57 protein-coding genes and 1 riboswitch (2 of these 58 only partly in view) are annotated in these 57671 nt (G+C 39.2%); of the genes, 30 read left to right on the top strand and 27 right to left on the bottom strand.

What is annotated here, in order from left to right:
- Both B0169_RS01550 and B0169_RS01545 read left to right on the top strand, forming a co-directional pair.
- Window positions 1-28 carry the final stretch of a beta-ketoacyl synthase gene (locus tag B0169_RS01550; RefSeq protein WP_077284027.1) on the top strand. 1868 nt of this gene lie to the left of the window's left edge, so 28 of the gene's 1896 nt are visible here — the last part of the coding sequence; its start codon lies beyond the left edge, outside the window; the stop codon is at window positions 26-28.
- 269 nt (window positions 29-297) lie between these two features.
- A complete protein-coding gene (locus B0169_RS01545; RefSeq protein WP_077284025.1) occupies window positions 298-2487 on the top strand; it encodes a sensor domain-containing diguanylate cyclase in 2190 nt (729 codons plus the stop codon).
- Window positions 2488-2573: 86 nt separating this feature from the next.
- Here the strand turns inward: B0169_RS01545 and B0169_RS01540 are convergent, their stop codons facing one another.
- From B0169_RS01540 to folE2, 3 genes are all read right to left on the bottom strand, one after another.
- Window positions 2574-4022, bottom strand: a complete 1449-nt coding sequence (locus B0169_RS01540; RefSeq protein WP_077284023.1) for an FAD-dependent oxidoreductase — start codon at window positions 4020-4022, stop codon at window positions 2574-2576.
- Between the two features lie 27 nt (window positions 4023-4049).
- Complete coding sequence (gltB, locus tag B0169_RS01535; protein ID WP_077284021.1) at window positions 4050-8510, bottom strand: glutamate synthase large subunit; 4461 nt, start codon at window positions 8508-8510, stop codon at window positions 4050-4052.
- A gap of 569 nt (window positions 8511-9079) precedes the next feature.
- Window positions 9080-10006, bottom strand: coding sequence for a GTP cyclohydrolase FolE2 (folE2, locus tag B0169_RS01530; protein WP_077284019.1), 927 nt, complete (start codon window positions 10004-10006; stop codon window positions 9080-9082).
- A gap of 474 nt (window positions 10007-10480) precedes the next feature.
- Between folE2 and B0169_RS01525 the strand changes: the two genes are divergently transcribed.
- Window positions 10481-10828 carry an Hpt domain-containing protein gene (locus B0169_RS01525; protein ID WP_077284017.1) on the top strand — a complete coding sequence of 116 codons (348 nt, stop codon included), beginning with the start codon at window positions 10481-10483 and terminating at the stop codon, window positions 10826-10828.
- Between the two features lie 14 nt (window positions 10829-10842).
- Here the strand turns inward: B0169_RS01525 and arcA are convergent, their stop codons facing one another.
- From arcA to B0169_RS01510, 3 genes are all read right to left on the bottom strand, one after another.
- Complete coding sequence (arcA, locus tag B0169_RS01520) at window positions 10843-11565, bottom strand: two-component system response regulator ArcA (RefSeq protein ID WP_077284015.1); 723 nt, start codon at window positions 11563-11565, stop codon at window positions 10843-10845.
- Window positions 11566-11776: 211 nt separating this feature from the next.
- The gene (locus B0169_RS01515) at window positions 11777-13390 is read right to left on the bottom strand and encodes a sensor histidine kinase (protein WP_077284013.1); all 1614 of its coding nucleotides are present in this window, start codon (window positions 13388-13390) and stop codon (window positions 11777-11779) included.
- A gap of 76 nt (window positions 13391-13466) precedes the next feature.
- A complete protein-coding gene (locus tag B0169_RS01510) occupies window positions 13467-14528 on the bottom strand; it encodes a methyltransferase (RefSeq protein WP_077284011.1) in 1062 nt (353 codons plus the stop codon).
- Window positions 14529-14843: 315 nt separating this feature from the next.
- Between B0169_RS01510 and B0169_RS01505 the strand changes: the two genes are divergently transcribed.
- From B0169_RS01505 to B0169_RS01485, 5 genes are all read left to right on the top strand, one after another.
- On the top strand, window positions 14844-16007 hold the full coding sequence (locus B0169_RS01505; RefSeq protein WP_077284009.1) for a DsbA family protein: 1164 nt from the start codon (window positions 14844-14846) through the stop codon (window positions 16005-16007).
- Between the two features lie 116 nt (window positions 16008-16123).
- Window positions 16124-16331: riboswitch (Lysine riboswitch) on the top strand.
- 78 nt (window positions 16332-16409) lie between these two features.
- The gene (gene dapA, locus B0169_RS01500; RefSeq protein WP_077284008.1) at window positions 16410-17414 is read left to right on the top strand and encodes a 4-hydroxy-tetrahydrodipicolinate synthase; all 1005 of its coding nucleotides are present in this window, start codon (window positions 16410-16412) and stop codon (window positions 17412-17414) included.
- On the top strand, window positions 17411-18160 hold the full coding sequence (locus B0169_RS01495) for a 2,3,4,5-tetrahydropyridine-2,6-dicarboxylate N-succinyltransferase (RefSeq protein WP_077284006.1): 750 nt from the start codon (window positions 17411-17413) through the stop codon (window positions 18158-18160). Before dapA ends, B0169_RS01495 begins: the two co-directional genes overlap by 4 nt.
- A 92-nt stretch (window positions 18161-18252) precedes the next feature.
- Complete coding sequence (locus tag B0169_RS01490) at window positions 18253-19431, top strand: PLP-dependent decarboxylase (protein ID WP_077284523.1); 1179 nt, start codon at window positions 18253-18255, stop codon at window positions 19429-19431.
- A 31-nt stretch (window positions 19432-19462) separates the two neighbouring features.
- On the top strand, window positions 19463-20611 hold the full coding sequence (locus B0169_RS01485) for a succinylglutamate desuccinylase/aspartoacylase family protein (protein ID WP_077284004.1): 1149 nt from the start codon (window positions 19463-19465) through the stop codon (window positions 20609-20611).
- A gap of 97 nt (window positions 20612-20708) precedes the next feature.
- Here the strand turns inward: B0169_RS01485 and yjgA are convergent, their stop codons facing one another.
- Window positions 20709-21230: a ribosome biogenesis factor YjgA gene (gene yjgA, locus B0169_RS01480; protein WP_077284002.1), complete on the bottom strand. Its 522-nt coding sequence runs from the start codon at window positions 21228-21230 to the stop codon at window positions 20709-20711.
- Window positions 21231-21335: 105 nt separating this feature from the next.
- Here yjgA and pmbA point away from each other — a divergent pair, with 105 nt between their 5' ends.
- Complete coding sequence (gene pmbA, locus B0169_RS01475; protein ID WP_077284522.1) at window positions 21336-22691, top strand: metalloprotease PmbA; 1356 nt, start codon at window positions 21336-21338, stop codon at window positions 22689-22691.
- 112 nt (window positions 22692-22803) lie between these two features.
- Here the strand turns inward: pmbA and mgtE are convergent, their stop codons facing one another.
- From mgtE to B0169_RS01415, 12 genes are all read right to left on the bottom strand, one after another.
- The gene (mgtE, locus tag B0169_RS01470) at window positions 22804-24162 is read right to left on the bottom strand and encodes a magnesium transporter (RefSeq protein ID WP_077284000.1); all 1359 of its coding nucleotides are present in this window, start codon (window positions 24160-24162) and stop codon (window positions 22804-22806) included.
- Window positions 24163-24389: 227 nt separating this feature from the next.
- Entirely contained in the window at window positions 24390-24668 is a 279-nt protein-coding gene (locus tag B0169_RS01465) for an HPr family phosphocarrier protein (RefSeq protein ID WP_077283998.1), read from the bottom strand.
- A gap of 6 nt (window positions 24669-24674) precedes the next feature.
- Window positions 24675-25529, bottom strand: a complete 855-nt coding sequence (gene rapZ / locus B0169_RS01460) for an RNase adapter RapZ (protein WP_077283996.1) — start codon at window positions 25527-25529, stop codon at window positions 24675-24677.
- Between the two features lie 7 nt (window positions 25530-25536).
- Window positions 25537-25989 (bottom strand): PTS IIA-like nitrogen regulatory protein PtsN, encoded by a 453-nt coding sequence (ptsN, locus tag B0169_RS01455; RefSeq protein WP_077283994.1) that lies wholly within the window; start codon window positions 25987-25989, stop codon window positions 25537-25539.
- Between the two features lie 29 nt (window positions 25990-26018).
- Window positions 26019-26306: a ribosome hibernation promoting factor gene (hpf, locus tag B0169_RS01450; protein WP_077283992.1), complete on the bottom strand. Its 288-nt coding sequence runs from the start codon at window positions 26304-26306 to the stop codon at window positions 26019-26021.
- Between the two features lie 36 nt (window positions 26307-26342).
- A complete protein-coding gene (locus B0169_RS01445; protein WP_077283990.1) occupies window positions 26343-27851 on the bottom strand; it encodes an RNA polymerase factor sigma-54 in 1509 nt (502 codons plus the stop codon).
- 60 nt (window positions 27852-27911) lie between these two features.
- Window positions 27912-28643, bottom strand: a complete 732-nt coding sequence (lptB, locus tag B0169_RS01440; protein WP_077283988.1) for an LPS export ABC transporter ATP-binding protein — start codon at window positions 28641-28643, stop codon at window positions 27912-27914.
- The gene (lptA, locus tag B0169_RS01435) at window positions 28644-29144 is read right to left on the bottom strand and encodes a lipopolysaccharide transport periplasmic protein LptA (RefSeq protein ID WP_235838431.1); all 501 of its coding nucleotides are present in this window, start codon (window positions 29142-29144) and stop codon (window positions 28644-28646) included.
- Window positions 29145-29175: 31 nt separating this feature from the next.
- Window positions 29176-29742 (bottom strand): LPS export ABC transporter periplasmic protein LptC, encoded by a 567-nt coding sequence (gene lptC, locus B0169_RS01430; protein WP_077283984.1) that lies wholly within the window; start codon window positions 29740-29742, stop codon window positions 29176-29178.
- A complete protein-coding gene (gene kdsC, locus B0169_RS01425; RefSeq protein WP_077283982.1) occupies window positions 29739-30284 on the bottom strand; it encodes a 3-deoxy-manno-octulosonate-8-phosphatase KdsC in 546 nt (181 codons plus the stop codon). The genes lptC and kdsC overlap by 4 nt, the downstream gene beginning before the upstream one ends.
- Window position 30285: 1 nt before the next feature.
- Window positions 30286-31251, bottom strand: a complete 966-nt coding sequence (locus B0169_RS01420; RefSeq protein ID WP_077284521.1) for a KpsF/GutQ family sugar-phosphate isomerase — start codon at window positions 31249-31251, stop codon at window positions 30286-30288.
- A 16-nt stretch (window positions 31252-31267) separates the two neighbouring features.
- Complete coding sequence (locus tag B0169_RS01415) at window positions 31268-32248, bottom strand: calcium/sodium antiporter (protein WP_077283980.1); 981 nt, start codon at window positions 32246-32248, stop codon at window positions 31268-31270.
- 736 nt (window positions 32249-32984) lie between these two features.
- Here B0169_RS01415 and mlaF point away from each other — a divergent pair.
- The 7 genes from mlaF (at window position 32985) to murA (ending at window position 37667) form a co-directional block, all read left to right on the top strand.
- A complete protein-coding gene (gene mlaF, locus B0169_RS01410) occupies window positions 32985-33794 on the top strand; it encodes a phospholipid ABC transporter ATP-binding protein MlaF (protein WP_077283978.1) in 810 nt (269 codons plus the stop codon).
- Window positions 33791-34567 carry a lipid asymmetry maintenance ABC transporter permease subunit MlaE gene (gene mlaE, locus B0169_RS01405; RefSeq protein ID WP_077283976.1) on the top strand — a complete coding sequence of 259 codons (777 nt, stop codon included), beginning with the start codon at window positions 33791-33793 and terminating at the stop codon, window positions 34565-34567. Before mlaF ends, mlaE begins: the two co-directional genes overlap by 4 nt.
- 47 nt (window positions 34568-34614) lie before the next feature.
- Window positions 34615-35085, top strand: coding sequence for an outer membrane lipid asymmetry maintenance protein MlaD (gene mlaD, locus B0169_RS01400; protein ID WP_077283974.1), 471 nt, complete (start codon window positions 34615-34617; stop codon window positions 35083-35085).
- A gap of 2 nt (window positions 35086-35087) precedes the next feature.
- Window positions 35088-35729 (top strand): MlaC/ttg2D family ABC transporter substrate-binding protein, encoded by a 642-nt coding sequence (locus B0169_RS01395; protein WP_077283971.1) that lies wholly within the window; start codon window positions 35088-35090, stop codon window positions 35727-35729.
- 69 nt (window positions 35730-35798) lie between these two features.
- Entirely contained in the window at window positions 35799-36095 is a 297-nt protein-coding gene (locus B0169_RS01390) for an STAS domain-containing protein (protein ID WP_077283969.1), read from the top strand.
- A 24-nt stretch (window positions 36096-36119) separates the two neighbouring features.
- A complete protein-coding gene (locus B0169_RS01385; RefSeq protein WP_077284520.1) occupies window positions 36120-36377 on the top strand; it encodes a BolA family protein in 258 nt (85 codons plus the stop codon).
- Window positions 36378-36404: 27 nt separating this feature from the next.
- A complete protein-coding gene (gene murA / locus B0169_RS01380; protein WP_077283967.1) occupies window positions 36405-37667 on the top strand; it encodes a UDP-N-acetylglucosamine 1-carboxyvinyltransferase in 1263 nt (420 codons plus the stop codon).
- An 86-nt stretch (window positions 37668-37753) separates the two neighbouring features.
- Here the strand turns inward: murA and B0169_RS01375 are convergent, their stop codons facing one another.
- From B0169_RS01375 to B0169_RS01365, 3 genes are all read right to left on the bottom strand, one after another.
- Window positions 37754-38755: a trypsin-like peptidase domain-containing protein gene (locus B0169_RS01375; RefSeq protein ID WP_077283965.1), complete on the bottom strand. Its 1002-nt coding sequence runs from the start codon at window positions 38753-38755 to the stop codon at window positions 37754-37756.
- A gap of 245 nt (window positions 38756-39000) precedes the next feature.
- Complete coding sequence (locus tag B0169_RS01370; RefSeq protein WP_077283963.1) at window positions 39001-40356, bottom strand: Do family serine endopeptidase; 1356 nt, start codon at window positions 40354-40356, stop codon at window positions 39001-39003.
- A gap of 66 nt (window positions 40357-40422) precedes the next feature.
- Entirely contained in the window at window positions 40423-40887 is a 465-nt protein-coding gene (locus B0169_RS01365; RefSeq protein WP_077283961.1) for a Z-ring associated ZapG family protein, read from the bottom strand.
- A 180-nt stretch (window positions 40888-41067) separates the two neighbouring features.
- Between B0169_RS01365 and zapE the strand changes: the two genes are divergently transcribed.
- The 9 genes from zapE to B0169_RS01325 all read left to right on the top strand — a co-directional run bounded on the left by zapE (window position 41068) and on the right by B0169_RS01325 (window position 48541).
- Window positions 41068-42183: a cell division protein ZapE gene (gene zapE, locus B0169_RS01360; protein ID WP_077283959.1), complete on the top strand. Its 1116-nt coding sequence runs from the start codon at window positions 41068-41070 to the stop codon at window positions 42181-42183.
- 90 nt (window positions 42184-42273) lie between these two features.
- Window positions 42274-43245, top strand: a complete 972-nt coding sequence (locus tag B0169_RS01355) for a hypothetical protein (protein ID WP_077283957.1) — start codon at window positions 42274-42276, stop codon at window positions 43243-43245.
- A gap of 229 nt (window positions 43246-43474) precedes the next feature.
- Complete coding sequence (gene rplM / locus B0169_RS19420; RefSeq protein ID WP_179143613.1) at window positions 43475-43903, top strand: 50S ribosomal protein L13; 429 nt, start codon at window positions 43475-43477, stop codon at window positions 43901-43903.
- Between the two features lie 3 nt (window positions 43904-43906).
- Complete coding sequence (rpsI, locus tag B0169_RS19415) at window positions 43907-44299, top strand: 30S ribosomal protein S9 (protein WP_179143612.1); 393 nt, start codon at window positions 43907-43909, stop codon at window positions 44297-44299.
- A 458-nt stretch (window positions 44300-44757) separates the two neighbouring features.
- On the top strand, window positions 44758-45348 hold the full coding sequence (gene petA, locus B0169_RS01345) for a ubiquinol-cytochrome c reductase iron-sulfur subunit (RefSeq protein WP_077283955.1): 591 nt from the start codon (window positions 44758-44760) through the stop codon (window positions 45346-45348).
- Window positions 45348-46613 (top strand): cytochrome b, encoded by a 1266-nt coding sequence (locus B0169_RS01340; protein ID WP_077283953.1) that lies wholly within the window; start codon window positions 45348-45350, stop codon window positions 46611-46613. Before petA ends, B0169_RS01340 begins: the two co-directional genes overlap by 1 nt.
- Window positions 46613-47311 (top strand): cytochrome c1, encoded by a 699-nt coding sequence (locus tag B0169_RS01335; RefSeq protein WP_077283951.1) that lies wholly within the window; start codon window positions 46613-46615, stop codon window positions 47309-47311. Before B0169_RS01340 ends, B0169_RS01335 begins: the two co-directional genes overlap by 1 nt.
- 97 nt (window positions 47312-47408) lie before the next feature.
- A complete protein-coding gene (sspA, locus tag B0169_RS01330; RefSeq protein ID WP_077283949.1) occupies window positions 47409-48050 on the top strand; it encodes a stringent starvation protein SspA in 642 nt (213 codons plus the stop codon).
- Window positions 48051-48061: 11 nt separating this feature from the next.
- Entirely contained in the window at window positions 48062-48541 is a 480-nt protein-coding gene (locus B0169_RS01325; protein ID WP_077283947.1) for a ClpXP protease specificity-enhancing factor, read from the top strand.
- A gap of 86 nt (window positions 48542-48627) precedes the next feature.
- On the opposite strand, the gene hemL is transcribed toward B0169_RS01325, so the two are convergent.
- On the bottom strand, window positions 48628-49908 hold the full coding sequence (gene hemL, locus B0169_RS01320) for a glutamate-1-semialdehyde 2,1-aminomutase (protein WP_143323456.1): 1281 nt from the start codon (window positions 49906-49908) through the stop codon (window positions 48628-48630).
- A gap of 48 nt (window positions 49909-49956) precedes the next feature.
- Window positions 49957-50967 (bottom strand): aspartate carbamoyltransferase, encoded by a 1011-nt coding sequence (locus tag B0169_RS01315; protein WP_202971800.1) that lies wholly within the window; start codon window positions 50965-50967, stop codon window positions 49957-49959.
- Window positions 50968-51268: 301 nt separating this feature from the next.
- On the opposite strand from B0169_RS01315, the gene B0169_RS01310 reads away from it, so the two are divergent.
- Window positions 51269-52087 carry a hypothetical protein gene (locus tag B0169_RS01310; RefSeq protein WP_077283944.1) on the top strand — a complete coding sequence of 273 codons (819 nt, stop codon included), beginning with the start codon at window positions 51269-51271 and terminating at the stop codon, window positions 52085-52087.
- Between the two features lie 62 nt (window positions 52088-52149).
- Here the strand turns inward: B0169_RS01310 and hemJ are convergent, their stop codons facing one another.
- Window positions 52150-52581: a protoporphyrinogen oxidase HemJ gene (gene hemJ / locus B0169_RS01305; protein WP_077283942.1), complete on the bottom strand. Its 432-nt coding sequence runs from the start codon at window positions 52579-52581 to the stop codon at window positions 52150-52152.
- Entirely contained in the window at window positions 52578-54269 is a 1692-nt protein-coding gene (locus B0169_RS01300; RefSeq protein WP_077283940.1) for a chloride channel protein, read from the bottom strand. Before B0169_RS01300 ends, hemJ begins: the two co-directional genes overlap by 4 nt.
- Before the next feature lie 104 nt (window positions 54270-54373).
- Between B0169_RS01300 and B0169_RS01295 the strand changes: the two genes are divergently transcribed.
- Together B0169_RS01295 and erpA are read left to right on the top strand one after the other, a co-directional pair.
- On the top strand, window positions 54374-55072 hold the full coding sequence (locus tag B0169_RS01295) for a DUF6776 family protein (protein WP_235838430.1): 699 nt from the start codon (window positions 54374-54376) through the stop codon (window positions 55070-55072).
- 64 nt (window positions 55073-55136) lie between these two features.
- The gene (gene erpA, locus B0169_RS01290; protein ID WP_077283936.1) at window positions 55137-55478 is read left to right on the top strand and encodes an iron-sulfur cluster insertion protein ErpA; all 342 of its coding nucleotides are present in this window, start codon (window positions 55137-55139) and stop codon (window positions 55476-55478) included.
- 263 nt (window positions 55479-55741) lie between these two features.
- Here erpA and B0169_RS01285 read toward each other — a convergent pair whose 3' ends face one another.
- A complete protein-coding gene (locus B0169_RS01285; protein WP_077283934.1) occupies window positions 55742-56080 on the bottom strand; it encodes a hypothetical protein in 339 nt (112 codons plus the stop codon).
- Window positions 56081-56358: 278 nt separating this feature from the next.
- Here B0169_RS01285 and B0169_RS01280 point away from each other — a divergent pair, with 278 nt between their 5' ends.
- Together B0169_RS01280 and B0169_RS01275 are read left to right on the top strand one after the other, a co-directional pair.
- Window positions 56359-57150 carry a haloacid dehalogenase type II gene (locus B0169_RS01280; RefSeq protein ID WP_179143611.1) on the top strand — a complete coding sequence of 264 codons (792 nt, stop codon included), beginning with the start codon at window positions 56359-56361 and terminating at the stop codon, window positions 57148-57150.
- Between the two features lie 135 nt (window positions 57151-57285).
- On the top strand, window positions 57286-57671 hold the beginning of the coding sequence (locus B0169_RS01275; protein WP_077283932.1) for a M20/M25/M40 family metallo-hydrolase. 1024 nt of this gene lie beyond the right edge of the window; 386 of the gene's 1410 nt are visible here — the first part of the coding sequence; it begins with the start codon at window positions 57286-57288; its stop codon lies off the right edge, out of view.

Below are 57671 nucleotides of genomic sequence, written 5' to 3'. Positions count from 1 at the left end.
AGTAAACCCGTTTAATGATATGGTTTAATTAATATAAATTAACCACATACAATTAATTTTTTCTAAGCCCTGCAATAACATTGACAGGGCTTTTGTATTTAATGCACTATAGTTTGGTCAAAGGTTATTTCATGATTATTCTTGGCGAATTTTAGCTATGCAGTCAATATATGGATATTGCTAAATTAAACACAGAATCTGGATATTCAGTACATTAGTTTACTGTTCTAGAGCATTTTCTTTTAACTAATCAGTTAAATTTAGCGATTTACTAACGATTGATGTGGTGCACTATACATGGCTAGCTTGCCAACTAAAATTGCTCTAAAATTCGAAAAACCAACCGTTGAGGCTAAGCCTAGCCAAGTTCGTTCTATCTTATTTGCCTTAATTTTGGGTATGGTTGGCGCGTTACTGAACTGTTTTCCCGTAGAGCTCGCTTATAGTATTTCCTTGGTTATTGGCAACTTAGCCTTTATTTTAGCGGCAGCTTATTTACGTCCAGCGTTAACGTTGTTATGTGCTGTGATTTGTGTCTCACCATTATTTATTATTTGGGGCCACCCGTTCGGCTTTTTAACTTTTGGTTTAGAGGCGCTTTTTGTTTCTTATATGCGCAGTCGCGGTTGGTATTTACCGACCGCCGATTTTATATATTGGTTGCTCATTGGTATGCCTTTGACAGCAGCACTGATTTGGCTTAACGAGCCAGATGCTCAGGGTTATCTACTTTTTTCTCTTTTTAAACAAAGTATTAATGCCATTTTTTATACTAGTTTGGCGGTAATTATACTGCTGATTTTCGGCGATAAATTGAATTTATGTGTGAAATCGCAGCAGCCTGTTTTTGTAAAAAACCTAAAACAATATCTACATTATATTTTTTGGATCATGTCGGCTTTTTTCGTGGTTGGTGTTAGTTTGTACTTAAGTCGCAACCTAAATGAAATACAAGAGCAACAGTTTGAAGATAAACTTGATATTAGTAGCCAATATGTCAGCCGTATCATTGAAAATTATGTTGATGAGCACAAAAAGGCCATTGCGCAAATAGCCAATAAGCTCTCTCTTGTTGGGCCGACAGACTACGATGAATCATTGAGCAAAACACATGCACTTTATCCTGGCTTTTTAACTATGCTTATTGCTAACCGCGATGCTGCATTAGTGACTTCTTCACCGCGTTCTTTAATGGATAATTTGCCTAAGTCGGGATTTACTATTTCCGACCGATCTTATTTTGTTCAGGCTTTCTATCATCAGTCTCTTTATACATCGCCGGTTTTTCTTGGGCGAGGCTTTGGCTCTGATCCTATTATTGCGATAAGCGCCCCTATTTATGCTAAAAATAGTACTACCCCGATCGGCATAGTTGAAGGCTCATTAAATCTTAATATGTTTGATCAGGTGAATCGCTATGCGGTAAATGATCGGCAAGTTGAGGTGGTTTTAACGGATGAGAATGATAACGTTATTTACGCAGAGTCGGGCTTAGCCTTAACAAAATTAGCAAAATTCAACGCCTCTTTCGAGCATGTAAAGCTGCAACATAAATTTATCATGATCGATACTCATGGTGCCAATATGAAACGCTATTTGTATCGTAAAGTAACATTAAATAATGGCTGGAAAGTGTTAGTTTTAATTGAGCATGGCCAATTTTTACAATCGATTGAACGCCAGTATTTAACCATTTTTATGTCGTTATCTTTAATTTTTGTTTTTGTGTTATTACTGGCTAATCAGTTTGCTCATCTTTTAAATCGCCCATTGGCGTTCGCTTTAAAAGAGCTTGCTAAAGATGATAATAAAGTTGGCTATAAAGCGATACCCTATGATGCACCGACTGAATTTGTCAGTTTGTATGAAGAGTTGCAACAGTCAAAAGCAACATTATTAAAACATCAGCTTGTTTTAGAAGAAAAAGTTGCAAAGCGCACGAAAGAATTGCATAAAGCGAATAAAGCACTGGTAGAGCTTGCACATAAAGATAGCTTAACAGGCTTATATAATCGTCGTTATCTTGAAAGTAAGTTTAGCGAGTTACAAGCTGTGCTGTCACGAAACGATGCCGCTATGGTTGTTGCTATGCTAGACCTTGATCACTTTAAAAAGTTAAATGATCAATATGGTCATTTAGTAGGGGATAATTGCTTAACGTATGTTGGTGACTTAATGAAACGTAAGTTTGACCGTCGTAGTGATATTGTTGCACGTTTTGGCGGGGAAGAGTTTATTATTGCTGCACAACATGATGAAAACAATGGTGTTTTAGGCAAGCTTGAAGAATTGCGTGAGGAAATAGCACAGTACTGTTTCTCTTTTGATGGTGAGCAATCTGTTAGTATTACTATGTCGATTGGTGTGGTGGTAACTGAAGCTAAGTTGTCTGACAATATTGATGCTTGGATTAAGCTTGCTGATGAGCAGTTATACCAAGCTAAAAATAATGGTCGTAATCAATTGTCTGTTAAGCGTTTAATTTAACGCTAGCTAGATGCTATTTTGTTGATAACAGTAATAGCACTTTAAAAATACGACTGGTGTATTTCAAAGTGCTATTCGCATGGAGATTATGCCTGTTTTATCGCCGGTGTCATAACAAAGTCGAGTATACCTATCGCGGCTTTTCGGCCTTGGTCTATCGCAGTTACGACGAGATCTGAACCTAGCACCATATCACCACCGGCAAAAATGTTTTCTTTACTGGTTTGTAGAGCAAAGCTGCTGTTATCTGTAGCAATGACTCGTCCTCTGGCATCAACTTCAACGCCAGCATCTTTCATCCACTGTGGTGGGCTTGGCATAAAACCAAAAGCGATAACCACAGCATCAGCAGGCATAACAAACTCGGAGTCGGCAATAGTTTCAGGGTTGCGTCTACCGTTTGCATCGGGTGCGCCAAGTTGTGTTTTGACGAATTTAACCCCGCAGGTATTGCCATTTTCATCAATAGCAATATCAATAGGCTGAATGTTAAATTGAAAGTCTACACCTTCTTCTTTGGCATTTTGTACTTCGCGAGGTGAACCTGGCATGTTCGCTTCATCACGACGATAAGCACATGTTACTGAGGTTGCCCCTTGTCGAATCGAGCTACGGACACAGTCCATCGCGGTATCACCACCGCCAAGTACGACCACTTTTTTACCTGAGAAGTTAACATAAGGCTTGGCATTTTCATTGCCATCTTCTTGTGAAAGGCCCATCAACTTTTGCGTGTTAGCTATCAAGAAGTCTAAAGCGTTATATACTCCCGGGGCCGACTCATGTTCAAAGCCGCCTGTCATATCCGTGTAAGTGCCTAGTGCTAAAAATACCGCGTCAAATTCGTCACTTATCTCAGCAAAGCTGATATCAACACCGACATTGGTATTTAAGCGAAACTCAATGCCCATACCTTCAAGAATTTCTCTACGGGTCTGGATAACATCTTTTTCTAATTTAAAAGATGGAATGCCAAAGGTAAGTAAACCACCTATTTGTGCATGCTTATCGAAAACAACGGCTTGCACTCCGTTTCTAGTTAGCACGTCGGCGCAAGCGATACCTGCAGGACCAGCACCGATAACAGCTACCCGTTTGCCGGTGGCAACGACTTGAGATAAATCAGGTTTCCAACCTTGAGCAATGGCAGTATCTGTTATGTACTTTTCAATGTTACCGATAGTGACAGCACCAAACTCGTCATTAAGTGTACAAGCTGACTCACAGAGTCTGTCTTGTGGGCAAACACGACCACACATCTCAGGTAAGCTATTGGTTTCATGACAAAGGTCTGCTGCTTCCATAATTTTTCCATCGGTGACTAATTCTAGCCACTGTGGAATATAATTATGTACGGGACACTTCCATTCGCAATAAGGGTTGCCACAGTCTAAACAACGATCGGCTTGGCCTGCACTTTGATCACTGCTTAATGGTTGATATATTTCGACAAAGTTAATTTTACGTTGTTCTATCGCTTTTTTAGGCGGATCGATACGCTTTACGTCGATAAATTGATAAATATTCTTACTCATGAATTAGTTGCTCCACTTGTGCTCTGATTATTGCGCTTGAACACGTAGTTCTGCGGACGAACGGCTGCGATGACCTAATAAGGTTTTAACATCAACCGCTTTGGGCTTAATCAACTTAAATAATGGTGCATAAGTCGCGAAGTTATTCAAAACTTCTTCTGCTCTTAAGCTACCGGTTTCAACTAAATGCTGAGTGATTATGCCGCGTAAATGTTCTTGATGAATATTAAGTTCATCTATCGCCAACATTTCAATGGATTCATTATTTAGACGTATCGCTAAATCATCTTGTTCATCTAGGACATAAGCAAAGCCACCTGTCATACCGGCGCCAAAGTTCACTCCAACTTGACCTAAAATAGTGACTATACCACCGGTCATATATTCACAGCCATGGTCACCTGTGCCTTCTATTACGGCGTGACAACCTGAGTTTCGTACCGCAAAACGTTCACCGGCACGACCACAGCCAAAGAGTTTGCCGCCTGTTGCACCATACAAACAAGTATTGCCCATAATCATAGTTTTATGACTTAAATATTCGACGCCTTTGGGTGGCTTAATCGTTAGTTTACCGCCGGCCATGCCTTTACCTACATAGTCATTAGCGTCACCCGTTAAGGTCATTTCTAAGCCGCCAGCATTCCAAACACCAAAGCTTTGACCTGCGGTGCCACTAAAAGCGACTTTAATCGGGCTTGCTGCCATGCCTTGATCACCATGGTGACGAGCAATTTCCCCAGACAGTGCTGCGCCGACAGAACGGTCTGTGTTCTGAATATTTAAACGATATTCACCACCACTGCTATGAGCAATAGCGTCTGAAGCAAGTGACAATAAACGTTGATTTAACTCACCTTTATCGAATGGCTCATTAGTATCAGTTTGATATAAAGCGGTATCTTCTGTTGCAATAACAGGGGCAATAATAGGTCGTAAATCTAATTTTTGCTGCTTAGCTGTAATGCCAGATAAAGGCACGAGTAAGTCAGTACGACCAATAATGGCGGTTAAGCTTTCTACCCCTAAACGCGCTAAGATTTCTCTGACATCTTGTGCAATAAATTTGAAGTAATTCATCACCTGATCAGGTAAGCCTTTAAAGAATTGCTCACGTAGTACTTCATCTTGTGTGGCAACACCTGTAGCGCAATTATTAAGATGACAAATACGTAGGAACTTACAACCTAAGGTGACCATAGGCGCAGTACCAAAACCAAAGCTTTCTGCACCAAGAATTGCGGCTTTGACTATATCTATACCTGTTTTTAGACCGCCGTCAACTTGTAAGCGCACTTTATGTCTTAAGCCATTGGTAACTAAAGATTGGTGTGCTTCCGCTAAACCAAGCTCCCATGGACAACCGGCATATTTCACTGAGGTTAACGGACTGGCACCTGTACCGCCGTCGTAACCTGAAATAGTAATAAAATCAGCGTAGGCTTTGGCAACACCAGAAGCGATAGTACCAACGCCAGGGCCAGAAACCAGTTTGACGGAAATAACCGCCTTAGGGTTAACTTGTTTTAAGTCGAAAATCAGTTGCGCTAGATCTTCAATAGAGTAAATATCGTGATGAGGAGGTGGTGATATCAGGGTAACACCAGGTACAGAAAAACGGAGTTTCGCAATTAATGGCGTTACTTTATCACCTGGCAATTGACCACCTTCGCCTGGTTTTGCTCCTTGTGCGACTTTAATTTGTAGCACATCAGCGTTCACTAGGTAGTAAGGGGTGACACCAAAGCGCCCAGAAGCAATTTGTTTGATACGTGAATTTTTCACCGTCCCAAAGCGACGTTCGTCTTCTCCACCTTCACCTGAATTAGAAAAGCCACCTAAACGGTTCATGGCTATGGCAAGCGCTTCATGTGCCTCGGGGCTTAGCGCTCCAATTGACATGGCAGCACTATCAAAGCGTTTAAATAGTTCTGTTTCTGGCTCAACTGTCGCGATATCAATTGCTTTTTGATCATCTTTAAATGTCAATAAATCGCGCAATGCGGCAGCAGGACGATTATTGACATGATCAGCGAATATTCGATAATCGCTATAGTCGCCACTGCGTACAGCGGTTTGTAGCGTACTAACAACATCAGGGTTATAGGCGTGATATTCACCACCATGAACATATTTAAGTAACCCCCCATGTGGCATCTTTTGATGCGGCATAAAAGCTTTGCGCGCTAGGTTGATATTATCTTGCTCAATATCTGAAAAATCAGCACCTTGAATACGGCTAGGTAAATCTGGGAAGCAAAGCTTCATGATATTGCTGTTCAGACCAATCACTTCAAATAAACCAGCACAACGATAGCTAGCAATCGTGGAAATGCCCATTTTAGACAATATTTTTAGTAAACCTTTATTGATGCCTTCACGATAATTAACTACTGCTTCACGGGCAGTCAAGTCTAGTTGTTTTTGCTCTACTAATTGCTCGATAGTTTCATAAGCTAAAAATGGATAAATAGCCGTTGCACCTAAACCGAGTAGCACCGCGAATTGATGAGAATCACGTACTGAGGCAGTTTCAACAATGATGTTGGAATCACAACGTAATTGTTGCTCCACTAAACGTTTCTGAACAGCACCAACGGCCATTGCAGCGGGAATAGGCAGCATACCTTGATGTATTTGGCGATCTGATAATACTAAGATAACGGTATTTTTATCACGCACTAAGGTTTCAGCTTCATCACATAAGCGTAAAATAGCAGCTTCTAGGCCTTCGTCTTGATCATAGTTTAAGGTTAGGGTGTCAGAACGGTAATGTTCAGGATCTAACTCACGCAATTGCTTTAATCCGGTATACATTAATACCGGTGTAGCAAATAAGATACGGTCAGCATGACCGGTGGTTTCGTTGAAAACGTTATGCTCTCGGCCGATACAGGTACCTAACGACATAACGTAACGCTCACGCAAGGGATCAATCGGCGGATTTGTTACTTGGGCAAACTGCTGACGAAAATAATCATAAAGTGTTCTGGCTTGGCTTGATAAAACCGCCATTGGCGTGTCATCGCCCATTGACCCCGTCGCTTCTTGACCATTTTCTGCTAGTGTTTTTACCACTTGATGAATTTCTTCATAGCTGTAATTAAACATCTTATGGTATTGCGCTATTTCTTGGTCTGTAAATATTCGCTGACCAATTAATTGTGCGTCTAGTTGATCAAACGGGATCAGGCGTCGGATATTGTTGTCTAGCCACTGACGATAAGGGTGACGAACTTTAAGTTCATTATCGATATCATTGGAGTTAAATATTTTTCCTGTATAGGTATCAATGGCAAGCATTTCACCAGGGCCAACACGACCTTTTTCTATGACTTCATCTTCACCGTAGTCCCAAATACCAACTTCAGAGGCTAAGGTGATAAAACCATCTCGGGTGATCACATAACGGGCAGGTCTTAAGCCGTTACGATCTAAATTACAGGCAACATGACGACCATTGGTTAGTACAACACCTGCCGGGCCATCCCATGGCTCCATATGCATGGAGTTAAATTCATAAAAAGCTTTTAAGTCGTCATCCATTAAAGGATTACTTTGCCAAGCTGGTGGCATTAATAAACGCATTCCGCGATAGAGATCCATGCCACCAGCAAGGAAAAGTTCTAGCATGTTGTCTAGCGATGAAGAGTCAGAGCCGCTTTCGTTAACAAAAGGAGCTGCATCTTGTAAATCAGGTAATAAAGGAGATTTAAAGCCATGAGTTCGAGCACGGCTCCACTGGCGATTACCCTTAATGGTATTGATTTCACCGTTGTGAGCTAAATAACGAAATGGTTGTGCTAAATGCCATTGAGGTGAAGTATTAGTTGAAAAGCGCTGATGGAATAAACAAATTGCGGTTTGCATACGAATATCAGCTAGGTCTAAATAAAAGTTCGGTAAATCTACCGGCATCATTAAACCTTTATAAATGGTGACTAAGCACGACAAACTTGCGACATAGAAGCGGCTATCACTGATACGTTTTTCTGCGCGACGTCTTGCCATATATAATCGACGCTCTAATTCGCGATTACGCCAACCAGAAGGAGCATCAACAAAAATTTGTTCTATTGTCGGTAAATTGCTTTTGGCCGTTTCACCTAAGGTGCTGATATCGGTAGGTACAACTCGCCAACCGACTAAGGTTAAAGTTTCTCGGGCGAGCTCTTCTTCAAGTATTTTTTTGCTGGCATTGGCTTCAATTGGATCTGGATTCAGAAAAATCATGCCGACAGCGTATTTTTTACCTAACTGCCAGTTATTTTCTTCTGCGATTGCACGGAAAAAGCTGTCTGGTTTTTGCATCAACAAGCCACAACCGTCACCGGTTTTACCGTCAGCAGCGATACCACCGCGATGTTGCATTCGGTCTAAAGCATGAATGGCTGTCTTTACGAGTTTATGGCTTTTTTCGCCGTGTTGATGGGCGATGAGACCAAAGCCACAATTGTCTTTTTGGTAAGTATGATCGTAAAGTTGCATTTTATTCCCCTCAATAAAAGCTTCGGTAATTTTTTTGTTAGAATGGAATAAAATTATACTTAAAGTGCATAAATAATCCGAAGTTCATACCGAAGAACTCCTTACATTAAACATTTAAAATTGAAAGGTCAATGCAAATAGAGTAAATACTCGTAGCTTTTTTACGTCATTACAAACATAGAAATCGCGGATAAAACACTTTTTATACTTATTACTGTCGTAATTGTTTACTTTATAAGAAAAAATATACAGCCCACCATCACCTATCGCATATGTTGTAATTTTATTACATTTTAAAAGTTTTATAAAAAACAAATTTTAATAATTTTTTATTCACTGTTTATTCATGTTGCTGCTGCATGGTTTTTTCAGTAATAGGGAGATTAATGGTTAAAATGGCTATGATGGTACGATGTCAAGATGGGGTGACTGCTGGCATTAGCAAGTGGGTATAAAAAAGCCTCTTGATCATTTTCTGATGATTAAGAGGCTCTATTGTGTTGTTGGTTAGTGTGTAATTAAGCTAGTGAAGTGATTAAGCTGATTCAATAGTAACTAAAACAACATTATTAGGCTTGGTAGCCATCAACTAGACCTTTAGTGGTAACACTCACGGCATCATGAGCATGTAACGACTCTAAATGGTTAATGCGTAACCAGAAGTCATCAAATTGTGTTGATGCGTTCATCGTGTGTTGTAAACGACGAGCTGCATCTTCACAAAACATAAGGTTTTGACCATTTAAACGGGCGAATTCTTGTTCGTCTTCACGTTTTACTGCGGCTTGTACTGGTGTTTTTAATGAGTTTTCAATTAAGTCAACAAGCTCAGTAATTGGAAACTCAGTAGTTGAACTATTAAGCTTCACTTTAATTTCAGCAACAGAGCGTTGGCTATGAGGTGTTGCAACTACCCCTTCGGTAGTACCTAGCCATTCGTGTACTGTTTCTAAGTCAACACTAGCTTCATTGGAAAATTTATCTTTAAAAGCTTTTTGTATTAACTGACGAGCCAATGCTGCTGAGCATGGGCATGTAGAAGAATAACGCACGTCAAGTGAAAGCTCGATATCAAGCTTGCCTTTATTTAAGCGTCCGGTGATGGTAACTGGGTAAGCTTTCCAACCTTGTTTACCACTAATAAGTGACTTACGACGCAGGTGGTAATCAAAGCTAAATTTAACTTTAGCGTTATCACTTAATTCTTCATGGCTGCTAATGAAACCATCTAATAGTGTTACTAAGCTTTGATGTGTTAATACATCTGAGTTTGATAATTCGTCAAGGAGTAGGTATAAGCGTGACATATGAATGCCTTTAGCTTTTGGCTCTTTAAGGTTTACAAACGCGTCTACGTAGGCTGAAACCATACGTTCTGATTGCCCTTGTGAGGCAACCATGATGGGCATTTCTATGTTGCTCATGCCGACCCAATCCAAAGTCCCCTCAGTTTGAGCTGTGGTGTGATTTGCTATATCAGGCATTAATGTTGGCATTTTGACTCCGCTGTTCGCTTGTGCACTAAGTAAAGGGCTATCATGGTAACTTCAGTACATAGTAGAATTATAATTGGCATTGCTATCTTAAAGCGCGATAGTTTCCACAAATATTATTAAATATGGAATATAATGCAATGACCTTAAAAAGGGCGCCATTTTGAACGAAATACCAGTCAAAAGCAATGTTTGTAATAGCGCTGATGATATTGTTGAAGAATATGATAGTTGTATTTAATTGATGTAATAAAGCAGCTGATAACTCGCCAGCAATTTTTATTGCAAAGTTAGGCGATTATGCAAACCTGTCATTACTTTATTTACGCTAGAGAAAGCTATAAATAATTGCCTTTATTTTGTTTTTGCGCAATGAAATAGCCAAGATAGCGAGATCAGTTACATTGAGGTTTAGTTTTGCTTGTCGTAAGATTAGAGCGACTTAACGATGAACTCAGCAGTCACTTAGGAGACTTCATGATAGCAACGGAACAATTAGATTTAAGCTTAATCAATGGTTATTTAGAAGCATTAGATATAGCGGTTATTCAGCAAATGTTAGATCTGTATATTCAACAGTCTTCGCTGTATTTAGCTGCTATAGATACTGCTATCGTTGCTGAGGATCAAAAAGCTTGGCAAGAGCATTGTCATAAAATCAAGGGATCGGCGGCAAGTGCTGGTTTATCGCAAGTGCATCAAAAGCTTGTTGTTATTGAAAAGTCTACTGAAGATTGGCCAGTAAAAGCGGCTCATTTACGTGTATTAACCGAGCTCAACCAACAAGCCATTGATGTATTTCAGCAATGGCTTAGCGATCAATAAGCTGTATTCGCAAGCTAGTTGTTAGTGCTTGCGACTTTATCTACCTGACCAATAAATCGATAGCCTTCACCGTGAATAGTGTTGATTAATTCAGGAGCGTCTGACACTGATTCAAAGTGTTTACGTAAACGTCGAATCGTTACATCGACTGTCCGATCGTTTGAGCGTAAATCTCGCCCGGTCATTTCTTTGATCAACTGCTGGCGAGTAACAATCTGTCCCGCATTAGCAATGAGCAAGCGTAATGCTCGGTATTCGCCACGAGGAATTGATATTTCTCTATTATCTGGAGTGATCATTTTTCGTGAATTGCCATTAAGTGACCACTGATTAAAATAAATAATGGCATCATCTTTTTCCACATTGCTTGGCAATATACGGTTTAAAATATTGCGTGCGCGGATGGTTAATTCACGAGGATTAAATGGTTTAGTAAGGTAGTCATCGGCACCAATTTCTAAGCCAAGAATTTTGTCAATGTCGCTATCACGGCCTGTGAGGAAAATTAATGCCAAGTTATTGTTTTTGGTTAATTCACGAGCTAGTAATAAACCGTTTTTTCCAGGTAAATTGATATCCATAATAACTAAATTAACGTTATTACTTTGTAGCTGCTTCTCCATGCTGTCACCATCTATTGCTTCTGATACTTGATAGCCTTCAGCTTCAAATAGATTTCGCAGATTAAAGCGTGTTACGTCTTCGTCTTCTACGATGAGTATATGCGGTTTTTGCATGTTAATTGTCCAGTTCTGTCAAATTTAATATTTTTAAAATGAATAAGTTAAGTGCTAATGTGCTGACCTTGGTTATTATAGACTATTTCATTGGCTTTAAATATCGGCTAATAATATAAAAGCGGTAGTTAAAAAACAATCACTAGCAAGGTGACTAAAAAGGCAATTTTATCGCTATTCTAGTTGCTGTGATTCAACTCAGATCAAAGTTCTAGTTAATCGGAAAGTTAATTTCAACACTAACGCCTTTACCTAACTCACTGTTTAAAACTATAGTACCGCCGAGCGCTTGGGTTACTAAATTATAGACTAAATGTAAGCCTAAGCCACTGCCGCCTTCACCGCGTTTTGTGGTAGTAAAAGGTTCAAAAACTTTATTCTTTATTGACTCATCAACGCCATGGCCATCATCTTTAAAAAGAATGTTAAGTTGGTTACTAAGTGGCATTACCGTTATTGATATTTGACCGCTTTCTCTGTTTTCAAAACCATGAATGACGGAATTCATGATTAAATTAATTAAAATTTGATTGATAGGTCCTGGTTTGCTGGCAATTGTTAAGTTATCAGGGCAGTCAATGGCAATAGCATAAGGTAAACAGTGTAGTTGTGGTCTGAGGGTGAGTAACACTTCACTGAGCAGTTCTTTGACTTTGAAAGTACGTACTTCTTCGCTTGATTGGTCTACAGCAACTTTTTTAAAACTCGAAATAAGATCGGCTGCTCGGTTTAAGTTGCGATAGATAATGGCGACATTTTCACTACCTTCATTAAGAAATTTCTTTAATTGGCTCGATTTTAAGGTTTTATTTTCAAAATCGGTTTTAATATCTTCGAGCCTATCAGCTAATAACGTTGAGGCTGTTACTCCAAGGCCTATCGGTGTGTTTACTTCATGGGCAACGCCTGCAACCATGTCGCCTAAAGAAGCCATTTTTTCACTTTCTACTAACTGCCCCTGAAATTGGTGGAGCTTCTCTAAGGTTGAAAGTAAATCTTGATTTGACTCTTTCAGTGCTGCTGTACGTTTGTTGATTTTGTCTTCTAATTCATGCGAGTGCTCAATACTTTGCTGTTCTGCTGCGTCTAATTGTGCAATGTGTTTTTCCATACGTGTAAATAGGATATTAATGTTTCGGCCTAACATATCGGCCTCACGATACGGCATAGTTTGGCATTGCTGCTTAAAATTCTTTTGTCGAGAAGCAATTTGTATGGTGTTAATTAAGGTCAAAAATGGCGCACTAATATAACGTTCAAGCTGCAATGCAATGAAGATAGCAATAATAATGATGATAACAATGAGCACAGTACTGGTAATAAGTAACTTGTCACTGAGCAATGCGATATGTTCGGTATTACTTTGAAGGTAAACGTAGCCAATGACTTGTTCACCTACTTTAATTGCTTGCATATACTCGACGTATTTTTCTTTAAACCTTGGCACCGATAAGTGTGCGTAGTTATTTGATTTTTCGGCAATAGCTGAGCGACGTTCGTTGCGTTTATAACTGTAGAAAAGCTCAACATTTTCTGTTTGCTTGTTGCGTTGATAAATATGCAGGTAATTCAAATTAGGAATTTTCTCAGCAACAGATAAATTATCATTTAGCGCTTGTCGTTCTGAATTAATTAAATAGTCTTGGCTTTCATCGGCTAGAGTATTTGCCCAGTATTGGATGTGACTTGCCGCTAATGTATTGTAACTATTGATATATTGCTGAGATAATATTGAAATGCTAATTATAGATAATAGAGAAACAAAGCCGATGATTGAGATCAGGCAAATCCGGCGAATAGACCAAATAGGTTTGGTTGGTGGCATACAATCCTAAACTCAATTAATTGTTGGTATTAAATTGATTGTAGAAAACCTTATTGCTTTCAACAATGATTTTGTTTTAGTTATTTTTTAAGCTGTTGTTATTTAGGTCGCATTGATAAATGGCAAAGCCTTTTTCGACAGCTAAAGTTTTTGTTTTACCTATCGCCTTTTCCATGATTGGCGCATATTTTAAAAAGCTGTTAGCAACAATAGTAATACAGGCATTTTTATGCAAGTTTTGCTTAATTTGCGCTAAAAAAAGTTCGGTAGCAGCATAATGTGTTTTTACCCCTTGGTGGAAAGGCGGATTAGAGATAACAAAGTCATAGCGCTCTTGCACATTTGATAAACTGTCTGAAGCAATGTATTCACCCGTTAATTGATTTAAAGTTAATGTTTTCTGTGCTGAGTGCAAGGCTAAAGCGCTGACATCAACTAAAGATAGTTTTGTTTCTGGGTACATAGTCGCTATGTAGGCTGCAATAACACCAGCGCCGCAGCCAAAATCTAACACTTTTCCGCTCATTTTTTCAGGCAGGTGAGCTAACAAGACTTCGGTACCTATATCTAAAGCGTTTTGGCTAAAAACGCCAGGTAGTGCGGCTACTTGTAGCTGTTTTTCTTGTATTTGTATTGAATAATATTTATAGAATTTTTCTAGATCAAAGTGAGCAAGCGATGCTTTAAATCTACCTATATACATTAAACAATGCCGTGCGTTGTCGACTTTATTGCAAAATGTTAAGTAGTCATGGCTTAACTTGGCTGCTGATTTTATACCACCTTTATTTTCTCCAACGATGATAATGGTAGCATCTTCCAACATTGACTCGGCCAGCATAGCTAAAGTGAAGCCAAACTCGGCTTTGCTTTTGGGGAAATGAATAATTGCTAAGTCGTGTCGACTTTTTGCCTGGTATTGAACTGCAAAGTGACTTTGTACGCGGGGATTAGCTATGCGCTTTGTTGCTTGGTATTCTGCGTAATTACTATGGTAGCTATCGAGTTGAATTACACTATGTTGGGCTAAATATTGTGCAATAAAACCGTCGTCGGCAATATTAACCAACAGAGGTCGTGTTGCTACTAAAGCCTCAAGATTACGGATTAATAATTGGTTTATATTGCTTATTGCCATGAAGGTACCTGTTGGATGCTAAATGTTACTAATTTACAGTTACTTGTTTGTACAAGTTCTATACAAATAAGCATCGTCGTTGAAATTAATATGTCATAATGTTGCGTATTCTACGCGAATTTAATTATCTCGCCATCATTAGTCCATCAGGAGATAGCTATTTTTAGTAAAACGTTATTACGATTAAAAATAAAATGGCTACATAGTCAATTTAGACAAGAAATATTAGTTTTTCGTTACTTCATACTTGGACGCTTTTTAGGCCAAAAAGCGCAAGCTGAAGTCTATTTGTCACTCAATGATCCGCATAGCTTTATGTTGGTTCAAATGCTATCGCGTTTAGTAAAGCAGTATGATATTAATTTTAAAGTGCTTTTTATTTGGGGCGCGTTACCCGGTGTCACTATTACACCAAAACTTTATCGGCAATGGGCAATTAAAGATGCAAACTTAACGGCCGATCAGTATCAATTAGTACGTATTACACAAGAGCCTTCATTAGCTGTATTAACCACAGGGCAACAAACTTGGCAACAAGTGGTAAATAACATCGAAAATGCAGAGCAAATTTTTATAAAAACTTGGGGAGATCATTATACCGAACACCTTCAAACTTCGACACCGCCAATAAATCATCAAGTTAAGAATCAAATACGTTTGCAAGATAAAGGGCATTATGCCCCAGCCAATATTTTTTTTGCTGGCCATTGGTTTGTAGGGGTTGACCGTTTATACCATTTTGAAGGCCTGCTCTTGAAGCTTGGGTTAATTGAGCATGCAACGACTGCACTTTTGCCGGGCGTTAGACTTGAAAATACAGCAGATACAGAAGATACAGCACATTGTATAGCGAATAGTATTAAGACGAAAATCACACAAGTGGGTAGTATTCAGTCGGAGCCTTTAGTGGTGTATTTATCATTACGTAGCCCCTATTCGTATTTAGGCTTTGTGCAAGCGATTGATTTGGCTAAACGTCATCACCTTGAACTTATTATTAAGCCTGTATTGCCTTTATTAATGCGTGGTGCATCGATTCCTATGGTTAAACAAAAGTATATTTATCTTGATTCAGTGCGCGAAGCTAAAAAGCTAAACATTGAATTTACCGGTTTTGTTGATCCGTTAGGTGATGGTGTTATTAATGCTTATCGCTTTTTTGCTTGGGCAGAACTACAGGGCAAAGGAACGGAATATATGCTGGCATGTTTTCGAGCAATTTATGTGGATGGCATTGAACTAGCCGATGCTAAAAGTGTTGATAAGATAATGAAAAGATTAACTTTAAATGTCGATGATGCCCGTGCTTTTGAGCAAGATCATGATTGGCAGCAATGGGCTGATGTTAATCAAGTGGCGTTGAATAAGTTAAACCTTTGGGGCGTCCCTTGCTTTACTTATGGTCAATCTAGCTATTGGGGACAAGATCGTATTCCTTTATTGGAAAAAGAAATAAAATCAACATTGTCAAATGGTTAGATTAAAATATCAATATACGTATAGACGTCTATTGACTGTGCTTAGATTTAAATGTTTTAATATTGTAGTCCCTTATTCCAGTGAGATTGATAGTAAAACATCAATCGAACGATGAAAGGGCCAGAAGAGGAGCGTTAACCAGGTAGTTATTGTGAAGAGATCAAACTCTAAAGAGCAATAATGAGGGGGTATAGCGCCGAGGTAATGGTATTTTTGATGATACCAATATCGGTTGTCAAAGCTTGATTGTTAATAAAGAAACAATTGAGTATTAGGTTGAATCCTTGCAACTGTCACCTTACTAGGTGGAGAGCTTCTGGCCTTTGTAAAGGCCAAATTTCGTCCTGAAATTTTGCCTGTGCAAGCGCCTAAAAGTTCTCCGAACACAAGAGTTCGAGAGCAATGAATCAAAAAGAATCTATAAAATATAATTCGCTTACAGATCAGCCTTTGGTCTGGACTGCTTTGATCACGCCATTATTTGCTGATGGTGCAATTGATTATGCCAGTTTAAAGCACTTGGCGTTACAGCAAAACCAGGCAAAAAATGGCATTTTGTTATTGGGTAGCACGGGAGAAGGTATCGCGTTATCCGCTAAAGAGCGTTTAACAATTGTTGAATATGTTAGCGCCATGTCATTAGACGTGCCATTGATGGTTGCGGTAGGAGGCTATAATCTCAATGAACAGTGTGCTTGGATAGAGCAATGTAACCAATTACCGATCAGTGCTTATTTACTCACTAGCCCTATTTACGCCAAGCCAGGTCCGAAGGGGCAAGCTGCATGGTTTAACGCGTTACTTGATAGCGCTAAACTGCCTTGTATGTTGTATAACGTGCCGTCAAGAACGGGCGGCGAGATTGCCCTTAGCGCTTTGCAGCAAGTACAAAATCATGAAAATTGCTGGGCCTTAAAAGAAGCTAGCGGTGATCTTAATAAGCTATTAGCGTATCGCGAGCATTGCCCAAATGTTGAACTATATAGTGGCGAAGATGCCATGATGCCGTATCTCGCGGCGGCAGATGTTAAAGGCTTAGTATCTGTTTGTGCCAACGTTTGGCCTGAAGCAACCCGTAGATATGTCGAGTTAGCTTTAGCTAAAAATCATGCTGGTCTCTTTCCTCTCTGGCATCAAGCAATCTCGGCATTATTTCAAGTGACGAGTCCAATTGCAGTAAAAGTGTTACTCGCTAAATTGAACGTTATTAGCTCAGCGACGCTACGTTTGCCGCTTTGCCAAGACGAGCTTACAGAAGAGCATGGCTTACAAGCTATTGACCAAAGAATTCAACAATGGCTGCTTAGCCAACCGATAAATACGGTATCGCAGAGGCATCGCTCTGATAGCGGTACTGCGTTACATTCCCCTTTAGCAGAAACTAACTTACGAGACCTAATTTCATGACTTGGCAGCAAACATTAACAGATTTAGAAACCGGTAAAACTCGAGCAGCAGTACAAGATAGCAATGGCCACTGGCAAGTTAACACTGATGTTAAACATGCTATTTTAGCGGCATTTAAAGCCGGAGAAAATACTGAGTTCGAGGGGGCTTATCGCGGCTTTGTTGATAAACATAATTTACCTGCACGTGAATTTACCGTTGGTGATCAAGTGAGAATGGTACCAGGAGGATCGTCAGTTCGTCGTGGTGCTTATGTCGCGCCAGGTGTGATTATTATGCCACCCGCTTATATTAATGTTGGTGCATTTGTTGACAGCGGTACTATGGTTGATAGCCATGCATTGATAGGTTCATGTGCGCAAATAGGTAAGAATGTGCATGTTTCTGCGGCGGTACAAATTGGTGGTGTGTTGGAACCTATCGGCGCGAGTCCAGTGATTATTGAAGATAATGCATTCTTAAGTGCAGGCGTAATTATTGTTGAAGGTATTGTAGTGAAAAAAGGCGCAGTTTTAGCGCCAGGCGTTTCGTTATCTGCATCAGTACCTGTTTATGATTGCGTTAATAACTTAATGTTAGCCAAAGGAGCCGATATTCCTGAAAATGCCGTGGTTGTGCCCGGTACGCGTCCTGTTGCTGGCGCTTGGGCTGAGCAACACGGGCTTAATATGGCTTGTGCGCTAATTGTTAAATATCGTGATGAAAAAAGTAATGCTGCTTTAGAGCTTGAATCAGTACTGCGTTAGGAAAAATAATGACTGAAATGTTAAATGATAAGGCTAGGCCTAGTTGGCTTAGCGCTAGCTTAATGGCATCACTGAATAAGCACCGTGATTCAATGCCGCCTAGTGATGATATAACTGAAGATGAAACAGGTTTTTTTCTTTATGATTTAGATTCTCTTAAGCAACATTTATCGCTGCTCATGCAACAAGATGTTATTAAGCTTTGGTTTGCTGTTAAGGCAAACCCTTTGTCGCGAGTAATACAAACCTTAGGGCAGCAAGGCTTTAATTTTGATGTTGCTAGCCAAGGCGAATTGAGCCAAGTCTTAGCGCAAGATATTGCTGCAGATCGCATCTTAAATACAGGCCCAGCAAAGTCAAAATCACAGATGAAAGGCTTTTTACGCCAAGGTGTACGCACTTTCGTGGTTGAAAGTTTAAACCAACTACAATGGCTAAACCAAGCAGCTAATGAACTCTCTTGTCGACCACAAGTACTATTAAGAGTGCAATTGCAATGGCAAGAGGGGGAAAAAAACCCCTTAGGTGGTAATGAAGTTACGGCTTTTGGCTTATCTTGTGATGAATGGCAAACAATCAAGGTAGCTGATTTTTCAGCATTGAATATCAATGGTTTACATATTTTTCAATGGGGAAATATGCTCAGCAATGCTCGTATGTTTGAGTTGTGGTCGCAAATGGTTACGCCACTATTAACCTTAGCTGAAAATTTGGGCATGAATTTAGAAGTATTAGATTTAGGCGGTGGCTTAGGTGTTGACTATCTACAAACAGAGCAAGGTTTGAGTTGGCCGACAATTATTAATGACTTAGCAATAATAAAAGCGCGTGCTGGTGTCAGTGAGCTTTGGTTAGAGTTAGGTCGTTATGCCGTTGCTGAAATGGGCTATTACGTAACTTCTGTGGTCGATCGTAAGCAGAATTTTCAGCAACAACAATTAGTACTAGCAGGGGGGATTAATCATTTATTACGCCCTGCAATTACTGAGCAGCCATTTCCAGTAGCTATGCTTAGGGAGTCTACAGCAACCCCATGTTACTTTGATTTGCATGGCCCACTTTGTACTAGCTTAGATAAATTGGGGACATTGGCGCTAGCTGATGATGTTGGTGTTGGTGATCAGTTAGTTTTTGGTTTGTCTGGTGCTTATGGTTTTACGGAAAGTATGCCATTTTTTCTTTGTCATCAAGTGGCTGCTGAATATGTTTTACAGCAGGGTAAAATTGAGCAGGTGCGAGCAGTAGCACCTGCATCATGGTATTTACGTTGATAGGGCTGAATGGCCAGAATAAAGGTTATTTATGAATGTAGTTTGTAAAGAAGTTATGCACGTCGGTGAAATGGCGAGTGGTGCGGCGTTAACTGTACCGGTTTATCGAATTAAGGGCAACGAGCAAGGGCCTGATGTCTATATTCAAGCGAATATGCATGGCGCAGAAGTACAAGGTAATGCGGTTATTTTTCAACTTTTAGAGCAGTTAAAAACACTTGAACTTAACGGTAGTATTACTTTAGTGCCTTATGCAAATCCTGTTGCATGTAACCATAAAAATGGTGAGTACACTTTAGGGCGTTTTGATCCCATCACTGGTGTTAACTGGAATCGAATGTACTATTTTGCAGCTGATATCGTTGAACCTTTTGCACAAGCCTATTTGAGCCACTCAGCTATTGAAATAGAGCGAGCCTTTAAAGCTTTACTGTTGGAGCAAATAGAGCAAAAGCTAAATCATAATATTTATGGTCTAACTACTGGGCAGCGTATTGCTTTTCAATTACAGCAATTAGCCCATCAAGCTGATATTGTTTTAGACTTACATACCGGTCCTATTTCGAGCAAACATTTATATTGTCCCGAATATGCGAAGGAAAGTGCCAAGTACTTTGACATACCACATACCTTGTTAATTCCTAACAGTTTTGATGGTGCTTTAGATGAAGCAACTTTTTGTCCGTGGTGGCAGCTAAAGCTTGCGTTTGCTCAGTTAGGGCGTGATTTTTCGATAACGAAAGCGGATGCTAATTATGCGCAAGATTTAATTATTAAAGAAAGCTTTACTGTTGAATTAGGCTCACAAGAGCAAATAGATTTAGATGTTGCCCATGAAGATGCACAAGGTATTTTAAGTTATTTACAATATCAAGGCGTGATAAAGAGTAACGATTTTCACCCTAAAAGCATGATCCGATATAGCTGCATGTTAGCCGATTACAAAGCATTATATTCACCAATGGGTGGCATGGTAGATTATTTAGCTGAATTTGGTCAGCCATTAGCGGCAGGAGAGCCTTTAGCTCGAATTCTTCGAATGGATAATTACGGTGATGGCGACCCATTACACTACATTAGCTTAGATCATCCCGTGATCCCTATTTTGCACTTTGCGTCAGCGAGCGTTAATCAAGGCACTGAACTTTATAAAGTGTTTAGTCAGTATAGTATTTTATAACTGCGGGTATTATCGCGCAAAGACAAATAAAAACGCCTTGTAAATCAAGGCGTTTTTATTAAAGCTCAAGTTGCATTTAGTTAAAACAAGTTGGCATTTAGTTAAAAATTACATGCTCTTTTAAGTAGGCAAACAGGTCACGGTAATGTTTACCAACTTTTTCTTCTTTATGCTCTTTTTTTGCCTGGCGCACTAATTGTCGAAGCTTTTGTCTTTCCATTGTTTCACACTGGGCTAGCAAGTCTTCGATGTTGTCATTACCTTGGCTGATAAGTTCATCACGGATTTTTTCTAATTTATCAAACTTCACTGATTCTTGTTGATGCTTATTAGCCATAACATCCATTGCTTGTTTAATCGGTTCAAGATCAGTTTCAGCTAATATTTTAGCAATGTGGCGCACATGGCGACGCAATGCTTCGTGCTTGTTGGCAATTTTATCTGCCAGCACCATGGAAGCTTTAAGCTCATCAGTCAGTGGTAATTTACTGCGTTGATGCTTCGACATTTTGACAATGACAAGGCCAAAGTCTTGCAGTCGATGCATTTCTCGTTTTATTTCTGATTTACTCAGTAATTCTTCTTCTAATTCATCGATATCGTTGGCAGACTGGGGCATAATGTTAAGTAATAAAGTGATTGTTACCTGTAGTATACAACAAAGCTGTACCAGCAAAAACATTCCTGTTGTTTGTATCGATAAAATGTGAGAAATAATTTACCCATGAGCGATTCTGATAGTATTCAAATGCAAATAGAGCATGTAAAAACACGTGTTAATGACGCCATGACACTGGCAAAGTCACTGGGCGCCGATGGTGCTGAAGTTGCTATGACCCGTACACAAGGCTTGAGTGTTAGTACTCGCCTAGGTGAAGTTGAAAATGTAGAATTTACCAGTGACGGTGCGCTAGGTATTACGGTTTACAAAGCCGGCAGAAAGGGTAGCGCCTCGACAGCTGATTTATCAGAAAAAGCATTAAAACAAGCGATTGAAGCTGCGGTCAATATTGCCAAATATACTTCGGTTGATGATTGCTCTGGCATGGCTGATAAAGCCATGTTAGCGATGTCGCCTCCAGATTTAGATTTATATCACCCGAAAGCGTTAACAACTGAGCAAGCAATTAGTATTGCTAAAAGCTGTGAAGACACCGCGCTAAGCTATGATAAGCGTATAACTAATTCAGACGGTGCGACACTCGCAAGTTATGAAGGTTTTAAAGTGTATGGTAACAGTCATGGCCAATTAGTTGGTTACCCAAGTACGCGGCATAATTTGAGTTGTGTGATGATCGCTAATCAAGGCGATGATATGCAACGTGACTACGCTTATACGGTGAGTCGCGAATTTGACAAAATGGACACCGCTAGCAAAATTGGTAAACAGGCCTCGATGGAAGCTTTATCTCGTTTAGGTGCACGTAAGCTCGCCACTGCTAAAGTGCCTGTAATGTTTCGTGCCGATATTGCTAATAGTTTATTTGGTCATTTTATTGCTGCTATCAGTGGCGGCAATTTATATCGCAAGTCCTCTTTTTTGATGGACTCTATTGGCAAGCAAGTATTTCCTGAGTTTTTGAATATTAGCGAACGTCCTCATATCAAAAAAGGCTTAGCGAGTAGCGCTTTTGATGCTGAAGGTGTCGCAACCATTGATCGAGAAATCATTACCGACGGTAAGTTAGCGACATATCTACTCACTAGCTATTCGGCACGTAAACTGGGTTTACAAACAACAGGTCATGCCGGCGGTATTCATAATTGGCAACTTGGTATGAAAGGCGCTGGTCAAGGTGGTGACTTTGACGCCATGTTAAAAACATTGGGTACGGGATTGTTAGTGACTGAAATGATGGGACAAGGTGTCAATGTAGTTACGGGCGATTATTCTCGCGGGGCTGCAGGCTTCTGGGTCGAAAATGGCGAGATAGCTTATCCAGTTGATGAAATAACTATTGCTGGAAAGCTACAAGATATTTTTGCTGGTATTATGGCAATAGGAGATGATATTGATATGCGTGGTAGTATTCATACCGGCTCAATTATTGTTAATGAAATGCAAGTGGCTGGCAGTTAGGTATTAAAGCTGGAAGTTAATAGCTATCAGCTTTTAGTTAAAAGCAAAGAATAGTCCTGAGCCACTAAACTTTTTTTGACTGACAGCTGACAGCTTAAAACTGACGGCTGCTCTATCCTAGCATTAAAGTCGCTGTGCCCAAAAAGGCAAATATCCCGACAACATCGGTAACGGTAGTTAAAATAACGCTACCTGCTAGAGCGGGGTCAATATTCATCTTTTTCAAAATCAATGGGATCGTAACACCTGCTAAGCCAGCAGCGGTCATATTCATTAACATGGCAAAGGCGATAATAGCGCCGAGCATTAAATTTTGCTGCCAAACAGCGACGACAGTAGCGATTAACACAGACCAAATTAAACCGTTGAAAAAGCCAATGGCAAGCTCTTTATAGAGTAAAATACGCGAGTTACTTTCACCAACATGCCCTAAAGCCATACCACGAATAACTAATGTTAAGGTTTGATTACCGGCAACACCACCCATGCTTGGAACAAGTGAGTTTAATACCGCTAAAATGGCCAATTGATTTAAAATGCCTTCAAACATACTTGAAACTGCAACAGCCATTAGAGCAGTAACCAAGTTTACCCCTAGCCATATTGAACGTCGTTGAGTACTTTTTAGTACCGGAGCAAAAGTATCGGCTTCATCATCTAGACCAGCCATACTCATCATGGAATGCTCTGCTTCTTCACGAATAATATCGACAACATCATCGACTGTGATACGGCCCAGTAAACGACCTTCTTCATCGATAACAGGGGCAGAAAACCAATCATAACGCTCGAATAATTGTGCAACGTCTTTTTCGTTCATATCAGCAGTAATTGCTTGGATATCTTCATCTATCAGATTGGAAATTATTGTTTCAGCTTTAGCTGTCACAATGGCTGATAATGATACGGCTCCGATGAAATGATCTTCACGGTCTACAACATAAAATGAGTCGGTAGCTTCAGGCAATTCGCCACGTAAGCGTAAATAACGCAACACCACATCGACGGTAACATCTGGGCGAATAGAAATGGTATCAGTATTCATGATACCGCCGGCGGTATCCTCTTCATATGAGAGTGCAGCTTCAACGCGACTACGGTCTTGCCAGTCCATTGCGTTGAGAACTTCCTGATAAACACTATCAGGTAGTGTTCTGAATACTTCTGCTAAATCATCTACATCCATGCCTTCTGCAACGGCAGCAATCTTTTCTGGATGAATATTTTTAAGTATACCTTTTCGAACTTCTTCGTTTAGCTCTTCAAGCACTTCACCATGGTGATCAGCATCAATTAATTGCCAAAGTGCGATACGACTTTTGGTGGGTGAAGATTCTAATAATAAGGCGAGATCATAAGCGGGCATGTCTTGCAATAATTTGCGGACATAAACAAACATACCACTATCGAGGGCATCATTAACTTGCTGTAAGCGTTGATGGCTGTAATCTTGCTCAGAAACTTCCGGCATATTGCTACCTTGTGCCGTTGTAAAAACGAAAACTGAAAATTATTAGTATGAAGGATAATTATTAAGGTAATGTTACGTTAAATGCTAATAATTATCAGCAATGAGTTTATCGTAATTTATCACTTTTCGCAGCTTTTTTATTGACTTAAAAACTGGTTGAACAGCTATACCCAAACCACTCTGAAACTGCATTTTCAAGTGGCTTGGGTATAAGTACTTTGTCTTTTTTACTCTGTTTCATTAAATTTATCACTAAATAGTTGGCAAATTTCTGTTAATGCTTGCTCTGCATCTTCACCACAAGCGATAACCTTAACTGTTTTACCTTGGGCACCAGCGAGCAACATTAAGCCCATAATGCTATTGGCGTCTGCAGTATTATCAGCTAACTCTATTGTGACTGTCGCAGTAAACTTTTGACTAAGCTGCGCAAGCTTAGATGCAGCCCTAGCATGTAAGCCTAGTTTGTTGATGATCACAACTTCACGGCTAAATTGCGTAGTCATAATGAGTTACGTGCTCTCAACGGGTAAATCACGGTGACGTGACTGCACGTCTTTACGCTCTTTACGCATATTGTTGGCTAATAGCTCTGCGATATAAACCGAGCGATGTTTACCGCCTGTACAACCAATAGCGATGGTAATATAACTACGATTATTACGTTCCAAGTGTGGCAACCAAGTCATCATAAAGCTGTTAATTTGCCATATAAATTTTGTGACAATTGGTTGGCTAGCAAGAAAGTCCTGTACGGGTTTATCTAAGCCGGTATAGCCTTTAAGCTCTTTATCCCAAAAAGGATTAGGTAAAAATCGAGCATCAAAAACATAGTCAGCATCTTGAGGTACGCCATGTTTGAAACCAAATGATTCAAATACTACTACCATCGAGCCCGAGGTTTTACCTAGAATTCTTTCTCTGACTAAATCAGCAAGTTGATGTGGTGAAAGTTGGCTAGTATTAATATATAGGTGTGCACGGCTAGCAATAGGCTCAAGCAGTTTTTTTTCTAAGGCAATGGCTTGGTCTAAAGCAATATTTTGTTTGATTAATGGGTGTAAGCGTCGGGTTTCACTAAATCGACGGATCAGATCGCTATCATCAGCATCTAAATAAAGTAGGCTTAACTCGACAGCACTTGGCAGGTAATCAATAATTTCTGGCACATCGTTAGGATCTTTAGGCAAGTTACGTACATCGATGCTAACAGCAACATTTTCATAATCATTAATAACGGTGTGCGTTAATGCCGGCAGTAAATTGACAGGGATATTGTCGACACAGTAATAACCTAAGTCTTCTAAAACACGCAGTGCGACACTTTTTCCTGAACCAGAACGACCACTGACAATAATTAGTTTCATCTGTGCTTTAACTCGCTTGTTGGATTAACTGGAAAAGTTCATGATTACTTTTACATTGTCGTACTTGCTTACAAAACTGTTTGTCACGAAAAATTGTCGCAATACTTTGTAGCGTACATAGATGGTTTTGACACTCTTCTTCAGGCACAAATAAAGCAATAAAAATATCTACTGGGCGATGATCAATTGCATCAAAATTAATTGCTTGTTCCGTTGTTATCAGCACAGCAATGGGTTTTGTGGCATTAATTAAGCGACCATGTGGTATAGCAATGCCATTTCCAATGCCTGTGGAGCCCATTCGCTCACGTTTAACTAAGCTTTCTAATAGCTGAAAAGTGTCGTGATTTACCAATTTTTCAGCGGCAAGACTACTCAAAAATTCTAAAATACGTTTTTTACTTGCAGCCGGTACTGCACAGATAGTGCAGTCCGGAGTTAAGATGTCTTGCAACTTCATAAACTTCTAAGACCTAATGTGGGGCTATGCTAATGCTTGTTTATCTTGCCTTTATACTTCAAGATTTGGCGATCTAACTTATCAATTAACGCGTCGATTGATGCATACATATCACTGTTTTCTGCTTTAGCGTGAACCTCTGTACCAGTTAAATGTACTGTGGATTCAGCAATTTGATTGAGTTTTTCTACGGTTAATACAACATGCACATTGTTGATATGATCAAAATGACGTTCTAGCTTTTCGAATTTGCCATTAACATAGTCACGTAACGAATCGGTAACATCGACATGGTGTCCGGTAAGATTAATTTGCATATGCTTCTGTCCTCTTTTACGGGTGAATAAGCTAGCCTACAGTAGGCTTTTACGTTGATTTGATGGCGGTATAGATAGCGATTCTCTATATTTTGCAATAGTACGCCTTGCTACTTTGATGCCTTGCTCGGCTAAAATATCTGCCATTTTACTATCACTTAAAGGCTTTGACGGTATCTCAGCTGCAACCAATTTTTTGATTAATTCACGAATTGCTGTTGATGAACACTCACCACCGTTTTCAGTGCTAACATGGCTAGAGAAAAAATATTTCAGTTCGAAGATGCCTCTAGGAGTGTGCATATATTTTTGCGTGGTGACACGAGAGATAGTCGACTCATGCATATCGACAGCTTCAGCAATATCGTTTAATACCATGGGGCGCATGGCTTCTGGCCCATGTTCAAAAAAACCTTGTTGGCGTTGAACAATACAGTTGGACACTTTCAGTAGGGTGTCGTTACGGCTTTCTAAACTTTTAATAAACCACTTCGCTTCTTGCAAGTTAGAGCGAATAAATTGGCTATCAGTAGATGATTTCATAGTACGCGACATTGCCGCATATTGTTGGTTTACTGATAACTTAGGGGCGGTGTCAGGGTTGAGTTCTACGGTCCAACGACCATTTTTCTTTTCAACGGAGACATCTGGAATGACATATTGCTCCTCACTTTTTATTACACTATCGCCTGGGCGAGGATCTAAAGATTGAATGAGACGAATAACCTCTCGTAACTGCTCTTCTTTCAGGCGTAATTTACGCATTAACTGTCGATAATCTCGATTGCCGAGTAATTCTATATATTCGGTAACGGCTAACTTACTTTCTGCTAACCAAGGGGTATCCTTAGCGAATTGATTAAGCTGAATTAAAAGACATTCAGGAATTGAACGAGCACCTACACCAACAGGATCAAACATGTTAATGCGCTTTAGTACCACTTCAACTTCATCAAGCTCAACGTCTTCAATACCTACACTGTCCAAAATTTCTTCTGCTGAAACCGTTAAGTAACCTGCCTCGTCAATGGCTTCGATAATCGCAATGGCAATAGTTTTGTCGGTATCACTAAAAGGAGTGAGTTCCATTTGCCAAATCAGGTGATCTTGTAATGAATCTTTTGTTTCGCCTTGATAGGTATAATCTTCTGATGCGGGGCCAACGCTACCACTACTGGCACCAGCACTAAAGTTGTCATCCCAAGTGGTATCACTATTAAGTTCTTCGGGGATATCTGTTTTGGCTAGACCTTCGGAAGAGCTAATTTCGTCAATCGTTGGAGCAGAATCTTCGCTACCATCGGAGGATGACAGTTCAGAGCTTTCACTAACCCCAGCAGAAAAGGCTTCTTCTAAACGGTCAGGGGTGCTTTCTGAGCTATTATCAGCAGTTTCATCAACCTCGAGCAAAGGGTTACTTTCAAGTGCTTCTTGAATTTCTTGCTGTAGATCCAGAGTAGATAATTGCAACAGTTTGATCGCCTGCTGCAATTGCGGGGTCATCGTTAACTGTTGTCCGATACGGAGTTGCAGAGTAGGACGCATTTACGTTTTCTTTTCCCTGTTCAAAGACATTATTATTGTGCCGTTGTAGTTTGTTACTCACTATAGCGTGAATTGTTCACCAAGGTATACATCTCTTACATGTTGATTTGCAAGAATTTGATTCGCATCACCCTCAGCAATAAGCTCACCATGACTAACAATATAGGCGTGTTCACAAACATCGAGTGTTTCTCGAACATTGTGGTCGGTGATCAAAATACCTATACCACGCTCTTTTAAGTGTAGGATAATTTTTTTTATATCACCTACTGAAATTGGATCAACACCAGCGAAGGGTTCATCAAGTAAAATAAATTTCGGATCTGCCGCTAAAGCGCGTGCAATTTCAACGCGTCGGCGTTCACCACCCGATAAACTCATACCTAAGTTATCTTTTATATGGCTAATGTTGAACTCTTCTAGCAGGTGCTCAAGTTTCTCTTCTCTTTCGACATCATTAAGGGTTTTACGGGTTTGTAAAATGGCCATAATGTTGTCATAAACCGATAACTTACGGAAAATTGATGCTTCTTGAGGTAGATAGCCAATACCTTTGCGCGCACGCTCGTGCATCGGCAGTAAAGTTAAGTCTTCGTCATTTAAGGCAATGGAGCCGCTATCATTGTTGACTAAACCGACAATCATATAAAAAGAGGTCGTTTTGCCAGCACCATTAGGTCCTAACAAGCCAACAATTTGCCCAGCTGAAACCTTCAGACTGACATTTTTAACGACCTTTCTGCCTTTGTAGGCTTTTGCTAAGCCGGTTGCGGATAATGTTGAAGTTGACATCTACTCTTTCTTGCCTTTTGATTTACCTGGCTGTTCGGTTTTATTTTTAGGCTGTTCGGTTTTATTTTTAGGCTGTAATACGGTTTCAACTTTAGCATTCTCTAAGCTTTCAGCATTGACATATTCAGTCTCAAAGTTATAGGTGATTTTACTGCCGCTGACTTCACTGCCTTCTTGACGCAATAAAGCATCGCCCGAAATTACAACTATATTCATTCCTGGTTCATAACGAATTTCTTTGGCTTGTAAGTTGATTGGACTTCCATCTTGCAATGTTTGTTCAAAGGTTGCTGGTGAACCTTTGGCAATATAAATTTTATTATCGCTTTTTTCTTGAGTGATGACTTGGACTAACTCAGCATGTATTTTAAGTGTGCCTTGAGTAATAATAACATTATCAATATAACTGAATATTTTGTTCTTCAGATCGGCAGCTTGACGTGAAGAAGAAATTTTAATTTCTTGCTCAACATCAAATTTTTCAGCACTTACCGCTGGCACGAATATAAGTAGAGCCGCTAAGAAAGTTAATTTAGTTTTTAGTTTTTTTATAAATGGTTTGCACATGTTCGGTCAATGTCATCTGTGTTGTGTTTAAGTCTACAATTAATCCTGAGCCATACATAGTAAATCCTTTACCTAATATTAAGATAGTTTGCTCTGAGCTGATAATATTAGTTTTTAAATCCATTTCTAAATTCTTTCCGTGTACTTCCTGTATCAAACTTTCTTCATCAGTGGCGATTAAACGTACGCGATTTTTTAATTTTACTCGGTTGTTACTATACAAAGTCCCTTCGTTGGCGGTAATTTGCCAAGTAGGTTTGTTATTTTTTGGATATAAGGTGTATTTAGGGTGCTCAAAGTGTGTGACCTCTAATTGGGCATAATGTTCCATTCGCTGCGCCTCAACATTGTAAGACAATGCGCCTGATGCCTGGTAAATGTCACTATTAAGATTTTCAGCGATAAATTCGGGATTATTCGTGCTGTCGAGAATATTGGTTGTTTCTTCTTGCGCACTATACCATTCAAGTAAGCCGTAAGTCGTTACGGCAATGATAAAGAGACTGGTTGTTGCAAGATAGATTCGGTTCATATACTCGCGCCTGTTGCTGCTGCTAAGGTATTTTGACTCTGCATTATTAGATCACAAGTTTCACGTACAGCACCAAAACCACCGCGTGTGTATGTAATATAGTGACAGGCTTTTAGTATAGCGGGGTGTGCGTCATTAACCGCAATACTTAAGCCAACATGGTTAAGGCAGTCAAGATCTGGCATGTCATCGCCAATGTAAGCAACTTGCTCTGATGTTAACTGCAACGAAGCTATCATTTTTTTTAACGCAGGTAATTTGTTTTCTTCACCTTGAACTATGTGTTTAACATTTAAGGCGCTCATACGAGTCTGCACTATATTCGATTTTCTGCCAGTGATCACGGCAACATCTACACCACTAGCACCTAAAGCTTTAATGCCATAGCCATCTTTAGTGTGAAAAGCTTTTAACTCTTCGCCACTGTTACCTAGGTAAATACGACCGTCTGAAAAAACGCCGTCAATATCACACACAAAGAGTTTGATTTGCTGTGCTTTTTGCCAAATACTTGACGATACTTTTCCGTAAAGACTATCCATTTTATAACACTCCTGATTTTAATAAGTCATGCATATTCATGGCACCAATAGGTTGATTATTGTCATTAACAATAATTAAACCATTGATTTTTTTGTCTTCCATAATTTTTAATGCTTCAGCAGCTAGCATATCTTGCTGTGCAACATAAGGATTTTTAGTCATGACACTGGTAATGCTGTCTTGATGTATATTAATTTGTGCATCTAAAATACGGCGTAAATCACCATCGGTAAAGAGGCCCATTAGCTGACTATTGTCATCAACAATTGCGGTCATGCCTAAGCCTTTGAGTGACATTTCAACTAAAGCATCTTTTATTTTAGCGTTTGTCGCAACGGTTGGTAGGCGCTCACCTTTGTGCATAATATCTACTAAACGCAGCAGTAATCTTTTTCCTAAACTACCACCTGGATGAGATAAAGCAAAGTCATCAGCGGTAAAACCACGAGCATTTAATAGTGCGACCGCAAGGGCATCACCCATGACCAATGTTGCGGTAGTGCTAGAAGTTGGTGCTAATCCTAAAGGGCAGGCTTCTTGTGATACTTTGACACAAACGTGTGTATCGGCAAGCTTAGCTAGTGTTGAGTCAGGGTTGCCTGTCATGGCAATTAGCTTAGCCCCCAAGCGTTTGATGACAGGAATAATGGCAAGTACTTCGCCAGTCTCTCCAGAATTAGAAATGGTTAATACCACATCGTCTAAAGTGATCATGCCAAGATCACCATGGCTAGCTTCACCAGGATGGACAAAAAATGATGGTGTACCGGTACTGGCAAGTGTAGCAGCAATTTTACCGCCAATGTGGCCAGATTTTCCCATACCAATGACGATGACACGGCCTTGGCAGTTGAACATTAATTCACAGGCCTTAACGAAGTCGTCATCAATAAATTGAGTTAATTCAGCGATAGCTTGTTGCTCAATTTTAATGACGTTTTGTGCTAACTGCTTAAAATTTTTCATTGCTATAGACCAATCATTAAGTGTTAAGTTGACTGAAAAGTAAAATTTGGTAGCCAACAAATACAGCTAACAATAGTAAACCTTTCGCGCGTGTGATGCGAAATTTTCCACTACGACTAAAGCACAGTAGAAACAGTAAGAAAGTGGTTGCTAACATGTATGGAGCATCACGAGACGCGGCAGCTTGATCAATATTACCGGGTGAAATTAAGCCAGCGAGTGATAGTACAGCAAGAATATTAAAGATATTGGAACCGATAATATTTCCCAAAGCCAAGTCATCTTCTTTTTTAATGATACTCATAATACTTGCTGCTAGCTCAGGCAAACTCGTGCCAACCGCAATGACGGTTAAACCTATGACTAAGTCACTAATACCAAAAGCTTTGGCAATAAAAATTGAAGAGTCGACAAGAAATGTTGCACTTAATGGCAAAAATATAATGCCGAAAACTAACCAAATAACTGAACGTCGAGTACTGACGGCTTCAGGTACTTCTTGTTCTGCTTCTAGGACCATTTTATCGTCTATAGGGTTCTGTTTTGCTCGTTTTAAAGTAACGAAAAGTAAGGTCGCGATATAAAGCACAAAGCCGACGATCAATATTAAACCTTCATTAAAACTGAAGTGGCTGTTGGCCAGCATATAAGTTGCAATGGCTGTAACAATTAAAATAAGAGGTATTTCACGTTTAATAGTAGAAGAAGAAACCGACAAAGGATGAAATAATGCCGTTAAACCTAGCACTAAAGCAATATTGGTTATATTAGAGCCAATCGCATTACCGACAGCAGTATCTGGGTTACCTTGCAAAGAGGCGGTTGCGGCTATCATCATTTCGGGAGCTGAAGAGCCCATTGCGACAATAGTTAAACCTATGATCATCGGAGAAATACCAAGATTTCTTGCTAAAGATGAGGCACCAAATACAAATTTGTCTGCACTCCACACTAAGGTAATTAGTGAAAGTAGTAAGATCAAAATTTGGATGAACATTCAAAGCTCCTGTTTGGCTAAGGTAATAAATAGCATGTTTTATTCGTTGCTAATAGATGAAATAAAAAGAGGAATTGTAAACCATTGATGATAACCGATGACAGCCTATTTATATTTATTTTGCCAACATTATGTTGAGCAAAAACCATTATAAACTTTTTCTGTTATTATTGGCACGTGCATTGAAGATAAAATCATTAAAAAATAAACTTAATCAGTATTTAATTTTTATCTTTATGAATACCTTGCTCTATAAATATCTCCATAATACGTCAACACATAGTTTCAGCACTGTCAAAGTAACACTAATTCAATAGGCATTTTTAGAGGTGTTTTTGTCTTTCTAAATAAATGCGTAAATTATATGTTGTTGGTGTGCTTTCAGTGCCTAAAGCCATTTAGACAAGGAAAAAGGTTGATTGCTTATTATTGATTGCAATAGGCGCTTCACATGAAGGTGACTTTTCGATAGTTACTATTATTTTCAATTGAGGCATGGTCTAAATCATTTTTTCTTCAAGCTGAAATTCTCTACATAGAAGTATCATGGCTCTCTAAACGTAAATAAGTGAAAATAGCTATTCATAAAGCCTTTCTTACACTTAATTACATTTACATACTTTTACTTACGCTTTTACTGTTAAATATTTACTAATTTGTAATGACTGAGGTGTTGCGCTGCGGTAGAATTCCGCGACATAAGACAATAATTAACAGTGATGTTATCCTAAGCAATATGTCCGAAATTTTAGTTGATATCAAAAACATGACCTTTAAGCGTGACGAGCGTGTTATCTATGATGGCATCAGTCTGTCGATTCCTAAAGGTAAAATTACGGCAATAATGGGTCCTAGCGGCATCGGTAAGACCACTTTATTGAGGCTGATTGGCGGTCAAATTAAGCCAGAGTCTGGACAAATTTTATTTGATGGTCATGATATTCCTCAATTGTCTCGTGGCAACCTATATGAAGTACGTAAACGTATGAGTATGCTTTTTCAAAGTGGCGCTCTATTTACCGATATGAGTGTGTACGACAATATTGCCTTTCCTATTCGTGAACACACGGAATTATCAGAAGATATCATTGAAAAAATGGTGCTAATGAAGTTAGAAGCTGTTGGTTTGCGGGGGGCAAGAGATTTACGACCGAGTGAGTTGTCGGGTGGTATGGCTCGACGAGCAGCACTCGCGCGTGCCATCTCTTTAGATCCAGAGCTTATTCTTTATGATGAACCCTTCGCAGGTCAAGATCCTATTTCTATGGGAGTAATTGTTCGTTTGATTAAAGACTTAGGACAAGCATTAGGTTTAACCTCTGTGGTGGTTTCTCATGATGTACCTGAAGTGATGAGCATTGCTGATTACATTTATATTATCGCGGAACAAAAAATTATTGGTCAAGGTACACCTGAAGAAATCTATCAACAGACCTCACCGCTAGTGCAGCAATTTGTTAAAGGTGAGGCTGATGGGCCTGTGCCATTTCATTTTCCAGCGGCACCTTACCGTGAAGAATTAATTGCTCGAGGTATCAAGCAGTGAAGCAATTACAAGTTTTTGGTCGAACCATCATTGGCCAGGTCGCTGGTTTAGGTCGCGCTTTACTGATGTTAGCGTCAGCTTTACTTCATGTGCCTAGCCCACGTAAAGGCTTTCCTTTACTGCTGAATCAACTCTACTCCGTTGGCGTGTTGTCACTGGTTATTATTTTAGTTTCAGGCTTGTTTATCGGCATGGTATTGGCGTTACAGGGTTATACTATCTTGGTTGGCTATGGTGCCGAAGCAAGTTTAGGCCCGATGGTGGCGTTATCATTATTACGTGAATTGGGCCCTGTGGTGGCCGCTTTATTATTTGCTGGTCGAGCAGGCTCAGCATTAACCGCAGAAATAGGTTTAATGAAGGCGACAGAGCAATTATCGAGTCTTGAAATGATGGCTGTAGACCCATTACGTCGTGTTGTGGCTCCACGCTTTTGGGCTGGTTTTATTAGCTTGCCTTTACTTGCAGCAATATTTTCTGCTGTGGGAATTTTAGGTGCGCATTTAGTTGGTGTAGATTGGCTTGGCGTTGATAGCGGTACATTTTGGTCGGTAATGCAGGCGCAAGTGTCATTTGAGAAAGATATATTAAATGGCATTATAAAAAGTTTAGTGTTTGCCTTTGTTGTGACTTGGATAGCGGTTTATAAAGGCTATTCTTGTGAACCAACTTCAGAAGGCATAAGCCGTGCAACAACATCAACCGTAGTGCAGTCATCACTATTGGTTTTAGGTTTAGATTTTGTTTTAACTGCTTTAATGTTCACAAACTAGTGAATGCGGTTATTTAATTAGATATTTTTTTGAATTTGGTGGAAGACATGGTGTCGAAAAAAATAGAATTATTGGTTGGACTATTCGCGGTCATTGGCATTGCAGCACTATTAATGTTGGCATTAAAAGTGGCTGATAGTGGTATCTCAGGCAGTGGAAATACTTATCAATTGTATGCGAAGTTCGACAATATTGGCGGCTTGAAAGTACGTTCGCCAATAAAAGTTGGTGGGGTTGTTGTTGGCCGTGTTAGTGATATTTCGTTAGACAGTGAAGATTATACGCCAGTGGTGACATTGGATATTTATGCTGAATATAATAATTTTTCAGAAGCAACTTCAGTTTCCATTTTAACCGCTGGCTTATTAGGCGAGCAATATGTTGGTTTGTTGCCTGGTTTTATTGATGTTTCTGTTGACACATTACAACCGGGTGACTTTATTGAAGATACAAAGCCCGCCTTAATATTAGAAGAATTAATTGGTCAGTTTTTGTTTAGTCAAGGTAGTGGTGATTAATTATGATACGTAATGTAATAAAAAAAGTCTTTTTCTGTTTCACGTTATTGACCTTGTCTATTGGGGTTAATGCGGCAGCTGATGTTGATAAAAAAGACCCTTATCAAATGATCAAGACAGTTGCTGATATTACTTTCAAACGTTTTGCTAACGAGCAAAGTGCAATACAAGCAGAGCCTAATTTATTAAAGAATATTGTTCGTGAAGAGTTGATGCCTTACATCAATTATCAATATGCTGCTTATAAAGTGATTGGTAGCAACTTTAAAAAAACCAATAAAGCAGAACGTGCAAAGTTTGTCCCAGCATTTCGAGAATACCTTATCACTTCATATGCACAGGTTTTCACTTTGTATAATAATCAAAAAGTCGAATTTGCTCCGGCAAAAGACTTTTCGAAAGATCGTGTGGTGTCTGTTGACACTAGTGTGATTGAGCCAGGACGCGCTCCTATTAATATCTCTTTTCGTGTTCGTAAGCATAAAAAAACCGGTGAATGGAAAGCTTATGATATGGTGGCTGAAGGGATAAGCTTACTTGATAGCAAGCAAGCAGAGCTGAGTAGCTTGATTCGACAAAAAGGTTTAACTCACGTTACTGAAATGCTGAAAGAGAAAAGTGAAAGAAACATCGTTTTTAAATAATATAAGAGCGGTTAGTTGTTGTTGATGAAGCAATACAATAGCGCGTTATAAGGTTGTTAATAGATTAAAATGATAGATGTCCAACAAACAGATCAAAAAGCGATTTTTAGTGGTGCATTAACGCGTGCTACAATAACGCGAGCATTTGATAAAGAGTATCGTAAATTAATTGACAATAAACGAGTGGTTCTAGATTTGGCGCATGTCAGTCAAATTGATACCGCAGGCTTAGCATGGATTCTCTTATTAATTGAATTAGCGGCTAGTAAAGCTTGTCATATCAGCTTAGTTAATTTACCTGATGACTTATTAAAATTGGCAAAATTAAGCGCTGTTGATACCTTATTGCCAATAGAAGACAGCTAATATATACGCTATTTGGAGCAAAAAGTGGAAGTAAAAGATATAGAAAAACTCATTACCGATGCGGTTGAATTAGATGAAGTTCATGTGGCATTTGATGGTTCACAATGTAAGGTTATTGCCGTTGCAGATTTTTTAGGTGATTTGAGCCGAGTGAAAAAACAGCAAACAATTTATGCGCCTTTAGCACAAGTTATCAATGAAGGCGTGATCCACGCGGTATCGATTAAAACGTTCACAACCGCTGATTGGCAACGTGAAAAAATGTTTAACTTACCTCTTTAATTAACATCGACAGAAAAGAATATACTATTGGACGCATTTAAAATTATTGGTGGGCAACCACTACGCGGTGAAGTGACTATTTCAGGGGCAAAGAATGCAGCATTGCCTATTTTAATGACAGCATTGCTGTCAGAATCGCCTGTAACCTTTGCTAATGTTCCGAAACTCAATGATATAGAAACCACTATTAAGCTTTTGTCAGAATTTGGCGCAAAGTGTCAGTGGGTGACTGAAGACAGTCTGATGATTGACGCGAGCAGCCTTGATCATTGCCGTGCTTCTTACGAATTAGTAAAAACTATGCGTGCTTCCATTTTGGTTTTAGGCCCTTTATTGGCTCGCTTTGGCCATGCTGAAGTATCTTTGCCTGGCGGCTGTGCTATTGGCGCGCGTCCGGTTAACCTTCATATCCAGGGCCTAAAGCTAATGGGCGCTGATATTGACGTCGAAAATGGCTACATTATAGCGCGTAATACCGGGCGTCTTAAAGGTGCGAACATCTTTATGGATACTGTTAGTGTGACGGGTACTGAAAACCTTATGATGGCAGCTGCACTTGCTGACGGCATTACCGTTATTGAAAATGCTGCACGTGAACCAGAAATTGTCGATCTCGCCAATTGTTTAAATAGCATGGGTGCTAAAGTATTAGGCGCAGGTACTGATACTTTAACCATTACCGGAGTTGAAAAGCTTCAGGGTGAGCATTACTCAGTTATGCCAGATAGAATAGAAACTGGCACCTTTCTAGTGGCTGCAGCGGCGACTCAAGGTAAAGTAAAGTGTTTAAATACCGATCCTAAAGCTCTAGATGCTGTATTGAGCAAGCTACAAGAAGCCGGTGCTGTTATCACTACAGGTGATGACTGGATCGCGCTAGAAATGACGAAAAAGCCAAAAGCCGTTAATATTCGTACAGCACCTCATCCGGCTTTTCCAACGGATATGCAAGCACAGTTTGTTGCCTTGAATGCTATAGCAGATGGCATGGCGACAACAACTGAGACTATTTTCGAAAATCGTTTTATGCACGTACCTGAGTTACAACGCATGGGGGCGAATATTAGTTTGGAAGGTAATACTGCAATCAGTAACGGTGTAGAGCAATTAAATGGTGCTCAGGTGATGGCGACAGACTTACGTGCGTCAGCGAGTTTGGTTATCGCGGGGCTAGTGGCTTGTACCGAAACGCAAGTTGATCGTATTTATCATATTGACCGCGGTTATCAAAAAATTGAAGATAAGTTACAAGCATTAGGTGCCAATATTACTCGCATACAAGTGACTTAAACGAGTCTAATGATGAAAATCCCAGCCAAATGCTGGGATTTTTTTTGTCGAGAAATTGATCTGAGAAAGTAATGGGGTTGCTGTTGTTATTTTTTCACTTCAGCGATAGTGACAGGGAGTATAAGCTTCTGGTTATCACGAGATACCATGAAGTTTAATACACTGCCGGGTGAGCTTTCAGCAACCACGTCTAAGCCTTGTTTGGCATTCTGTACTTGAATATCACCAATTTGATAAACCACATCACCTGATTGCAAGCCTGCTTTCATTGCAGGGCTTTTTGGGGTCACGGCACCAATAACAAAGCCTTTAATGCTGGCAACTGAATCATTAGCCTCAACACCTAGCCAGCCACGAATAACGCGACCATGTTCTATAATTTTAAGCATGATCTTATGTGCTAATTGATAAGGCACAGCAAAGAAAATACCTTGAATATTTAGGTTTGGATTCGCCTGAGTAAACTTTCTTGAGTTTATACCAACTAATTCACCATTAGAGTTAATCAGTGCGCCACCTGAATTACCTTCATTAATCGCCGCATCCATTTGTAAAAATTGTAAATAACTGGTACTTAAGCCACTTTGCCCAGTAGCACTGACAATGCCTTGAGTCACGGTTTGGCCTAAATTTAATGGATTACCAATCGCGAGCACAACGTCACCAACTTGTGATGTTAGGTTATTATTTTGTGGAATAACTGGCAAATTACTCGCTTGAACTTTTAACACGGCAAGATCTGTGAGGACATCATAACCAATAAGTTCAGCATGCAGTTCTTGACCTCGTTGCAGCACAACAACAATTAAATCTGCACTTTGTACAACGTGATAATTAGTTAGGATATAACCTTGATTATGCATGATTACGCCACTACCTAAAGTCACTTTACGTGATTGGCGACCATAAGTAGGGTTAACTTGAATATCTTCGGAATAAATATTTACTACCGCAGGGCCAGCTAAACGTACCGCTTTAGCATAAGATAATGGCTGTTGCTTAGTTTCAGTAGTGGTAAATACTTGCCAAGGAACGAGACTTTTTTCACGTAATTCAGGCATGAGTAATAATAGAACTACTGCGAACATGACGCCATAACTAGCAGAGCGAAGGAAGAATTTTAAAGCATTGATAATTTTCAATGTGATTATTTTTATTAGTCTAATTTTTTGTAGATTAGCATAAAGCCTTTGTTGTGAAAAAGTTTTTGTCAGTTGTTATGCTATAAATTTTTTCTCTTGTTGGTAGTTTGAAATAAAAAAGCCTGTCTATTTGACAGGCTTTTGTTTTTAATAATAAGCAAGCTTCGATGCCTATAATGTTATGGTATTGCTTATCTAATCATTAAGAATAATGCTGAGTTATTGCGTAGTATATTGAGAGCAAAAACACCTTTGTGATCATTTAAATAGCTGCGTAACTCACCAATATTTGCAATACGCTGACGATTAATGCCATTAATGACATCACCTTTGCGTAAGCCTATTGAAGCGGCGGGACTATTTTCCGCAATCTCAGCAACAATAATGCCATCACCTTGACCGTTGTTCTCTAATTTAGCGCCGTCGAGCATACGGTGTAAGCTTGCAGCCTCTATATTAGCCGTTTCAGATTTCTTTAAAGTGACGTCATACTCTTTCTCTTTGCCATCTTTTCTGATCACGGTAATTTTTACGGTTTTTCCGGCGCCAATTGAACCAATTTTACCTCTGAGTTCATTGAAGGTTTTCACCATTTTTCCGTTTACTTTCGTGATCACATCACCGGCACGAATGCCTGCTTCATCAGCGGCAGAGTCTGGCGTTACTTGCTCAACAAAACCGCCTTGGTTAATATCTAGCTCCATTGCTTTTGCTATCTCACTAGTAACACTGCGGCCAGCGACACCTAGTACACCTCGTCGTACTTCACCAAACTCAATGATTTGGTTGACTAAGTTTTGTACCATATTACTTGGGATAGCAAAGCCTATCCCAACATTGCCACCATTGGGTCCTAAAATAGCGGTATTGATACCGATTAGCTCGCCACGTAGGTTAATTAAAGCACCACCTGAATTACCACTATTGATAGCGGCATCAGTTTGTATAAAGTCTTCATAGTTTTCAATATTTAAGCCGCTGCGACCTAAAGCACTGACAATACCTGATGTAACCGTTTGCCCAAGACCAAAAGGGCTGCCAATAGCAACGGCGAAATCACCAACGCGCAGGCTATCGGAGTCAGCAACTTTAACTTCGACAAGATCATCGGCTGCTATTTGTAATAGGGCGATATCACTCGCTTCATCACTACCAATTTTTTTCGCGTCAAGTTGACGACCATCTTTTAAGGTTATTTGGATTTCGTCAGCATCGTTAATAACATGGTTGTTAGTAACGATGTAGCCCTTATCTGCATTAATAATAACACCAGAGCCTAAACCACGAAATTGTCGCTCTTGCTGTTGACCTTGACGAGGATTACCAAAGAAAAACTTAAAAGCATCAGGAACACGTTGCTTAACTTCATGTGTACCACGTACTGAAATGAGTACAACACCAGGAGTAACATGTTCTAACATGGGGGCAAGGCTTGGCATGGTTTGGCCATTAACCGATTGAGGCAGTCCTGCTTGCACAGGAAGACTTGCCATAGCAATTGTACTGGAAAGTAATACGGTATTGATTAAAACTGATAATTTTTTCATATAATAGAAAACTCCTAACTAAAGTATTTATACCCAATTAAAGACATAGAATAAAAAAATTAGTTCCTAACTAGTGCTCGTGCTATTTGTAACACTATGTTTCTTATCGTCAAACAAGCCACTTGGTGCGCCAGAGTAATCCAATGGTGGCTCTGAAACTGTTTCATCGTTTTGGCGTAAATCTTTTTTGTGTCGTAAATTCACCGTTTGCGCTAATTGTTCTTGTGTTTCTTTGGAAAAAAACGGCATGTTTTCAATGTTTTCTGGTGTTGCTTGTTGTAATAACTGTGTACTTTGTGCCATTTGACTCATTGCCGTTTGGCAAGTGTTGTTCATTTGTTCAAGTAGTTTTGCTGAACTTTCAAGGTGCTCAGCTACGTCAAGCTTGTACTGTGCTAATTCCGACTCACTTTGACTGGCTTTTGCGGCAAGCTTTTGGGTTTCTTGAGCTGATGAGGAAAGCATTTTGCTTGCAAAAAAACCGATAATAGCGCCAACGATAAATAGCCCAAGACCTAAAACAACATTCATATTTTTATACCTTCATTGTATTCATGGAAAAAATTAGAGAAAATAACCTTCAATCCAATTCAATATAACGTGCTTCACGCTACTTTCCTAATGAATATATTTGTTAAAAAGTATTTTTCAAGGGTAGTCGATGTAATCGTTGTTAGAAAATAAAACTAGTGCTAATAAAACGGTTGTTAAATGATTAAGTTATCCCCCATGGAAAAGTACACTCGCGACTTAACTCGTGATGATTTTCTCTTTGATGCTGCACAAGAAAATGCTGTAAAAAATTTGCAGCGTTTATATGAAGACCTAAGCAATAAGCCGTTGCCGGTATCTGGCTTCAAAAAAGTACTCAACCGTTGGAAGCGCGTGGTTAAAAAACCTAAAACCAATATTATTCGTGGAATTTATTTTTGGGGTGGGGTTGGCCGTGGTAAGACTTATCTTGTTGATACCTTTTATGACTGCTTACCATTCAATAATAAAATGCGTGTGCACTTTCACCGCTTTATGCACCGTGTACATGAGGAACTTAAAACCTTACAAGGTCAGTCTGATCCGTTAAAAATCATTGCTAAACGCTTTGCTGATGAAACCTGTATTATTTGCTTTGATGAATTCTTTGTTTCTGATATTACGGATGCGATGATTTTAGGGACTTTATTTGAAGAGTTATTTACCCACAATGTTACTTTAGTCGCGACCTCAAATATTATTCCAGATGAACTGTATCGTAATGGTTTACAACGTGAACGTTTTTTACCAGCCATCAAGTTAATTAATGCGTGTTGCGATGTTGTTAATGTTGATAGTGGTGTTGATTATCGCTTACGTACTTTAGAGCAAGCCGAAATATATCACTTTCCATTAGACCAACAAGCCGATGAAAACTTAAGTCATTACTTTCAACAATTATCATTAGAAGTTGGTCAAAAAAATAAAGTCATTGAAATCAATAACCGTGCTCTAACTACAATACAGGAGTCTGATGGTGTGGTGCACTTTCAGTTTTCCACCTTGTGCGAGTCCGCTCGAAGTCAAAGTGATTACATGGAATTAAGCCGATTATATCATACAGTTCTATTAGCCAATGTTACGCAAATGGGAGTAGATAATGATGATAGCACGCGTCGTTTTATTGCTTTAGTCGACGAATTTTATGAGCGTAATGTTAAATTGATTATGTCGGCGGAAGTGGCATTAGAATGTTTGTATACTGATGGTCGATTAAGTTTTGAATTTAAGCGTTGTTTGAGTCGATTACAGGAAATGCAATCGCATGATTATTTAGCGAGTGAACACTTACCTTGATTTTTAAGTTTCTGATTAATAAGTTTTAAATTTTTGTTTGTTAATTCAATACAATATAAAAAACGATAAGAATGAAATGGAATTTAAACAATGATTAAAAATAAATTGATTCACTTTAGCGTCGTATTAATTGCTGCAGTGGCATTTAACGTATCGGCGCAGGTTACTGATAATCCCTTTAGAAACTCACTTGAGATCACAGAAAAATATTTGCCAAAAGCACTTAAATCTATGTGGCAGAGTGAGTATTTGGTTTGGCGGGCGCAGTTGTTTAACTCTGCTTGTAGTGAACAATTTTTAGGCGTATCAAGCGTCATTAATTCAAGCTTTGAATTATTTAATCAATTCATTATTGATCAAGCAATAATGAATAAAGAACTAGCGTCTGAAACTGGTCAGTCAATTTTACAAGATAGCAATAAATTATATTATTTACTCTTTAGCAAAATATACGCATCGGCTTATAAAAAGCGCTTACAAATAATTAAGCAATATCATCCTGATATCAGTGTTGAATTATGTCGACACGCACTGACCTTGGCTAAACAATACCCTGCTGACGAACAGCCATTATTACCTTGGCAAACAACACAAAAGACAGAAGGAAGTGCTTGGCGAGCCGATTTATTTTCAATGCGTGTAGTTTATAAACATTTTATTGCGGCCTTTTTTGACCGACAAAAATCATTTGCCGAAATTATTGATGCCGAAATATATGCCATAATAGTAAACGATAAAAAAGCAACATTAGCGTTTTCTGACATGAGTGATAGCTATAAATACTCTGCTATATTAATGAAAAATATAGACACAGCTTTTGAAAAAAGAACAGGAGCAAGCTTAACTGATAAAAATTATCTGCCAATATACGCTCAAACAGCAAGTATGATTGCCACTCAAGCCTATAGGCTTGGAACGGTTTCAGCTCTCAGGCAAATTAAAGCACTTTATCCTGAAAAATTCCCAAAAATTGAAGCTCATATGACTAGTTATATTAAATTACAGCTAAGTAAATTAGCGCAGTATGAGCAACGATTGAATGAAGCATTTAGTCAACCTTAGTAAAATTTTATGCTTTTTAAGTCATAGTAGGAAAAGATTAAAAATTAGGCGTGATCTTTTAAGCTTTGTTCTGTATAATCCGCGCTCCCTACGTTACAAAGCTTGTTCTTTTTCCAGAGGACTGGCAACGGACTCGATGCTCGAAGGGGCAATAGCGTAGTCTTTAACGGATAACTTAAGATTTTCTTAAGTTATTATTTAAGTAACATTTATATAATTGGGTTTTTTAATGAAAACTTTTGTAGCTAAACCAGAAAGCGTACAACGCGAATGGTTCTTAGTGGACGCCGAAGATAAAACTTTAGGTCGTATCGCTACTGAAATTGCAAGCCGTTTACGTGGTAAGCATAAAGCAGAATATACTCCTCATGTAGATACTGGCGATTACATCGTTGTTATCAATGCTGAGAAAGTAAAAGTAACTGGTAACAAAGCGAAAGGTAAAATTTACTACTCGCATACTGAATATGTTGGCGGACTTAAGCAAATTAGTTTTGAAAAGCTAATTGAAAAAGCACCAGAACGTGTTCTTGAATTAGCAGTTAAAGGTATGTTACCTAAAGGTCCTTTAGGTCGTGAAATGTTCCGTAAACTTAAAGTTTACGCGGGTACTGAACATAAGCATACTGCACAACAACCACAACTTTTGGAGCTTTAAGCAATGGCTGATAATCAATATTACGGTACTGGTCGTCGCAAGAGCTCAACGGCTCGTGTGTTCATGAAAGCTGGTAACGGTGCAATCACAATTAACAAACGTGACATTTCTGTATATTTCGGTCGTGAAACGGCTCGTATGGTTGTTCGTCAACCATTAGAATTAGTTGAAATGTTAGAGAAGTTTGACTTTAACATCACAGTAACTGGTGGTGGTATTTCTGGTCAAGCTGGCGCAATCCGTCACGGTATTACTCGTGCATTAATGGAGTTTGATGAAACTTTACGTAGCCCTCTACGTAACGCTGGTTTCGTTACTCGTGATGCTCGTAAAGTTGAGCGTAAGAAAGTTGGTTTACACAAGGCTCGTAAAAAGCCACAATTTTCAAAACGTTAATATTTACGTTTACGATTTCAAAAACCGGCTTTTGCCGGTTTTTTTATGGAAAAAACTTGATCAACGTCATATTCTTTTTGTTTTATGGCTCGTAAAATGCTTCTTGGCAAATATTGATTTACTATTTGGTAATAAATCACTTTTTAGTGCTTAAATAGTGATGATATTCAAGTTAATAAGCGTTAAAGGTTTTACTCGTACCGATGTACAATTCACTAGAACACAGCATCACAAATACGAATAGTTTTCATTTGCTTGACGTGATGATTGACAATTAACTTTTATTTGCATAAACCTATGTTGAAAAGGTTAATTGCCTTGTAAAAAACAAGGGTTTTCTTTATCATCAGAACAATTTTTTTTTCGTTGATTTAGTCGATCAGCAATCTTCACAATAACTAAGTGATTTTCTTAGTCATGTGTTGTTGTTTTAGCTAGATAATAATTGGAGAGTTTGAATGAGCAATGCGCCCGTTAACAACGGCCGTCGACGCTTTTTAACTGCGGCTACCTCGGTAGTTGGTGGTGTTGGTGTTGTCGGTGTGGCTGTGCCTTTCATTGGTTCTTGGAACCCTAGTGCGCGTGCGAAAGCAGCAGGTGCACCGGTTGAAGTCAATGTAAGTAAAATAGAGCCTGGTCAATTAATTCGTGCTGAATGGCGCGGTAAACCTGTATATGTGGTACGCAGAACCGAAGAAATTATCTCTGCTTTAAGTACGCATGATGACCAATTGAAAGACCCACAATCAGAAGTACCTCAACAACCTGTTTATGCAACTAACGAGTATCGCTCGATTAAGCCTGAATTCTTAGTGGCGTTAGGTGTTTGTACTCACCTTGGCTGTGCTCCAACACACCATAAAGGCGATTTCGATCAACACGTTGATGGTGTTAAAGATGGCTTTTTCTGCCCTTGTCATGGTTCTAAATTCGATATGGCCGGCCGTGTATTTCAAAGTGTGCCAGCGCCAACGAACTTGATGGTTCCAGATCACTCATTTCCGACTGAAGACACGCTATTAATTGGTGTGTCGCAAGGAGAAGCATAATGTTCGCTAATTTAATGGCTTGGATTGAGCAGCGTTTACCTTTAATGGATGCAATGAACAAGCATGCTGCGCAATATCCGGCACCGAAAAACTTTAACTTTTGGTATGTTTTTGGCATTTTAGCCAGTGTTGTTTTAGTTAATCAGTTATTAACCGGTGTATGGTTAACAATGAACTATGAACCATCAGGTGACGGTGCATTTGCTTCTGTAGAATACATTATGCGAGACGTCGACTACGGTTGGTTACTGCGCTATATGCACTCAACAGGTGCTTCTGCGTTCTTCGTTGTGGTATATATGCATATGTTCCGTGGCATGATGTACGGTTCTTACCAAAAACCACGTGAGTTACTGTGGTTATTTGGCATGTTAATTTTCTTAGTCTTAATGGCTGAAGCCTTTATGGGGTACTTATTACCTTGGGGTAATATGTCGTACTGGGGCGCGCAGGTTATTATTTCTATTTTCGGTGCAATTCCGGTTATTGGTGATGACTTAACACTTTGGATCCGTGGTGATTATGTTATTTCTGGTGCTACGTTAAACCGTTTCTTTGCCTTGCATGTTATTGCCTTACCACTAGTGTTAGTTGTATTAGTTTTCTTACATATTCTGGCATTACATGAAGTGGGTTCAAATAACCCAGATGGCACGAACATTAAAAAGCCTAAAGGTAGTGTTCCTCCTGAAGAGCAAAGTAAATTTACTTTTCACGAACAATACACCAAGAAATACGATATTGTTGATGCGATACCTTTCCACCCTTACTATACGGTGAAAGATTTAGTTGCTGTAGTTATCTTCCTTATTGTTTTCTGCTGGGTAATGTTTTTTGCTCCTGAAGGTGGCGGTTATTTTATTGAGGCGCCAAACTTTGAACCAGCTAATGGTTTAAAAACACCTGAGCATATTGCTCCTGTTTGGTACTTTGGTCCGTTTTATACCATTTTACGAGTTATTCCAGATAAGCTTTTAGGCGCTATTGGTATGTTTGGCGCGATTATCGCCTTGTTTATGCTGCCATGGTTTGATCGTGGTACTGTTAAATCATTACGATACCGTTGTACTGCCCATACTGTGAACTTAGTACAATTTGCTATTTGTTTTATTATTTTAGGGGTTTTAGGTACTTTACCAGCCAATCCACTAAATAACATGATTGGCGCTATTGCTAGTTTCGGTTACTTTGGCTTTTTTGTTGCGCTATGGATTTACAGTAAAAATGAAAAAACTCAGCCAGTTCCAGAGAGGGTGACAGGATAATGAAAAAATTTATTGTAGCAGTTTTAGCTATGTTACCTATGCTAGTAATAGCTGCAGGTCCTAGTTTAGAGCTCGATAAGGCTAACAATGATTTAACGGATAAAGCATCGTTAAAACGCGGCTTTGAAGCATACATTAATAATTGTTTAGCGTGTCACGAATTGAAGTATCAGCGTTATAACCGTACTTTTGCTGATCTGGGTATTTCTGATGCCGATGGTGCTGCTAATTATATGCATACTGGCGAAAAAGTAGGTGATCATATTACCAATACTATGCCTGCGAAAGAGGCGGCTAAATGGTTTGGTAGCACACCTCCTGATTTAACGCTAGAAGCACGCTTTAGAAGTCCTGATTGGATTTATACATACTTGCGCTCTTTCTACGTTGATGAAAGTCGCCCATTTGGTGTAAATAACAAGGTCTTCAAAGATGTTGGTATGCCACATGTACTACAAAACCTTCAAGGGATTCGTACAATAGATGAGCATGGTAATTTGTCTGAAGCAACTGGCGGTTCAATGACCGCAGAAGAGTATGACGAATTCGCTCGTGACTTGGCTAATTTCTTGGAATATACCGGTGAACCAAATAAACTTGAGCGTGAAAGCATGGGTTATTGGGTTATTGGGTTCCTATTTATCCTGCTATTCTTTTCTTACTTACTGAAGAAAGAATACTGGAGAGATGTACACTAGTTATTTATGTTAAATAAAGCAGTGTAAACTTTAGATATTACTGGGGGCTTTGGCCCCCTTTGTTAGTTTTTTTAATTAAGATTTTTTTGGAGGCATTATGGCCATAGCCGCAAACAAACGCTCTGTTATGACTTTATATTCGCATGCAGATGATATGTATAGTCATCAAACTCGCATTGTGTTGGCAGAGAAGGGTGTCGGTGTTGACATCCATTTGGTTGACTTAGCCAATTTGCCAGAGGATTTACTTGACTTGAATCCTTATGGCACTGTGCCTACGTTAATTGATCGTGAATTAGCACTTTATGAAGCATCAATTATTATTGAATACCTAGATGAGCGTTTCCCTCATCCACCATTAATGCCTGTTTATCCAGTATCTCGTGGCCGTAGCCGATTAATGATGCATCGTATCGAGCAAGACTGGTATAGCCTTGCAAAGACTATTTATAATGGTCCTGCTGATGCTGCAGCAAAAGCACGTCAAGAATTAAAAGAAAGCTTATTAAGTGTTGCGCCTATTTTGAATGAAGCGCCTTATTTTATGAGTGAAGAGTTTAGCTTGGTTGATTGTTATTTAGCACCTTTATTATGGCGCCTACCTGTTATGGGTATTGAACTTGAAGGCCAAGGCGCTAAAGAGCTTAAGTCATATATGCTAAAAGTGTTTGAACGTGAATCTTTTCAAGCGTCATTAACTGAAGCTGAGCGCGAATTACGTTTTGGCGCACCGGTTTAAAGACTGTAGACATGACTAATGAGATGACATCAAATAAGCCTTATATTGTTAAGGCTTTTTATGACTGGATTTCTGATAATGGCCTAACCCCTTACATTGTTGTTGATGTAAGTGTTTATGGTGTTATGGTGCCCATGTCATATGTAAATGATGGCCAAATTGTTTTGAATGTTTCAGCATCAGCGGTAGGTAGCATTGCTATGGGTGAGCTCACTATCGAACTTAGTGCTCGTTTTGGTGGTAAGCTTGAGCATATGAGTGTGCCTTATGGTGCTGTTGCTGCAATTTATGCGAAAGAAAATGGCGCAGGAACATCGTTGGCGATTGAAAATATTGAGCCAGAAGCTATGGTTGAAAAACCAGAGCCGTCAGCAATGATTTCTACGCTAAAAAGTGTAGATAATAAAGCAGACGCAAAGGCATCAGTTAAATCGCAGAGCACTCAAACATCAAAAGTGAAAAAACCTAGTTTGTCGGTAGTAAAGAAATAATCTACTGTATTTAGCAAGGGGTAGTTGAGTTAGACAAAAAAAGGTAAGCATCGTGCTTACCTTTTTTATTGGTGCTACGAGCTTATTTATAACTGAGCAAAACAGCGATCTGCGGCGGCTAAAGTAAATTCAATTTCTTCATCACCATGAGCAGTTGATAAAAAGCCTGCTTCAAAGGCTGAAGGGGCAAGGTAAACACCTTCTTCTAGCATTAAATGAAAGAAGCGTTTGAATTTTTCTCCATCACAAGCTGTTGCTTGAGCAAAGCAAGTTACGTGTTCTTCTTCAGTAAAGAAAAACCCGAACATTGCGCCAACATAATTAATCGACAATGAGATACCGTTGCGCTCTGCTGCCGCTTTTAAACCCATAGCAAGCTTTTCTGTGGCATAGCTAAGTTGTTGGTGCTTATTACCTTTAGTTAGCTCATTAAGAGATGCTAGCCCCGCAGCCATAGCAATAGGGTTACCTGACAATGTACCCGCTTGATAAACAGGGCCTACAGGTGCAATATAATCCATTATTTCCTTTTTACCACCGAAGGCGCCTACAGGCATACCACCACCGATAACTTTACCTAGAGTAGTCAAGTCTGGCACGATTTTATAATGCGCTTGTGCGCCACCTAACGCGACACGAAAGCCGGTCATAACCTCATCAAAGATCAAAACGCTTTGGTATTGATCACAAATGGCGCGTAAACCTGCTAAAAATCCATCAACAGGAGGTACACAATTCATATTACCAGCAACGGGCTCAACGATAATGCAGGCAATTTCATCGCCAAATTTAGCAAAAATTTCTTTCACTTCGTCAAGGTTATTGTAACTAACGGTAAGGGTATGTTTAGCCACATCATCGGGTATGCCTGGTGAACTTGGTACGCCCATAGTCAACATACCAGAGCCCGCTTTTACGAGTAATGAGTCAGCATGGCCATGATAACAACCTTCAAACTTTAATATTTTATCACGACCAGTAAAGCCGCGAGCGAGCCTGATTGCACTCATGGTAGCTTCTGTACCTGAACTAACCATACGTAATTTTTCCATGGAAGGAACGATTTCACGTACCTTTTCAGCCATGGTTATTTCAAGTTCTGTTGGTGCACCAAAGCTAAGGCCATTTTGAGCTGTCTCAATAACGGCTTCAAGGATAGCAGGGTGATTGTGGCCTAATATCATTGGCCCCCATGAGCCAACATAATCGACATACTTTTTGCCTTCTGAATCGAAAACATAAGCACCTTGTGCCTTTTTAATAAATACAGGTGTACCACCAACGCCATTAAAGGCACGAACCGGTGAATTTACGCCACCTGGAATAATATCTTGGGCTTCATTAAATAACTGCTGTGAATTTTTGATCATAATATTTTACTCGTTGTTAACGTAATCTATCGATTAAGGTCGAAATCAGTATTTGTTGGTATGCCAAGTGACAGGTTTTTCATATTGGCTAAGTTGATTCTCTACACCTAAACTTAAGGCAAATAGCGCCATACGTACCAATACGCCATTTTGTGCTTGACGAAATATTGCTAAGTTATCTAAGTCATTGAGATCAATGTCGAGTTCATTGGCTTCAGCACGTGAGTCTCTTGGTAATGGGTGCATTATGACGGTATGTTTATGACAATATTGCTGATAAACCGTTTTGTTTAAGCTGAAATGCCCGCGGTATAACTCGGCTTCATCTTTACTCGCAAAGCGCTCTTGTTGAATTCGAGTTTGATAGATGACATCGCAAGCTAAATGACCTTCTATTTCTTCAGCCATCACCACTTGATGTCCAGCATCAGATAAAGTTGCTACGACGCTATCCGGCATTTGTAATGCCTTAGGGGCAATCATAGTGACTTTTATATTTTTGTATAAGCTTAATAACTTAGATAAAGAATGCACTGTTCTACCATGCTTTAAGTCACCCATTAACACAATATTTAAGCCATCTAAACCCATATCATAGCGCGCCATTTCAGACTGGATAGTAAATAAGTCAAGCAATGCTTGAGTTGGGTGTTCATTCGCGCCATCCCCACCGTTGATCACGGGTACATTGCTGCCTTTAGCGAACTCTGCAACCGAATGCATTGTGGGGTGTCGCATGGCGATAACATCAGAGTAACCACTAATCACACGAGCAGTGTCAAATAAAGACTCACCTTTTGACAGAGAAGAATTTTCTTGGCCAACTGTTTCACGAACAAAACCACCTAGTAAGTTAAAGGCAGTGCCAAAACTTACACGGGTACGAGTACTTGGTTCAAAAAACAGGTTACTTAAGATGGCCCCTTCAAGCACGTGGCAGCGCTTTTTTCGCATAGCGTAAGGTGCCATTAAGGTTGAAACCTCTAAAATGCGGGAAATACTCTCTCTATCAAATTGTGAGACAGATAATATATGGTTGCCTTCAAATTTCATCATAGGTAATGCCTAAATTATCGCAATCATTACCAAAGTATAGAATTTGCGAACCTTGGTGGTTTTCATTGTTGAGTCGATTGTTGCTTTTAAGTAGCAACAAATTTGCTGCGAAATATAGCATAAAAGTTAAATACTGAGAATGTATTATCTTGATTTGAAGTAACAAAATAGGCTAAGTTTAGCCATGAAGTAAATATCCGTATATTAGAGTGATAGTTGCAGTGATTAAAGAAGTTTGGGACTGATTAATATGTGGGTGTTACGACTATTACTATTAATAACTTTTCTGTTAGCCAGCAGTATGAATGCTAACGCGCTCGATGTTGTACGCTATAACATTTCTGAGACCTATCCCGAAGCTAAACAAGCCTATTATATTGATTTGTTGAAGTTGGTTTTGGATGCTTCAAGCGATAAATATGGTGATTTTGAGCTTACCCCCGTGATCTTGGACATGTCACAAGGCAGAGCTTCTGTTATGTTACAACAGGAACGAACGATCGATATCCTTTGGCGAATGACTTCGCAAGATCTAGAGCAAGACCTACAAGCGATTTACATTCCACTATTAAAGGGGCTTATGGGAGTGCGTATTGCTATTATCCGTAAAAGTGACAGCACAATCTTTTCCTCTGAGATAACACTCGATAAATTAAAAAAAATGTCCCTTGGTCAAGGCTATGATTGGCCTGACAGTAATATTCTACGTGCCAATGGTTTTAATGTTGTTGAAGGGAGGGGGTTTTCATTATTAACTATGTTAGAAAAGCAGCGTTTCGATTATTTCCCTAGGGCCATACATGAGCCTTGGTTGGAAATAGCTGATAGGGAGCAATTGGCTATAGAACAACATTTTTTATTAAAGTATCCTGCACCAATGTACTTTTTTATCAATAAAGACAATCGTCGTCTTGTGGAGCGAATAGAGTACGGCTTTACTAAGATAGTTAATTCAGGAACGTTCAAACAATTCTTCTCACAGCACCCAGTCACACAGAGTATGTTCAAAAAAGCTAATTTGCCACAACGTAAAGTTTTTAAGCTAGATAACCCTTTATTATCAGATAAAAGCCGAGCGATTTTGAACAATAAGTCACTGTGGCTAGATTGTTTTCACTAGGGGCTGTTGATCTTTCAATTTATAGCAGAGGCTAAAATAAAAGCTTAACAGACCCTAGCGGTTTAAAACGGTTTTACATACGCTAATATGACAACAATAAATAATATTATTACAGGTACCTCATTGAAAAAACGATAAAATTTTCCAGAGCGAGTGTTTTTGTCTGCAGCAAATGTTTTTACTAACTTAAAACAATAGCCATGATAAATAAGTAACAGAATAACCAGTGTGATTTTTATATGTAACCATTTTGCAGCGACAAACCATGGGTAGCCATATTGATAGATAATTGCAATGCCCAATAAAACCGTAAAAATAGCAAAGGGGGTAACAAAGTATAATAGTCGACGCTCCATGCCTTTAAGTTGTTGATGAACTAATGGCTCTTTTGATTCAGCGTGGTTAACAAAAATACGCGGCAAATAAAAAATACCAGCAAACCATGCCACCATAAAAATAACATGAAATGCTTTAAGCCAAAGAATGGTATTCATGAGTTAGTTTTTCCTTTCAGTAAATAAGAACGAATGGTATCAAAGGGTATTATACCCATAATTACATTTGGATTTTCGTGATATATATACACACCGCCAACTCTTTTCTTGACCAATAATAAATAAGCTTCGGCCAACGTTGATTGACTATTAAGTGGGATTAGCGTGTGTTTCTCTATTTTGTATTCATCGTCAATCTTTGCTTTACTTGCTTGATAAAAAATAAACTCTGTTGGCGCATCAGCTTGGGTTACTTGGCAAATAACATGCTGGTGTATCGTTTGATTTGATATCAGCTCAGCAATACCGTCATCATGAGTTTGTTGTAATAAGGTTATATTTTCTTCCATCACGCCAAGCACACCAATGCGCTGTAATGATTTTTCAATGGGTGGGCGGCGATAAGCTAAGCCTTGCACTTCCAGTTGCATAATAAATATCGAACGATTGCCAAAAAATTGTCCAGAAGCAATACAAGCACTGGTGATAACAATCATAGCGGGAATAATTATTTCAATTTGATTAGACAGTTCAACTACGCAAAGTAGCGCAGCTAATGGCGCATTGAGGGTGGCGGCCATAAAGCCTGCCATTCCCATTAACGCAAAATCACTAGCAGTGATGTCTACAGTCATAAAATGCATTGCCATCATCGAACCACAGGTACCGGCAATGGCGCCAATACCCAAAATAGGACCAATAATGCCGCCAGGTATCCCCAAACCAAGTGCCATAATCGTCATGATCATTTTAGCTAACAATAAACCAAGCAATAGTTGTAATTCGACGTTATCTTGCAAAGAGAAATTTATCGCACTTAAATCAGTACCCATAGCATAAGGTACAGCGTAGCCAAGTGCGCCAGTAATAAATGCGGCGGTGAGTATACGAGGAACAATGTGAAAGCGGGCACTGTGCTTGATCACTAAAATTAAATAACGATTAAAGGCAAAAGCAATCACACCTAATGCAATACCAAGTAAGGCTAAAATTAGATAATGATCACGGGTTAATGTTATTGCACTAAAATAGCCAAATTCATGATTTACGCCAAATATGCTGCTTGTTGTCATTGAACCGACAATGGCGGCAATCATTACAGGGATAAAAATGTGGACTTTGTATTCACGTAAAATAACTTCCATTACAAATAATACAGCCGCTATAGGGGTATTAAAACAAGCGGCTATACCTGCAGCAATACCGCAGGCACTTAGGCTGCGAATGGCGTTGTACGGTAAATTTAATTTATTACCTATGTAGCTACTGCATGCAGCACCTAAGTGTACAGCAGGCCCCTCTCTGCCAACAGAGAAGCCAGCCGCAAGCGCTATTGTGCTACCAATAAATTGATTGATAGTATTGCGTAATGGCATAACACCATTGGCGATTTTTAATCGATGTAAAACATATGGAATACCGCTACGGATATATTTGTACCCAGTTAACCAAGCAAAAAATAGAATAATAACAGCGCCAATAATTGGTAATTGGAAACGACTTAACGCCGCTAAGCTGTTATAGTCATCTTTCTCGCGTAGAAAAAATAACTGAATGCCTTCAATGGCAAAAATGAATAATACAACTAACAAAGCAGATGCAAAACCACCAACAGCAGCTAATAAACAGAGCTGCCAAGACGTTTGGGGCAGTGCTAGGCGCTTTTTTAACTGAATTATTATCTTCATAGTAAGTTATTTTTATTGGGCATATATACAGACCTTTTGGATATCATAATACTTTTCAAATGAATTGGTTAGCAAAAATAAATCTCAGTAAGGTGGTAACGCGCTTGGGCGCATTTCGCTCGGCAATTTTACTATTGGCGATTGTCATCATTTCATTATTCTGTGGCTATCGATTAGGTAATTTTTATCATAGTTATCAAAGTCAGACCTTAGCGCAGCAACAAGCTCGGTTAGATTTTCTCTATCAGCAGTTAGTTGATAAAACTAAACGAATTAATACACTCGATGTTGAGCTTGAAGTTGAGCGTATGGCCAATCAGCGCAGCCAGAAAATGTTAAAATCTATTGAGCAAGAGCATTTTCAGGTGAAGAAAGAGCTAGCGTTTTATGAAAAAGTTATGGCGCCCGAAAAGGCTGCTAATGGTTTGGTAATTGATAATATCCAGTTAACTAAAACGGAAAGCCCGCAGCATTATCGTTTTCAAGTCGTGTTAGTTCAGCAATTATTACGTAAACGTTATGCCAAAGGCTATATTGAGATATCGATTAATGGCAGTTTGAATAATAAACCGTCTAGTATGCCATTATCGCAAATATCAACATCAACAAAAAAAGATTTATCTTTTAGTTTTCAATACTTTCAGGTTATTAACGGTGAGTTAACCTTACCCGAGAACTTTGTCCCTGAAACGATTAATGTGGCAGCAATTTTACCTAAGGGGAAATGGCAAGAATATAACCGCATTGACCAGAGTCAACCTTGGCTGAGAATTATAGATAATAATTCACAGAGTTCACCATAATACTTGATTAAAACAGTCAAGTTTAAGATAATCTCCCTAGTTCATTTGTTTTAAGTTGAGTTTTATGTCTAATCCTGAATTACCTATTAAATTTTCGGACGCTGCTGCGACTAAAGTATTGTCGTTGATCACGGAAGAAGAGAATCCAGAACTGAAGTTACGTGTTTACGTTACGGGTGGTGGTTGCTCGGGCTTTTCGTATGGTTTTACCTTTGATGAAAAAGTCAATGACGGTGATATGACCATTGTAAAAAAAGGCGTCACTATGGTGATTGATCCAATGAGCTTGCAGTATTTAGTTGACGGTGAAGTTGATTATGTCGAAGGGCTAGAGGGTAGCCGATTTTTAGTTAATAATCCTAATGCTACAACAACGTGTGGCTGTGGTTCTTCTTTCTCTATTTAAATAACTAAGTTTCATATAACTAATTAAGTTTCGTTATTTAAATATCTGTCAGCATGCTTAAGTCATAATGCTGACGGAGAAACTATTTAGCGCCATTTTACCACCTCGCTTGATATAACCATTTCATTATCACGTTAGCTTAATTGTCGAAATCACGGTACTAGTGACTTCGACGAGCAGCTAGTTTTTAGCTATTAATCATTTATTTGCTCAACTATCATCGCTGTGCCGCAAAAATGATATGAGTAATCTAGCCTTATTTATTATTCAGTTAGCTCAATGATATCCTGCTTTTTAAGGGTAATATCATGCGTTTTTATCTTGATAAAGTTAGGCTTATCTTCAGCGTTAATTACTGCTGTACCTACCACTTGATAAGAATAAAGCGGCTCACCTTCAAGTACAGTATCAGTAGGTAGTAACCTACGCACTGTTATTTCTTTTCCTTGCAATGATGCAGCGTCAGAACCTATGTAAACCCTCGCATTATTGCCATCAACCGCAATAACTTTTCCTGCAGCAATATTATCGTTACTTGCACAACCGGTAATAATCATTGTAAACACAACAGACAAGGTTAATTTTACAGACTTACTTAACATTTTATTTCTCATTCTCTTTCAATTTAAGGGGGGAATAAAAATATCTTCTACAATTCTTATCGCTTTTTTCAAGCGGTTAGAAGTGCATTTAATAATTTTATACCTATCGGAACATAATTAATTTATAATGTACCAAATGGTATATTTATGCTCAAGAATAATCATCCTAGGGTTACAAATTCGAACATCATGCAATATTTCTGGAACCAATAACGCAAAGGGAAAACTTCGCGATATTTACTCGTAATATCTAACCAATTTTTATAGGCAAAACTAATATGACTAAAATTAAACTCTTAATCCTTACTGTGGTAATGGCTGTTAGCAGCATGCCAATATTCTCGGCTGTGGTACAAGCACAAGAGCTGGCAACAACGCCACTGGCTAAACCGAAAGTTATTTTTTTTGATGTTAATGAAACCCTTTTAGATTTAAATAATGTTTCTAAATCTATCGCGGCAGCATTAGGTGGTAGGGAAGATCTCGTGCCTTACTGGTTTACTACCATGTTGCATTACTCATTAGTGGCAAATGTAACAGGTCAATATAATAGTTTTGTTGAAATAGGAATTGCCTCTTTAGAGATGATAGCCAAGCAAAAAAACATTGCGCTAACTCCTCAACAAGCCCGTACTGCGGTGCTTACGCCTTTTAGAGATTTAGCGCCACATAAAGATGTAGTTGAAGGGCTTAAACAACTTCGTGCATTAGGTTACACGCTAATTACCTTAACTAACTCATCTGATGCCGGTATTGCAGCGCAGCTTAAGAATGCTACCTTAGCACAATATTTTGACGGTTCACTCACGGTACAAAACTTAGCAACATTCAAACCGGATTTAAAAGTGTATCACTGGGCTCAGCAGCAAATGAATATTGCTCCAGAGGATGCTATGTTAATTGCAGCTCATGCTTGGGATATTGCGGGTGCAGAAAAGGCAGGATGGAAAACAGGTTTTATTATGCGTCCTGGTAAAGCGCTTTATCCATTGTTTGGCGTACCAGACATTATCGGGCGAGATCTGATTGAACTGGTTGAACAATTAGAATTAAAAACCAGTGCTGAATAAGTCATTCTATCTGGGCTGCCAGTGGCTTTTGCTGTCACTGAAAAAATCAGCTACTGATTGCAAGTTAATCCGCTTTTATAGATACTTACCTGTAATTATTCAGTAAATAATTAATAAATAGCCTTAAGGTAAACTATGAAGCCAAAAATGAAAATTATTGCTAGCACTTGCGTAGCTGTATGTATGAGTATTGGAAGTTTTTTTGTGGCTGCACAACAATTGAATGTTGAGCAGCAAGCGCAACTAAATGAATTAAAAGCTACTGCACTGAAATCCGATTTGTCTTATCAATTGATTGAATCTCTCACCACTGAAGTAGGTCATCGTTTAATGGGCTCTGATGGTGATAAAAAGTCGATTGTTTGGGCTGTTGATAAAATGAAAGCCTTAGGCTTTGATAAAGTGTGGACCGAGGAAGTTGCCGGTAGCTATTGGTTACGTGGCGAAGCAAAAGCACGCATTATTGCGCCTTATCCGCATGATGTTGTGGTGTTAGCCTTAGGTGGTAGTATTGGTACTGA

Origin of the sequence: Cognaticolwellia aestuarii (genome assembly GCF_002000025.1) — a bacterium.
GTDB classification, from domain to species: Bacteria; Pseudomonadota; Gammaproteobacteria; order Enterobacterales; family Alteromonadaceae; genus Cognaticolwellia; species Cognaticolwellia aestuarii.
This window is presented reverse-complemented; position numbering and strand designations above follow the sequence as displayed.

Bases quoted from the DNA above. Each gene is read 5' to 3' on its own strand.
- B0169_RS01545 (WP_077284025.1), top strand. From the start codon at position 298: ATGGCTAGCTTGCCAACTAAAATTGCTCTAAAATTCGAAAAACCAACC.
- B0169_RS01540 (WP_077284023.1), bottom strand. From the start codon at position 4,022: ATGAGTAAGAATATTTATCAATTTATCGACGTAAAGCGTATCGATCCG.
- gltB (WP_077284021.1), bottom strand. From the start codon at position 8,510: ATGCAACTTTACGATCATACTTACCAAAAAGACAATTGTGGCTTTGGT.
- folE2 (WP_077284019.1), bottom strand. From the start codon at position 10,006: ATGCCAACATTAATGCCTGATATAGCAAATCACACCACAGCTCAAACT.
- B0169_RS01525 (WP_077284017.1), top strand. From the start codon at position 10,481: ATGATAGCAACGGAACAATTAGATTTAAGCTTAATCAATGGTTATTTA.
- arcA (WP_077284015.1), bottom strand. From the start codon at position 11,565: ATGCAAAAACCGCATATACTCATCGTAGAAGACGAAGACGTAACACGC.
- B0169_RS01515 (WP_077284013.1), bottom strand. From the start codon at position 13,390: ATGCCACCAACCAAACCTATTTGGTCTATTCGCCGGATTTGCCTGATC.
- B0169_RS01510 (WP_077284011.1), bottom strand. From the start codon at position 14,528: ATGGCAATAAGCAATATAAACCAATTATTAATCCGTAATCTTGAGGCT.
- B0169_RS01505 (WP_077284009.1), top strand. From the start codon at position 14,844: ATGTTGGTTCAAATGCTATCGCGTTTAGTAAAGCAGTATGATATTAAT.
- dapA (WP_077284008.1), top strand. From the start codon at position 16,410: ATGAATCAAAAAGAATCTATAAAATATAATTCGCTTACAGATCAGCCT.
- B0169_RS01495 (WP_077284006.1), top strand. From the start codon at position 17,411: ATGACTTGGCAGCAAACATTAACAGATTTAGAAACCGGTAAAACTCGA.
- B0169_RS01490 (WP_077284523.1), top strand. From the start codon at position 18,253: ATGCCGCCTAGTGATGATATAACTGAAGATGAAACAGGTTTTTTTCTT.
- B0169_RS01485 (WP_077284004.1), top strand. From the start codon at position 19,463: ATGAATGTAGTTTGTAAAGAAGTTATGCACGTCGGTGAAATGGCGAGT.
- yjgA (WP_077284002.1), bottom strand. From the start codon at position 21,230: ATGCCCCAGTCTGCCAACGATATCGATGAATTAGAAGAAGAATTACTG.
- pmbA (WP_077284522.1), top strand. From the start codon at position 21,336: ATGAGCGATTCTGATAGTATTCAAATGCAAATAGAGCATGTAAAAACA.
- mgtE (WP_077284000.1), bottom strand. From the start codon at position 24,162: ATGCCGGAAGTTTCTGAGCAAGATTACAGCCATCAACGCTTACAGCAA.
- B0169_RS01465 (WP_077283998.1), bottom strand. From the start codon at position 24,668: ATGACTACGCAATTTAGCCGTGAAGTTGTGATCATCAACAAACTAGGC.
- rapZ (WP_077283996.1), bottom strand. From the start codon at position 25,529: ATGAAACTAATTATTGTCAGTGGTCGTTCTGGTTCAGGAAAAAGTGTC.
- ptsN (WP_077283994.1), bottom strand. From the start codon at position 25,989: ATGAAGTTGCAAGACATCTTAACTCCGGACTGCACTATCTGTGCAGTA.
- hpf (WP_077283992.1), bottom strand. From the start codon at position 26,306: ATGCAAATTAATCTTACCGGACACCATGTCGATGTTACCGATTCGTTA.
- B0169_RS01445 (WP_077283990.1), bottom strand. From the start codon at position 27,851: ATGCGTCCTACTCTGCAACTCCGTATCGGACAACAGTTAACGATGACC.
- lptB (WP_077283988.1), bottom strand. From the start codon at position 28,643: ATGTCAACTTCAACATTATCCGCAACCGGCTTAGCAAAAGCCTACAAA.
- lptC (WP_077283984.1), bottom strand. From the start codon at position 29,742: ATGAACCGAATCTATCTTGCAACAACCAGTCTCTTTATCATTGCCGTA.
- kdsC (WP_077283982.1), bottom strand. From the start codon at position 30,284: ATGGATAGTCTTTACGGAAAAGTATCGTCAAGTATTTGGCAAAAAGCA.
- B0169_RS01420 (WP_077284521.1), bottom strand. From the start codon at position 31,251: ATGAAAAATTTTAAGCAGTTAGCACAAAACGTCATTAAAATTGAGCAA.
- B0169_RS01415 (WP_077283980.1), bottom strand. From the start codon at position 32,248: ATGTTCATCCAAATTTTGATCTTACTACTTTCACTAATTACCTTAGTG.
- mlaF (WP_077283978.1), top strand. From the start codon at position 32,985: ATGTCCGAAATTTTAGTTGATATCAAAAACATGACCTTTAAGCGTGAC.
- mlaD (WP_077283974.1), top strand. From the start codon at position 34,615: ATGGTGTCGAAAAAAATAGAATTATTGGTTGGACTATTCGCGGTCATT.
- B0169_RS01395 (WP_077283971.1), top strand. From the start codon at position 35,088: ATGATACGTAATGTAATAAAAAAAGTCTTTTTCTGTTTCACGTTATTG.
- B0169_RS01390 (WP_077283969.1), top strand. From the start codon at position 35,799: ATGATAGATGTCCAACAAACAGATCAAAAAGCGATTTTTAGTGGTGCA.
- B0169_RS01375 (WP_077283965.1), bottom strand. From the start codon at position 38,755: ATGTTCGCAGTAGTTCTATTATTACTCATGCCTGAATTACGTGAAAAA.
- B0169_RS01370 (WP_077283963.1), bottom strand. From the start codon at position 40,356: ATGAAAAAATTATCAGTTTTAATCAATACCGTATTACTTTCCAGTACA.
- B0169_RS01365 (WP_077283961.1), bottom strand. From the start codon at position 40,887: ATGAATGTTGTTTTAGGTCTTGGGCTATTTATCGTTGGCGCTATTATC.
- zapE (WP_077283959.1), top strand. From the start codon at position 41,068: ATGATTAAGTTATCCCCCATGGAAAAGTACACTCGCGACTTAACTCGT.
- B0169_RS01355 (WP_077283957.1), top strand. From the start codon at position 42,274: ATGATTAAAAATAAATTGATTCACTTTAGCGTCGTATTAATTGCTGCA.
- rplM (WP_179143613.1), top strand. From the start codon at position 43,475: ATGAAAACTTTTGTAGCTAAACCAGAAAGCGTACAACGCGAATGGTTC.
- rpsI (WP_179143612.1), top strand. From the start codon at position 43,907: ATGGCTGATAATCAATATTACGGTACTGGTCGTCGCAAGAGCTCAACG.
- petA (WP_077283955.1), top strand. From the start codon at position 44,758: ATGAGCAATGCGCCCGTTAACAACGGCCGTCGACGCTTTTTAACTGCG.
- B0169_RS01340 (WP_077283953.1), top strand. From the start codon at position 45,348: ATGTTCGCTAATTTAATGGCTTGGATTGAGCAGCGTTTACCTTTAATG.
- B0169_RS01335 (WP_077283951.1), top strand. From the start codon at position 46,613: ATGAAAAAATTTATTGTAGCAGTTTTAGCTATGTTACCTATGCTAGTA.
- sspA (WP_077283949.1), top strand. From the start codon at position 47,409: ATGGCCATAGCCGCAAACAAACGCTCTGTTATGACTTTATATTCGCAT.
- B0169_RS01325 (WP_077283947.1), top strand. From the start codon at position 48,062: ATGACTAATGAGATGACATCAAATAAGCCTTATATTGTTAAGGCTTTT.
- B0169_RS01315 (WP_202971800.1), bottom strand. From the start codon at position 50,967: ATGATGAAATTTGAAGGCAACCATATATTATCTGTCTCACAATTTGAT.
- B0169_RS01310 (WP_077283944.1), top strand. From the start codon at position 51,269: ATGAATGCTAACGCGCTCGATGTTGTACGCTATAACATTTCTGAGACC.
- hemJ (WP_077283942.1), bottom strand. From the start codon at position 52,581: ATGAATACCATTCTTTGGCTTAAAGCATTTCATGTTATTTTTATGGTG.
- B0169_RS01300 (WP_077283940.1), bottom strand. From the start codon at position 54,269: ATGAAGATAATAATTCAGTTAAAAAAGCGCCTAGCACTGCCCCAAACG.
- erpA (WP_077283936.1), top strand. From the start codon at position 55,137: ATGTCTAATCCTGAATTACCTATTAAATTTTCGGACGCTGCTGCGACT.
- B0169_RS01285 (WP_077283934.1), bottom strand. From the start codon at position 56,080: ATGTTAAGTAAGTCTGTAAAATTAACCTTGTCTGTTGTGTTTACAATG.
- B0169_RS01280 (WP_179143611.1), top strand. From the start codon at position 56,359: ATGACTAAAATTAAACTCTTAATCCTTACTGTGGTAATGGCTGTTAGC.